The sequence below is a fragment of the Streptomyces sp. NPDC046215 genome, from assembly GCF_040646215.1.
Taxonomy (GTDB): domain Bacteria; phylum Actinomycetota; class Actinomycetes; order Streptomycetales; family Streptomycetaceae; genus Streptomyces; species Streptomyces stramineus.
On sequence record NZ_JBEYZW010000058.1, the window covers coordinates 1 to 46,241 of the forward strand.

Genomic DNA, 46,241 nt, shown 5'->3' on the forward strand with positions numbered 1-46,241 from the left:
GGGGGGGGCCGCCCCCCCCCGCCGGGGGGGGGGGGGGTTTTTTGTTTGGGGGGGGGGGGGGGGGCGGGGGGGGGGGGGGGGCCCCCGCGGGGGGGGGGGGGGGGGGGCCCCCCCCCCCCCCCCCGCCGGCTCCCGCATCCGGGGAGGGAATCACCCCATGCCCGCACGACCCGGTCGGCCGGTGAAGCCGGCCGACCCCCGCGAAGGCGCTCGCGCCCAGCTCGCCTACGACATGTCCCGCGTCCGTGAACTCGCCGAGCTGACCCTGGAGGAGATCGAGAAGATCACCGGCGTGTCCACCTCGTCCCTGTCCGCCGCCACCGCCGGCCGGCAGTGCCCCTCCTGGCGGACCACCGCCGCGTTCCTCCTCGCCTGCGGCGAGGACCCCGAGGTGTGGCGGCCCCGCTGGGAGATGGTGGCCGACCCCCGCCAGCGCCGGGCCGCCGGCCTGCCCCGCGACCCGGGGCAGCGGGCCGTCTACGAACGGCTGCGCCCCGAACACGTCACCGACGTCGCCGAGTTCGGCCTCGGCCTCAGCCAGCTCAAACTCTGGCTCGGCGACCCGCCCCTCAAGCGCATCCACTCCCTGTCCCACCGGGAAGGCCATGGAATCGGCAAATCCACCATCTCCGGCGTCTATCAAGGACGGAAGCTCCCCACCGAGGACGCCCTGACCGGGTTCCTCGTCGGCCTCGGCCTCGGCCCCTACGAGCCCGAGCACCACCAGTGGCTCGACGCCAGACGCCGCCTCGCCGCCCAGGCGCTGGAGCACAGCCGCCGCCGGATGCGGCCCCGCGTCCCCGACCCGCTCCGCCGTCCCCGCCTGCGGCAGAGACAGCACCGCACGCAGTCATTCCGGGCCTCCGAACAGCAGAGCTGAACACCCACCGAGAGCGCGCGGCCGGACAGACCCCGAAAAGGGGGCTGTCCGGCCGCACCATGTGGCCGCCCGGTCAGGCCCGGTTCACCTCACGAGCCGCCCTGGGCACGGGCGTTGCCCGGCCGGGCCGGCCGCCGCAGCCGGCGAGCCGGCGGGAGCCTGCTACCGGAAGGGCACATTGACGCAGGCCAGCCGTTCACCGGCCATCCCCGCGTGCCCGGGACCGGTCTCGGTGAGATGCTCGTGCACCACCACCGAATACGCCCCGCCCGCACGGAAGTGCCAGGCCACCCGGGTACCCGAAGCGCCCTGGCCGCGCCCGTCGGTGGTGAAGTCCAGCCACGCCTCGTTCCGGGGATTGGCGTAAGCGGGGTCCACGGACGGCTGCACGGGGTCCACCCGGTGCTGGTAGTGCGGGCCCGAAGCCTCCGGATCCGCACCGCACGGCTTCTGGTGGACGTGCGCGCCGAAGCCGCGGCCCGCCTCGACCCCGCTCACCCGCAGCTCGATACGGGTCCCGCGGGCATCGGTACGCTCGACGACCTTCACCCGGCTGCCCTCGGGCACCGCGCCGAGGTCGTACGTCACCGCGCCGCCCGCCCCGGCTCTCGCGGGGGCGAACTGCTCCTCCACGCTCACACCGTGGGAAGGCGGACCCGCCCACGGGACCACCGCCACGGACGCCGCGGCCAGCACTGCTGTCATGAACGGCATGAGGCTCTCCCCTCATCGGAAATCCCCCGGGGCCCGCCCTCCCCCGCATCTCGGACGCTCCCGCCTCAGCCCCCACCCCAGCATCCTCCGCGACGGGCCGACCAGCCAGCCGGTACGGCCGGAGGCCGGCACGCCCGGCGCCCTCCGGCCCGGCGGACCCGCTCCACGCCGGGCGTTCCGGCGTCGTCACCGACCAGGACGCCCCCGGCGATCCCGGCCCGAACGGTCCGCCACCCCCGTCCCGACCTCGCGTTGTCCCGACCTCGCGTTGTCCCGACCTCGCGTTGTCCCGACCTTGCGGCCTCCCGACCTTGCGGCCGGCCCGGGCGGGCACCACCGACACCCTCCGCCGCTCCCCCGACGCGGGGAACGCCCCGCACCGGCCGACGCACCCCGGCCACGCGCTACCGCCCGCACACCGGCGGGCAGGGGCCCCGGGGGAACCACCCTTTTCCGGCCGGGCGCCCCGGCGCACCGGATTTCGGCGCTGTTCGGGGCAACGTCACCCGAACGCGGGAATGCACGCAAAGTAATGGCAATATTACCCTGGGTGCATGCCTGTGTGGGGTCGTGCTCTGACGCGAACGGTGGCACGCGGTGCGACCGCCGTGCTGATCTCCGTGCTGCTCATGATCACGGGTGGCGCCCCGACGGCCACGGCCCACGCGGGCGAGCCGGAGACGAACTCCCTCTCCACTTCCCTCCCCACCGAATCCGCCCCGCTGGACGAGTTCGCCGGCAGCCCCGCCGTCCCCGTGGCGGCCAGGACGGGGCACGGCCGCCGGCCCGGGCGGACGGGCCCGCCCCGCTCTCCGGCACCCGCCTGCGGCCCGCCCCGGGCCCCCTTCTCCCTCCGTCCCCTGCGCCTGGTCAACGGCATGGAGCAGGCCGCCGCCCAGGGGCGGCACACCATCCTGCGCTGCTGAGAGCGGCCGTCGCCCGCCCGTTCCGGGGCCGGCGCGACCACTCGACACCCCCCACACCAGCAGGTACGAGAGCAGGAGATTCGTCATGCCCCTCGACCCCGCGCGTGCCCTCAGCGCCTACCTGCGCGCCCAGGCGTACCAAGCCCGCACGCCCGCCACCCGCGCTCCCAAGGCCACCGCCGCCGCGCCGGACCTCCGCCCGCAGGGCGGCTCCGCGGTGGCGAAGGAGGCCCCTGTCGCCGCGCCGCCGGAAACGGCCCGTCCCGCGCGCCCGCCCGGCCGCTTCAGCCGCCTTCTGCTCCTCCTCCGTCAAACTCCGGCCGCTACCGGCCCCCGCCGCTCCTGACCCACCACCACCCGCACCCGTGGGACGGGTGGGGCGAGAAGGTGGGGTGAGAGAAGAAAGGGCGCGTGGGATTGAATGCCCGGATGACAGCCATCCGGACCCTCAACGTCTTCACCGGCCCCGGCGGCCGGGGAGGCAACTCCCTCGCCGTCGTCACTCAGGGCGCAGCCGTACCCCATGACCGACAGCGCCAGGAGCTCACCGCGGAACTCGGCCACAGCGAAACCGTGTTCGTCGACGACGCCCGCCGCGGCACCGTCGACATCTGGACCCCCGCCGGCCGGCTTCCCTTCGCCGGGCACCCGCTGGTCGGCGTCGGGTGGCTGCTCGGCACCCCGGTGCTCCGCCCGCCCGCCGGTGAGGTCCCCGTCCGCCGGGACGGGAACCTCACCTGGATCCGCGCCCACCCCACGTGGGCGACCGGACGGCACACCCGGCAGTACGCGTCACCCGCCGACGTCGAGGCACTGCCCGCACCGCCGCCCGGCCGGGGCTGGCTCTACGCCTGGGCCTGGCAGGACGAGACCCGCGGCGCCGTACGGGCCCGTGGCTTCCCCCGCCGCGGTGACCACATCGCCGAGGACGAGGCCACCGGTGCGGCCGCGCTGACCCTCACCGGGCAACTCGGCCGCCCGCTCCGCATCCACCAGGGCACCGCCTCCCTCATCCGCACCCGCCCGCACGCCGACGGCACCATCGAGATCGGCGGACGCGTCACCCCCGGGGCGGCCGGGGCGGCCGGGGCGGGCACCGCCGCACAATCCCGCGGCGCCCACCGGGTTCCCGGAACCGCGGGCGGGTGACCGGGCCGGGGGCGGCCGGTGGCATGCTGGGGAGGGTGAACGGTTCCCCTGTCCCTCTCACCCTCGCCCCTGAGCTGCGGCTCTTCGCCCCCGCCGGCCGCCGCGGCGAGCACACCACCTTGGCCACCGACGGCACCTCCGCCCTCGGCCACCTCGTCGAGTCCTTCGGTGTCCCCCGCACCGAGATCGGTGAACTCCTCGTCGACGGGCGCCCCGTACCCGCCGCGTACGTTCCCCGCCCGGGCGACACCGTCGAGGTCAGGGCCGTGGCCCGGCCCCAGCGCGTCCCCGGGGCCCCGCTGCGGTTCCTTCTCGACATCCACCTGGGCACCCTCGCGCGGCGGCTGCGGCTCCTCGGCGTGGACGCCGCCTACCACACGCCCGACCCCGGCGACCGGGCCCTGGCGGCACAGTCCGCGCAGCAGCAGCGGGTCCTGCTCTCCCGCGACCGCGGCCTGCTGCGCCGCCGCGAGGTCTGGGCCGGGGCCTTCGTCTACAGCGACCGGCCCGAGGAACAACTGCGCGACGTCCTGGGCCGCTTCGCGCCCCGCCTCGCCCCCTGGACCCGGTGCACCCACTGCAACGGGCCGCTCACCCGCACCCCCAAGGACACCGTCGACCACCGGCTGCGGCCCGGCACCCGCAGCACCTACCAGGCGTTCGCCCAGTGCACCGTGTGCGAACAGGTCTATTGGCAGGGGGCACATCACGCGCAGCTCGAAGCCATCGTGAACCGGGCACTCGACGAATTCGGGGCGTCCGCCCCGGCCGCGCGGCACGAGACGGCAGCCGCGGAGGCGGCCGGTCCGCACCTCACGACCCGCACGGACGGGAACGGCCGGCACGGGAACGCGTAGCAGAAACGCCCTAGCGCAGGACGCCTTCCAGGAAGTCACTGCTCAGCCGCGCCACCACCGTCACGTCCAACTGGTACAGCACATACCGGCCCCGGCGGCGTGTGGTGATCAACCCCGCCTGCTTCAGCACCGCCAGGTGCCGTGACACCTCCGGTGCGCTGAGGCTGAGGATGTTCGCCAGCTCACCCGTCGTGTGCGGTGCGCGCGCCGTGCTCCGGCACAGCTGCATCCGGACCGGGTGGGCCAGCGCCTCCAGCCGCAGTTGGAGCACGTCGACCGAGGTGGGCGCCGGCAATTCGGGGGAGCCGAGCGGGTAGTGGACGACCGGGCGCCAGCCGGGCCGGCCCAGGACCATCAGGTGCGGCCAGGAGAAGTGCGAGGGGACGAACGTCAGGCCCGCCCCCACGGCGGGGTCCACCGCCGTGGCCCGGCAGTACGCCAGCTTGTCCACCCGGATCCGCCGCCCGCCGTCCTCCAGCACCAGCGCGGGTGAGACCGCGGTCAGCGCCTCGCCCAGACCCTTGCGGCGCAGCAGCTCCGCCTTGTGCCGGACGTCGGCGGACAGCGTGCCGTGCACGCGCTGCCAGACGTCCGCGAAGAACGCCTCTTCGCAGTCCTCGGCCAGGCGCCGCACCCAGGCCCGCACCGAAGCGGGGTCCGTCAGCAGCCGCCCGGCGAACTGCCACTGCTGCGGGCCGCGGGCGGCCGCCAGTTCCAGTGCCCTGGCCCGCGCGTCCGCGTCGTCCAGCGGCGACGGCCCGCCCTTGTTGTACGAGGCGAGGAAGGCGAACTCCAGCGCCGCCGAGACGAACTGCTCGTCGTCCAGCCGGTCCAGCAGGTCGAGTTCCTCGGCGAGCGTCGCCCCGGCCCTGCCGTCACCGCCCCGCACCCCCGCGAAGGGGATGAACAGGTCGGAGAAGGTGTTGCGCCACAGGAAGTCGGCTTCGCGGAGCCGGTCGGCGAGGTCCCGGGGCAGCGCGGTGGACGTCGCCGTGACCCAGCCGCGCAGTCCCGGGTGGTGGCCCGGTTCGGACAGGGCATGCAGGGCCACGTTCAACTCGGCCAGTGGGGACGTCTGGAAGACGATGCTCTCCGCCGGCAGCCCCGCGATGTCGATGATCACGCTCATGGCCCTATCGTCCCTGACCCCACGGCTCTCCTCCGCACCGCTGCCCGCCGGCACCGGCCGCTGCCGTGGCCGGGGTCCGCTTCCGCGGCCTGTAGGCGTGCGGACCGCCCCGGGCGGGGCCGGAGTGGCACTGCGGGCGCGAGATACTGGGGGTGTGAGCTCCGCAGCCCCCACTCCCCCGCCGCTCGGGACGTCCGGTCCGCATCCGGTCCCCGATGCCCTGGCCTATCTGGCGGGCCGCTGGTCGGTCCGGCGCACCCTCGTCGATCTCGGTACGGGCTCCCGGGGCACCTTTGACGGCACGGCCGCGTTCCGGCCGCTCGACGGCTCCGCGGGCCTGCTGCACGTCGAGGAAGGGCAGCTGAGCTGGAACGGTACCGTCAACCGCGCGAGCCGGACGCTCCAGGTCCTCCCCGCGCCGGACGGCACCGCCGAAGTGACGTTCGCCGACGGCCGCCCCTTCCATGACCTGGACCTGCGCACCGGCCGCTGGACCACGCGCCACCACTGCGGGGCCGACCTCTACCTCGCCACCTTCACCGTCGTCTCACCGGACGCATGGCAGGTCCAGTGGCGCACCACCGGGCCGGCCAAGGACCATCTGCTGCGCACGACCCACCAGCGGTGCGCAGCGGCCGGGCCCCACGGCGAGTCCACCCCGTGAGGTGACGGGGCGGCTCTCCACGCCGCGCTCGGCGTGACGTACGCCGTCCGGTTCCCGCACACGGGACCCGGGTGACAGTCCGGCTCAGGAGCCGGGCCGAGGTCGTCGAAACGGCCCGCAAAACCGGCTCGGCCACCGGGAGTTGCTCCCGCCCTACCGTCGGAACGGGCCCCTGGGCAAGCCAGGGACCTGCGGGTTTCCCCCTTCGCCCGCGCCGCGAAAACCGCGACGGCAGTCGGGTCGGCGGGCTCTCGCAGCTCTACATTAGAAACCGGATTGTCGGTTTGTCAAACCTTGACTGCCTCCTGGCCCGCACCCCCGAGGGCACCCCCGCCGCGCCTCGCCCCGAGGGCCGGAGGAGCAGCAAAACACCTACGCAACAGGCGAGTTCACGGCCCCGCGGGAACCGGAATAGGACGGTCCGCACGGCCCGGCGGCCGGGCTGAGGAGATCCGTCCAGGGGCTCCCGGGTCCCTCTTTGCGGCCCCCGGGGGTGGAAATAAAACCAGTTAGTTGGTTTCATGGCGCCGATGCCCCTGCCCCACCCCTCTCACGACCCCGGGAGCCCTCGATGACCAAGCAAGAACGGGCCATGAACACCCGCCACGCCCTCATCCGCTCGGCGGCGCAAGCCTTCGACCAGCACGGCTACACGCGTGCCAAGCTCTCCGCGATCAGCGCCGGCGCCGGGGTCAGCTCAGGGGCGCTCCACTTCCACTTCGACACCAAGGCCGCCATGGCCGCCGCCGTCGAAACCGAGGCGACCCGCACCCTCCACGCCATCACCCGCAACATCCAGCGCAAGAGCGTCTCCCCCCTGCAGACGCTCATCGACACCACACACGCCATCGCCGAGCAGCTCCGCTGGGACGTGGTCACCCGCGCGGGCTTCCGCCTCAACTGCCGCCCTTCGCACACCGACCCCGACTCCGGCCCCCGCCCCGACCTGCGCGCCCAGTGGCACACCTACGTCACCTACACGCTCACCCAGGCCGCCCAGCAGCACACGACCCATCCCTCGCTCACCCCGCGCCAGCTCACGACCACCATCGTCGGCGCCACGGCCGGCTTCGAGGCCCTCGCCCGCCAGAACCACCAGTGGCTCTCCCACACCACGGTCACCACCCTCTGGCAGACGCTCCTCCCCACCCTCGCCACGCCCTCCCACCTCCCGCAGCTTCTCCCCGGCGGGACCCACACCCCGACCCACCCGTCCGCCCCCGTGGCAGCGACGACGGCAGCACCCGAAGCAGCAGCCCCGGTCGTCTCCCTGGCCGCAGTGCCGGTGCCCGTGCCCGTGCCCAGCTGACACCCGCCGGACACCCTGGCAACGGCCCGGCAGCGCCCGTCCGGCCGGACGGGGCCGCCCAGGCCGACCCCGTCCGCACACGGCGCCCTGCGCCCGCGCCCCGCGCCCTTTCCGCATCGCGCCGCCTCCCCCGGCCGCACAGCGCCCCGCACCCCCGAGGGCAGGGCACCGCCGGTTCACGACCGGCACGGTGCGCCCGGCGCACAGGCCGACGCGGACTCCCCCGCCGCCCGGCCCGGCCCCGGCCGGACACGCGGCCCCGCGAGGCCGGAGCCCGACGCGCCGCTCCCGCCCCCGAGAGCCGCGCGCCCGCCCCGGACACCGACGGAACGGGTGCCCCCTACACCCCAATTCGGGCATCTCCTAGCCGAGTGGTACATCTCCGCACATCGGGAGACGCCTCCTCTTGACAAACAGGCTAGCCGGTTTGTTACCGTCCGAGCGTCGGAGAGCACGCGGCACCCCGGAAGGGGCGGCTTGCCTCCGACAGGCGAGCATTGCCGTGGCCACCGGCCACGGCGCCGCCGGCACCGGAACACTCTCGAGGAGAAGCGTGGACACCTCTGCCCGCCCCACCGGACCGTCAGCGGCCCGGAACCCGGGGGCCGTTGGAGCAGGAGGCCCTTCCGCGCCCGCCCGGAGGGCCGTGGACGGCATCGCCGTGCGGGCCGGCCCCGCACCGCCTCGGCACGCTCGGCCGGACGGGCCGTGACACGGACCGACGGCGGCACATCCCACGGCGGGCAGCCGTCGAGGGGCGGTGGAGGGGATCGCCCCCTGACGGAAGAGCCCGCCTCGCCTGCCCGTCCGGCGCCTGCCGGACGGGCAGGCAGCCTCACCTCCCACAAGACCTCAGCACGGCGGCCGACGACGCCCTATGACCAGGCGTCAGGAGCCCGCGGCGGGCCCGGGGAGGCGGCCGGGCCGCGCACAGCGGCCGTGAAAAAACGTCAAGCCCCGGCCCGGCACGGAAAGGCCGGGGCGGGGCTGCGCGGGGGAACTGCGCGGGGGCAGGGACCAAAGGGGGATCCGGCTTCAGGGAGCCCTGCAAGAACGGCGTCCGCGGAGGGCGGCGCGAACGGATACGGGGGCGAGAGGTGCGGGAATCAGGCGCGGGAGGACAGGACGCCGTCGGGCTCCGCCGCGCGCTCCTGCCCGTAGTGCTCGTGATGCGCCTGCCAGACCCGGCCGCCGCGGTCCGGGGCGGTGTCCAGCCGCCGCAGCGCGCCGGGCACGGCGACGCTGGGGAGGAAGTAGTCGTAGAGGACGGCAATCCTGGCTTCCAGGGTCTGGTCGTTCTCCAGGGAGGTGGCGACGATCTCCACTCCCGTCCACGAGCTCACGAACAGGGTCGCGGCCTGGTGCGGGTCGACGTGGGGCAGCAGCTCGCCCTGCTCCTTCGCGGCCACCAGCAGCCCGGCGATGTAATCGATCCAGCCCGTCCAGGACGTGCCGAACAGGTCGCGCGCCTTGCGGTCCGCGGACAGCCGGATCGAAGCGCTGAGCAGGGGCTCCGCCGGAAGCCGGTGCGCGAGGACCATCCCGACGTCCACCCACTCCTGCAGCTTCGACTCCTGCGGCAGCACGCCTTCGGTCGTCAGCGCTTCGCCCAGCACCCCTCGCGCCAGCTCTTCCTTCGACGCGAAGTGGAAATACAGAGCCCCCTTGGTCACACCCGCGCGCGAGAGGATCTCGGCAATCGTCGCGGACTCGTAACCGAACTCATCGAAAACGGCACCCGCCGCCTCCAGAATCACGCGGCGTGTCTGGATCGCCCGCGCCTGTTTCGCCATGAGGGCACCTCCTGTAGCTCAATCGCTGGCACTTCACTCCCCGGCCGGCACGACAGAAAGACGGCAGGGGCACGGCCCTCTCTCACCCAACAACAAATTGAAAACCAAACCGGATAGTACGTATCTTATCATCGGCTGACCTCCGGCCGGTGAAGCAGAACACTCTGCCTCAAAGGGAAAAGACCATGACCCAGACCCTGCTGCAGCCCACCACCGTCGCCCCCGCCCTGGTCCACCTCGGCGGCCACCCCGAGAACGTGGTGTGCACCGGCTGGGACCGGCACGACGACGACCGCTTCACGGTCACGGCCCTCTGGCCCGCCGGCACCGCTCGCCATATCCCCGGACACGGTACCCATTGCGAGACCCTCGTCGCGGCCCAGACCATACGCCAGGCAGCGCTCCTCCTCGCGCACGCCGAGTTCGCCGCCCCGCTCGCCCACGCCGTTCTCCTGCGGACCTTCAACTTCACCCTCGACCCCGCGTGCCCCCTTCCCGAGGACGAGCCGGCCGCCCTCGACATCCACGTCACCGCCACCCCGACGGCCACCCGCGGCACCCGTGTCACCGGCGTCCACCTCGCCATGACGCTCCACCACGGCCCCCACGTGGTCGGCACCGCCGACACCGCTTTCGAGTGGATCCCGCCGACGGTCTACCGGCGGCTCCGCGGCACCCATGCCGAGGCCGTCAGCGAGCAGCCGCCCCTCCCCGCCCCCCTGCCGCCCGCCGGCGTGGGCCGCCGCACGGCCGCCGAGGTTCTCCTCTCCCCCACGTCCGACCCCCGGCAGTGGCTCCTGCGCCACCCCTTCGCCAACACCGTCCTCTACGACCACCCCGTCGACCACGTCCCCGGTCTCGTCCTCATCGAAGCCGCCCATCAGGCCGTCCGTCACCTCACCCAGGGGCACCACAGCGACGGCCCGGCCGGCCTCGCCGGCAGATCAGCGCACAACCTCCCCCTTGCCCCCGCTTTCCACCCCACCACTACGCACACCACTTTCCACACGTACGTGGAATTCGACCAGCCTTGCACCCTTACCCACCACTCCACTCATAACCCCCTCACCCACTCCACCATTCACCATGTTTACGGCCATCAGGACGGTCGTCCCGTTTTCCACACGATTCTCAGCGACGAGCACTGAGAGGCGTTGAAGAACCGGCCGTGGGGCGTTTTCGCCGAGCGGGCGGAATCAGGCCCGAGGGGGGCCGGCCCGGGGAGCGGGCGGCGAGGGAACCGGTCGGAGACAGCGCGGGGGACGGTCTGCGGCCGGGGGCACGAACACAGCGGGGCCGGGGAACGCGGCCTCGCGCGGGCAGGGCACGCCGGACCGCCCGGCGCCCGCGTGAGGCGCCGCGTCGATGCCGGCTGGTGTCCCGCCGTGCCGCCGAGCGGCGCGCCGGCGGCGCGAGGGGGCGCGCCGGTCAGCGGGTGATTCTCCCGACGCCCCCGTACTCCTCCCATTCGAAGGTCTCCTGCACGGGCCCCGCGCCGGCTCCGGGCCGCCAGCGGGAGACCTCCACCAGCCCCGGGGGTTCGACCTCCAGGGAGGCGAAGTAGGCCCGCACGTCCCGCTTCTCGCGCACGCGCCCCCAGCGGCCCCGGGTCTGGACGTCCATGAACTCGGTGACGAACTCGCGCAGCCCCGGGTTGTCGCTGACAAGCTGGCAGATCACCAGGAAGCTGCCGTCGGGGAGCCGGGAGGCGACCTCCTCGACCAGTGCGCCGGGCCCGTCCTCGTCGGGGATGCAGTGCAGGACCGAGACGAACAGCGCGGCGACGGGCCGGTTCAGGTCGATGAGCCCCCGTACCTGCCTGCTGTCGAAGATCCGGGCGGTGTCGCGCATGTCGGCCTGCAGGACGGCGGAGTTCCTGTCGCGTTCCAGGAGCGCGCCCCCGATGTTCCAGACGATCGGATCGTTGTCCACGTACACGACGCGGCACCCGGGGTCGACCCGCTGGGCGACCTCGTGGACGTTGTCCTGGGTGGGCAGGCCGGAGCCGTGGTCGATGAACTGGCGGATCCCGTGGTCACGGGCCAGGGCGCGCACGGCCCGGCGCAGAAACTGACGGTTATTCAGGGCCAGCGCCTTCATGCTCGGCACCTGCCGCAGCAGATCCGCACAGGCCCGGCGGTCCGCGGGGTAGTGGTTCCGCCCGTCCAGCAGGTAGTCGTACATGCGGGCCACGCTGGGTGTGCTGATGTCCACCTCGTACGGCAGGCCACTGTCGTGGAGCATCGTTCTCCCCGGAGGTCACGCGCGCCACGGAGGGGCGCACTCCCCAAGCCGTTCATGCTAGAGGCGCCCGGGCGGGGCAACGAGCCCCCGAAGGGCTGACAAACGGATTGACTGGTTGTCGTATCACCACTTCGCACGGCAGAACGGCGGTGGTGGCGGGCCGCCGGGCGCCGGGGCGCACACGGGTGCGTCCAGCGGTGGTGTTTGCGCGCGCCGGGCGCGGCAACGCGACAAGGGACACCCGCCACCGCGGAAGGGGCCCACGTGGTCGCCGTCGCTCTTCTTCTTCCCCCCTTGCTGTTGTGCGCGGTGCTCGCGCTCAGCCGCTACGAGGACCGCATGCTGGGCGGCCCGGCGCCCCCGCGGGCGCGGCGTCTCCTGCGGGCCGTCCCCCCGCTCCCCGACCGGGAGCCCGGCGACGACCCCGCCGAGGACGGCGCCGCGCACCCTCGCCGCAAGCACGCCGCCTGAGCCCGGCGGGCACCGCCGGGCCCGGCGGTGCCGTCAGCCGGTGGTCCGCGCCACGGCTTCCCTGACGACCGTCCGCAGGTCACCGGAGCGGTCGAGAATCGCGCGCTGGACGGCCGCCCCGCCGCCGCGGCTGAGCAGCCGGTTCAGCAGTTCCTCGGCCATCTCCAGGTCCCCGGCGTCCGAGAGCGCTGCCGCGACGTGCTCCAGGAGCGCCCACGCCACCGTTTCGGCGGAGGCCGGAGCCCAGGTCAGGGGGCGGACGAGCGGGCCCGCCGGTCCGGAGCGCCCCGCGCGCCAGGCGGCCAGCCGCAGCACCGCGACGGGGACCGGCGCGGGCGGTTCCCCGGCGCGCCAGGCGCGGGCCGACGTTTCCACCAGGCCCCGCACGAGCGCGGCCACGAGCACCGTGTCGTCCGCGTCCAGGCACACGTCGGCCACCCGCACCTCGACGGTGGGGAAGGTGTGGGAGAGCCGCGCGTCGAAGTAGACCATGCCCTCGTCCAGCAGCGCCCCGGTCGCCACCATGGCCTTGACCTGCTCGTGGTACCGCTCCGCCGAGCCGAACGCCTCCACCGGGCCCGCCGACGGCCAGCGGCCCCACACCCGGCTGCGGTAACTGCTGTAGCCGGTGTCCTCCCCCTGCCAGAAGGGGGAGTTCGCGCTGAGCGCCAGCAGGGGGGCCAGCCAGGGCCGGACGCGGTCCAGGACGGCGACGCCCTCCTCGTCCGAGTCGACCTGGACGTGGACGTGGCATCCGCAGGTGAGCTGCTCCTGGGCCGTCAGCCCGTAGGCCGCCGCCAGCCGGTGGTAGCGCCGGCCCGGGCTCAGCGACGGATCGGCCGGCAGCGGAGAGGTGGCCAGTGCCGCGACCTCCGCCCCGACCGCCCGGGCCTGCTCCGACGCCACGGCGCGCCGCCGGCGTATCTCCAGCGCCAGGTCGGCCATCCGCTCCCGGGGGCTGGTGGCCGTCTCCAGCTGCTCCGACTGCAGCTCCTTCTCCAGGCCGTCCTCGTCCCGGGCCTGTGCCAGCACCGCCTCCGAGACGGCCCGGGGCTCCCCGCTCGCGGGGTCCACCAGCAGCAGTTCCTCTTCCACACCGACGGTACGCACCCTGGCCTGCCCTTCTCAGCGGTCCACTCTCCCTCCTGTTGCCCGCGTGTGCGGGTGATACGCCAAGGACCTGTGAGGGGCGGCCGGGGCGCCGGGCTCAGCCGGCCGGCGAGCCCGGCGGGCGGTCGTGGCCGCGCTGGTTGAACCGGTCCGCGGCCTTGTCATTGAGGGCGCCCAGGGCGCGGCGCAGCCGGGCCGCCGGCCCGCCGGGCGGAGTCAGGGTGTGGCCCTCGACCGGCTCGCCGTGCTCGCCGTGGTGGCGCGGGAGCGCGCGGGCGAAGACGGACATCAGGCGCGTGGTCGTGGCCGGGGCGAGGCCGTGGGCGGTGGCGGCGAGGCGGGCGGCGGGTGTGAGGACGATGCGGGCGCGGCGGCGTTCGATGCCGGAGACGATGCGTTCGGCGGCGCGTTCGGCGTCCATGGAGACCACCGGTGCGCCCGCGAGGGCGGAGAACCAGGCGTATTCCTTCTCCGCTGCCCCGCCGAAGCGGGCGTGCAGGTGGGAGCCGGTGCGCATCAGGCCGGGGTGGACGGCGGTGACGGTGACCCCGCGGGCCGCCTCCTCCGCGCGCAGCCCTTCCGCCAGGGCCGCCACGGCGGACTTGGCGCACGAGTAGGGCAGCAGGTGCGGGACGGCCACCAGGCCGCCGATGGACCCGATCAGTGCCAGCCTTCCGCCGGCCGGGCTGCGCCGCAGGTGGGGCATGGCTTCCGTGGCGGTGTTGAGGGCGCCTTCGAAGATGGTGGCCATGGCTTCGCGGAAGCCCCGGGTTCCCGCGGCCTCCCAGGGGGCGACCTGGATGATTCCGGCGCCCGCGATGACGAGGTCGACGCCGCCGTCGCGGGCGGCGACCTCGGCGAAGAGGTCCCGTACGGCGGCCTGGTCGCGGACGTCGCAGACGGCGGACCGGATGCGGCCCGCCCGGCCGGTGCCGCTCAGGAGGGCGGTGGCGTCGGCGAGTTCCGTGCGGTCCCGGGCGGCGATGGTCACGGCGGCTCCGCGCGCCATCAATCGGCGTGCCATGAGCAGGCCCAGGCCGCGGGAGCCGCCGGTGACGACCGCGGAGAGCCCGTCGAAGGGGCGGGGGGCGGGGTGCGGCATGGTGGCTCCTTCGCCGGGCGGGTTCCGCGCGGTGTCGCGGGCGGGGTCACGGATGGAGAAGGACCTTCAGCACGCCGTCGGCCTTCTTCTGGAACATCTCGTACGCCTGCGGGGCCTCGTCCAGGGGCAGGTGGTGGGTGGCGAGGGTGTCGACGCCGAGCACGTCCTCGTCGTCGAGCAGCGGGAGGATCTCGTCGGACCAGCGGCGGACGTTGGCCTGGCCCATCCGGAGCTGGAGCTGCTTGTCGAAGAGGGTGAGCATGGGCATGGGGTCGGTCATGCCGCCGTAGACGCCGCTGATGGACACGGTGCCGCCGCGGCGCACGAGGTTGATGGCCAGGTGGAGGGCACCCATGCGGTCCACGCCCGCCTTCTGCATGAGCTTCTCGGCCCAGCGCGGCGGCATGAGGCCCGTGGCCTGCTGGGCGAGGCGGCCCGCGGGGCTGCCGTGGGCCTCGGTGCCCACCGCGTCGATGACGGCGTCGGGGCCCCGGCCGTCGGTGAGGTCGCGGACGGCTGCCGTCAGGTCGTTCTCGTCGTCGAAGTCCTCCAGGTCGAAGACGTCGAAGCCGTCGCGGCGGGCCCGCTCCAGGCGTTCGGGGACGAGGTCGACGCCGATCACCCGGGCGGCGCCCAGGTGGCGGGCGATCCGGCAAGCCATGGTGCCGATGGGGCCGAGCCCCAGGACGGCGACGCTGCTGCCCGGTTCGACGCCGGCGTAGCGGACCGCCTGCCAGGCGGTCGGCAGGACGTCGGAGAGGTAGACGAACCGGTCGTCGGCCGGCCCGTGGGGCACCTTGATGGGCCCGAAGTGCGCCTGGGGGACGCGGAGGTATTCGGCCTGGGCGCCGGGGACGGCGCCGTAGAGCTTGGTGTAGCCGAACAGCCGGGCACCCGTCCCGTGCTCGCGGACCTGGGTGGTCTCGCACTGGGTGGGGAGGCCGCTCCCGCACATCACGCAGCTGCCGCAGGCGATCTGGAAGGGGACGACGACCCGGTCGCCGGGTGCGAGCCCGGGGACGTCGGACCCGGTCTCCTCCACGATGCCCATCGGCTCGTGGCCCAGGATGTCGCCGGGTGTCATGAAGGGGGTGAGCACCTCGTAAAGGTGCAGGTCGGAGCCGCACAGGCCGGTGGAGGTGATGCGGATGACGGCGTCGGTGGGTTCTTGGATCACGGGGTCCGGGACGTGGTCGACCCGGACGTCGCGCTTGCCGTGCCAGACGGTGGCCCGCATGGCGGATCACTTCCTTCGCGCAGCGGCCGGGGCGGGCGCTCGCCCGCCCCGGCCGGCTGCTCAGCGGGTGAGCGGGGGACGGGACCAGTCGCGGTGCGCGGCCACGGCCTCGGTGAAGGCGGCGGTGAAGTCGGCGTTCGCCGTGCCGCAGGTGACGATGGACCGGTCGGTGACCGGGCGGGAGTCACCGGAGGTCTCCCAGACCTCCGCGGGCAGCAGCTCGGCCAGGACCTCGACGGCGGAGCCGAGCGCTCCGATCGCCTTGCCGTGGCGGTAGGCGTCCTGGACGAACCGGCGGGCGGCTCCGTCACTGGCCGGATCGCCCGAGTCCAGGGCGCCCGGGGGCAGCAGAACGGCGTCGTAGAGCACGGAGGCGACGGTGGGCAGTGCCCGGTCGACCTCGGTGTCGGTGCCGTCGGCGGCGGTGACGGTGCCGTCCTGCGGGGCGATGAACTCCACGACGGCGCCCTGGTCCGCGAGGGCGGTGCGCACCGCGCTCGCCTGCCCGGCGTCCACGCCGTCGCAGACCAGGACGGCGATCTGCCGGGTGCTGACCGAGGGGGTGTCGGCCTGGTTGTTGGCGATGCTCAGGGCCGGTGAGGGGGTGGGGCGGGGGGTGTCGGCCCGCTGCTGCGGCGGGGTCACGCCGATGCCTTCGGCGACGGCGGTGGCGAGCTCGTGGTCGACGAGGGCGAGCTGTTCGACGGTGCGCGCCCGTACCTCCTTGGCCGCGACCTTGCCCAGTTCGAAGCGGAAGGCGTCGACGATGTGCCGCTTCTCCCAGTCGGCCATGCTGTGCCAGAAGAGGGCGGGCTGGGTGTAGTGGTCGTCGAAGCTCGGGCTGCGCCGGCGCACCTTGGCGCCGTCGACCCGTTCCATCAGGTGGCGGTAGGCCGCCGGGTCGCCGGTGGCGACCGCGGGGCAGCCGCCGCCGAGGGAGTTGGGACTGTAGTTCGTCCCCCGGTGGATCTTTCCCTGGTGGTAGCCGTCGCGCTGGTTGGTGCGCACGGGTGCCACGGGGCGGTTGATCGGGATCTGGGCGAAGTTGGGGCCGCCGAGCCGGATCAGCTGGGTGTCGAGGTAGGAGAAGTTGCGGGCCTGCAGGAGGGGGTCGTTGGTGAAGTCGATGCCGGGGACGACGTTCGCCGTGTGGAAGGCGACCTGTTCGGTCTCGGCGAAGAAATTGTCGGGGTTGCGGTCGAGGACCATGCGGCCGATCGGCCGTACGGGCACCAGCTCCTCGGGGATGATCTTCGTGGCGTCGAGGAGGTCGAAGTCGAAGGAGTGCTCGTCCTCCTCGGGCACGAGCTGGACGCCCAGCTCCCACTCGGGGAAGTCGCCGGCCTCGATGGTGTCCCACAGGTCGCGGCGGTTGAAGTCCGGGTCGCGGCCCTGGGTCTCCTGGGCCTCGTCCCACACGAGGCTGTGCACGCCGAGCTTCGGCTTCCAGTGGAACTTCACGAACGTCCCGCGCCCCTCCGCGTTGACGAAGCGGAAGGTGTGCACTCCGAAGCCCTGCATCATGCGGTAGCTGCGCGGGATGGCCCGGTCGGACATCAGCCACATGATGGTGTGGAGCGTCTCGGGCTGGAGGGAGACGAAGTCCCAGAGGGTGTCGTGAGCGGACGCCCCGGTGGGGATCTCGTTGTGGGGTTCGGGTTTCACGGCGTGGACGAAGTCGGGGAACTTGATGCCGTCCTGGATGAAGAAGACGGGGAAGTTGTTTCCGACGAGGTCGTAGTTGCCCTCGGAGGTGTAGAACTTCGTCGCGAAGCCGCGGACGTCCCGGACGGTGTCGGCGGAGCCGCGGGGCCCTTGCACGGTCGAGAAGCGGACGAAGACGGGGGTTCGCACGGAGGGGTCCTGGAGGAAGGCGGCCTTGGTGAACTCGGCGCAGGACGCGTAGGGCTCGAAGTAGCCGTAGGCGCCGGCTCCCCGGGCGTGCACCACCCGTTCCGGGATCCGCTCGTGGTCGAACCGCGTGATCTTCTCCCTGAAGTGGAAGTCCTCCATCAGGGTGGGGCCGCGGTCGCCGGCCCGCAGCGAGTCGTCGGTGTGGTCGACCACCACGCCCTGATCGGTGGTGAGCGGGCCTCCGGCCGGGTCCGCCGCGCGAAAGGCGTCTCGCTGCTGCTGCTTCGGGTCAGCCATGGGCTGTCGACCTCTTCCTGTCCCGGTGGCGCGCCGCGGGGCGCCGTCGCCTCGACGGGCCCCGCAGCGGTCCTCATTCGTCACTTCTGTATCGGAGTGACCGGGCACGGGAAAACAAAACATGCCGATCGGGGGAAACCCCCGGGCCGGCCGCGGGAGCGGGTCAGACCATCGTGTAGCCGCCGTCCACGGGCAGCGCCACCCCCGTGACGAAGGAGGAGCGGTCGCTGCACAGCCACGCGGCGGCTTCCGCTATCTCGTGCGGCTCGGCCGTGCGGCCCTGGGGGGTCGCCCGGTGCAGTTCCTTTTCGAGGTGGGGGTTCCGCTCGAACCAGCCGGCGATGATCTCGCTGCGCGTCGTGCCCGGTGCCACGGAGTTGACCCGGATGCCGTGCGGCGCGTACTCGGCGGCCGCCGCCTTGGTCAGGCCGATGACGGCGTGCTTGGACGCCACGTAGGGCGCCGCGGCGGGAATCGCCTGGAATCCGGCGACGCTGCTGTTGTTGACGATGGAACCACCGCCGGATTCCATCATCGCCGCGAGCTCATAGCGCAGCACATTCCACACTCCGCGCACATTGGTGTCCATGATTTCGTTGTAAGCATCATCTTTCATCAGGTGCATCGGCTCCTGGTCCCAGCCGATGCCGGCATTGTTGAAAGCGGCGTCCAGGCGCCCGTATCGGTCCACGGCGAATTCCACCGCACGCTGCGCGTCTTCCGCCCGGGAGACGTCCGTGACCACCTGGGCGGCGTCCGCCCCGGTGGCGCGAACTTCGGTGACCAGCGCGGCGAGTCGGTCCGCCCGGCGGGCGGCCAGCACGACCTTTGCGCCCTCCCGCGCGAAAACCTTCACGGCGGCGGCACCAATACCACTGCTCGCTCCGGTAACCAGAACAACCTTGCCGGAAAGCATGCCTTGATTCTCAGTCATGGCCGGAATTGTGCCACCCCCGCAGGCCCCCTCCGCACCCCGGCAATTACCCCCGCTCCGGCCGCGGGCCCGGGCGGCGGAAAAACAGGAACCCGGGGTGCCGGAAGCCTGGCAGGAGACGGCGGGACGATCTACGATCGCAGCGGCCACCACCGGCGCGGGCGAGGGAGGCTCGTGATGCTGCCAGCCGGCACCCAGAGCGACCGGCACCCACCACCGGGCCCCGTCGCGCACCGGCCCGGCCCGCCCGCCGGCCACCGCGACGGCCCCGCCGAGGCGCCATGACACGGCGCCGCTACCGCACGGTGTGCCCTGCCGCCCCCGCGAGAGCTGGAGACTCCCCCACGATGCGCTTCGGGCATCTGCGCCGCCGATGTCAGAGGGTGATCGACGGGATACCCGTCCCCGACCCCTTCTCCGCCCACACGCTGTGCGCCCGCCTGGCGCGCCAACGCGGCCGCCCCTTGCGGCTGTTGGCGCTGCCCACGCCCACCGTCCCCGGTACGCCGTCGGGCATCCTCCTGGCCACCGAAAGCGAAGACTTCATCCTCTACGACGCGCAGACCAGCCCCCTGCACCAGGAGCACATCATCGTCCACGAGATCGGGCACCTGGTGTGCAACCACCGTTCCGCGACGGACGACCGGGAGCACTTCCGCCACCTGGACATCAGCGATCCCCGCTCGCTGCGGCAGGTGCTGCCCAGGATCCGTTACGGCGACGAACAGGAACAGGAGGCGGAGATGATCGCCACCCTGATCCTGGAGGCCGCCGGCCGGGTGCCCGCCCCGACGCTCCTGTCGGGGATGCTCGGCGGGCTGGAGGCCGCCATGGGGCTGCGCACGCCCCGTGCCCGCGACCCGGAGGCACCGTGCTGACCTGGTGGGAGAACGCCGGGATCACCGCCCTGTGGGCCGTGGTGGTGCTCCGCGCGCCGCAGGCCGTCCGGCACCGGCAGCAGCGGCCCCTGTGGTACGCGATCGCGCTCACCGCGCTGGCCATGTCCCTGCACCTGCCGCCCGTCACCGCGCTGCTGGCCCACGTCGTGCCGGGCGCGCACTGGGTCGACCTGACGAAGCATCTGCTGAGCATCGCCGACGGGGCGGCGGTGCTCTGGTTCGTCCTCGGCGCGGCCGGGCGGCAGCGGCACACCCCCGTCGTCCTCGGCGCCGCGGCCGCCGTGATGACCGCGCTGGTGCTCCTCGACCTCACCGCGCCGGAGCACGCCCGCAATCAGATCACCCCCGCCGCGGTGCCCGGCGTCGGGAACACCTACTGGTGGGTCTTCTTCGCCTTCCACCTCGCCGCGGACACGACCTGCGCGATCGTGTGCCTGCGCCACAGCCGGCCCGGCACGCCGGCCCTCCTGCGGTACGGGCTGCGTCTGTTCGGCACGGGCATCCTGCTGGCGTCCGCGCTGTGGGTGCTCAAACTCCTCTACCTGCACACGTTCACCCCGGCCCTCGCCGAGCTGTTCTCCCCCGTCACCGGCACCGAGGCGTTCTGCATGGCGACCGGCGCCGCCCTGCCGGTCCTCGCCCGGATCCGCGCGCACCGGCGGGACCGCGCGGCGTACCGGGGCCTGGAGGTCCTCTGGCAGGACCTCACCGCCACCGCCCCCGACGTCGTGCTGCGCCCCGCCGGCCGGCTGGCCACGGCGGCCCTGCCCTTGCAACTCCTGCTCTACCGCCGGGTCATCGAGATCCGGGACGCGATGCTCGTGCTCCGCAACTACGTGCCCGCCGACACGCTGGACGCCATCCACCGGCGCGTCGACGGGCAGGCGCTGCCTCCCCCGCTCGCCCACGCGCGCGTCACCGCGCGCTGGCTGGCCGCCGCTCTCGACGCCCGGCGCGCCGGGCACCCGCCGCAGCCGCAGACCGCCAGCCTCGCACCGCCCGGATCCGCGGGCACCGACCTGGCGGAGGAGATCCGCGCCCTGCTGCTGATCGCCGCCGCCTACCGGAGCCCGGCCGCCGGGGAACGCCCGCTCACCCGGCCGTAGCCGGCCACACCGGCCTCAGGAGCGCAAGGAGGCGCCCGGCGAGGTCGTCGGCGCTGCCGGCGTCGACGATCTCCATGACGGGGACCGCACAGCCGAGTTCCCGTTGCAGGGCGACCGTCAGCTCGGTCGCCATCAGGGAGTCCAGGCCCAGCCGGTCCAGCCGGGCGGCGTGGTCCACGCGGTCGGGCGTGCTGTGGGTGACGCGGGTGACGAGCCGGACGAGGAGGGCGGTGAGCGCGGCCCGGGCGGCGTCCTTCTCGCCCGCGTCCAGGGCCCGCCGCAGCCCGGCCGTCTCGCCCTCGTCCTCCTCATCGGTGTCGGAGAGCAGGCCGGCGAACCTCGGGGTGCGCAGGGCGGGCAGGAGGGCGGCCAGGCGCGGCCAGTCGACGTGCGCGACCTGGACGACGTCGGCGCGCCGGGTGATCAGGTCCTCCAGGGCGCCCATGGCCTCGTGCGGCGAGAGGGGGCCCAGGCCCATGCGCCGCAGGGCGAGGGCGACTTCCTCGTCGGCGCCGGCGCCGACCTCGCCGAGCAGGCCCCAGCCGACGGCCAGGCCCGGGAGGCCGGCCGCCCGGCGGGCCCGGATCAGCCCCTCCATGTAGAGGTTGGCCGCCGCGTACGCGGCCTGGGCGCGGTGGCCGACCGTGGCGGAGATGGAGGAGTACACGACGAAGAAGTCGAGGGAGGCGGTGCGGGTGAGGGAGTCCAGCAGGGCGGTGCCGCGCAGTTTGGGGGCCAGGACGGCTTCGGCGTCCTCGTCCGTCGTCTCGGTCAGCAGGTGGTCGTGGAGGGTCATGGCCGAGTGGACGACCCCGCGCAGGGGGTGACCGGTGGCCGCGACGGCGTCGAGGACGGCGGTCAGGGCGTCCGGGTCGGTGACGTCGGCGGCGTGCGCGGTGGCGGTGGCGCCCGCGGCGGCGAGGTCGTCGAGGAGGGGCCCGGCGCCGGGCGTGGCGGCGCCCCGGCGGCCGAGGAGGGCGAGGTGGCGGGCCCCGCGGTCGGCGAGGAGGCGGGCGGTGAGGGCGCCCAGGCCGCTGAGGCCGCCGGTGATCAGGTAGGTGGCGTCCGGGTCGCACTCCAGGCGGCCCGGGGTCACGGCGAGCGGGGGCGGTTCCGCCAGGGAGACGACGATCTTCCCGGTGTGCCGGGAGCGGTGCAGGGCCGTGAAGGCGTCCGTGACGCGGTCGGCGGGGAACACCTGGTGGGCCAGGGGCCGGTAGGCGCCCTGGCCGAGGCGGTGGGTGAGCTCCGCGAAGTGGGCGGCCGACAGGGCGGGCTGGCGGTGGATCATCTGGTGGACGTCCACCGCGTGGAAGGAGAGGTTGTTCCGGAAGGGGCTCAGGGCGAGCCGGCCGCCGGTGTGGATGTCGCGTTTGCCGAGTTCGACGCAGCGGCCGCCGGGGGCGAGGATCTCCAGGTTGCGGGTGATCGCCTCGCCGGCCAGGGAGTTGAGGACGACGTCGACGCCGCGGCCGCCGGTCAGTTCCCCGACGCGGTCGGCGAAGTCGAGCGTGCGGGAGTCCAGGACGTGGCGGGCCCCGAGCAGGGTGAGCAGGTCGCGCTTGTCGGGGGTGCCGGCGGTGGCGATGACGTGCGCGCCCACGCCGAGCGCGTACTGGAGGGCGGCGAGCCCGACCCCGCCGGCCCCGCCGTGGATCAGGACGGTCTCGCCCCCGGTGAGGCGGGCCAGGTGGTCGAGGGCGTGGTGGACGGTGAAGAACGCGACCGGCACCGTGGCCGCCTCGGCGAAGGTGAGGCCGTCGGGGATGCGTCCGGTGACGCTCGCGGGGGCGAGGACGTGCGAGGCCAGCGCGCCGGGGGCGAAGGCGAGGACGCGGTCCCCCGCGGCGAACGGGGTGTCCTCGCCGGCGGCGGTGACGACACCGGCGCACTCCAGGCCGAGCCGGTGCCCCCGGGATGCCGGGCCCTCGCTCTCGGCGGAGGGCGGCAGCGCGCCGGTGGCCAGCATGACGTCCCGGTAGTTGAGGCCGGCGGCCCGTACCTCGATGGCGACCTGCCCGGGCCCCGGTGCGGGCACCGGCTCCTGCTCGACCCAGTCCAGGGGGAAGTCGGCGGACGCCTGCCGCAGCCGGAGGCGGTAGGGGCGGCCCGCGGGCGCGGTGGTGGCCGGGGGCACCTCGCGCAGGCGGGCCACGAAGCGCCCGGCGGGGGTCAGGAGGACCTCGTCGTCCGGTGGCGGGCCGGCCAGCAGCTCGCGGGCCAGGCGGCGGGCGTCGCGGTCGGGGTGGGGGCCGCTCTCGAAGCACAGCCGCCGGACGGCCGGCCGGCTCTGCTCGTTGCCCAGGGCCCGGGCCACGCCCCAGGGCACGGCGTCCCGGGGGGTGAGGGGCCCGAGGCCGGCGGGCAGGGCGCCCGAGGGGTGGGCGACGAGCCACAGGAGCGGCGCGCAGTGCGGGGGCAGCGGGGCGCAGGCGCGGGCCACGGCGCGGAGCACCGCGGTGCGGGTGACGGCCTGTTCGAGCGCGACGGGTCCGCCGTCGCCCTCGCCGGGGTGGTTGACGGGGTCGGTGAGCAGCAGCACGACGGCGGGGCGGGCCTGGTCGGCGGGCAGGTGGGCGGCCCACTGGTGGGGGTCGGCGGTGGCCCGTACGACCGCGACGGGGGTGTCGCAGGTGGCGCGCAGAGCGGCCGCGAGGCGGCAGGCGAGGGGGCTCTGGGGGTGTTCGGCGGCGATGGTCCAGGACGTCGCGGCGGGCTGTGCGGCGGCGGGCTCCGGCAGGTGCGCGAGGCGCGCGGTCGCGGAGGCGGCCGGCGCGGGCGCGGGGCGGCGGGTGCGGGCGGGGCGGTGGGCGAGGAGGACGGAGTAGTCGCCGCGGGCCCGGTCGGCGCCGAGCTGGGCGACGTCGTCGAAGCCGTGGCCGGTCAGCAGGTCCGGCCACCGGTCGGCCGACAGGAGCGGTGTGTCGGGGCGCAGCTCGTGGTCGGTGGTGTTCCAGAAGCTGTCGAGGATCCCGAAGCAGGGCAGCAGGAGGTCGGGGTTATGGGTTTCGACGGCGAGGAGGTGGCCGCCGTCGTCGAGCAGGCCGGTGACGCGGCGCAGGGTGGCCGGGAGGTCGGCGGTGGCGTGCAGGACGTTCCCGGCGACGACGAGGTCGTAGCCGCCCTCGGTGAAGCCCTGGGCGGCGGGGTCCTGGTCGAGGTCGAGGGCGCGGTAGGTGAGGTGGTCGTGGTCGGCGAAGCGCTGCCGGGCGCGGGTGAGGAACGCCGGGGAGATGTCGGTGAAGGTGTAGGTGGTGCGGTCGGGCGGCAGGACGTCGAGCAGGGCGGCGGTCAGGGCGCCGGTGCCCGCGCCGGTCTCCAGGACGCGCAGGGGGCGGCCCAGGGGCCGGTGGTGGACGATCTGCCGGGTCAGTGCCGCGGCCAGGGCGTTGTAGTGGCGGGTGACGGCGGTAGCGGAGTAGAGGTTCTCCACCAGGTGGCGTTCGGTGTCGCCGAAGAGCAGGTCGACGGGGTCGCGGTGGCCGAGGAGGACGTCGGCGAGGTGGGTGCCGCACCTGCTGTACAGGGCCGCTTCGACGATCCGGCCGGGCGCGGTGCGCAGCAGCCGGGTCAGGGCCTTTCCCGGGGCGGGGCGGGTGGTGGGGGCCCAGGGGCCGTCGGGGGTGGGACGCAGCACTCCGGTGCGTCCGGCGTGGCGGAGGAGGCCGTCGAGGAGCCGGCGGTGGTGGGGGCGTACTCCGGCGGCGAGGAGGCGGTCGAGTGCGTACTCCTTGGCGTCGGGGTCGATGGTCTTCAGGGCGCGCAGGGTGAAGTGGGCGCTCAGCAGCCCGAGGAGGCCGGCGGCTGCGGTGTAGGAGGGTTCGTCCCATTCCGGGGGCGTCTCCTCGGCCGCGGACCGGGCGATCCGGGCGACCGGGGGGAGGCAGTGGGGCGGGACGTCGGGGTCGTGGGGGGCGGGGGCGGCGCGCAGCACGGTGGCCAGGCGGAGGGCGGGGGCGGCCGGGGCGGTGGTGAAGCGGCGCAGGCGGCAGGCGTCGGCGGTGGCGGTGACGTGGCCTTGGTCGTCGGTGATGGTGACGTCCCAGCAGACGTCGTCCGCGGTGGCGTGGCGGTGGCGCACGTGGATCCAGCCCTCGGCGGCGGGCTCGGCCCAGACGCGCAGGGCTCCGACGGCGGCGGGCAGGTAGGGGGCGGCCGTGGGGCCGGTGGTGCCGGGGTGGTGCAGGAGGGTGCTGCCGGCCTGGAGGGCGCCGTCGAGGAGGGTGGGGTGGAGGTGGTAGCCCGCCGTGGGCTGGTGGAGGCGGTAGCGGGCGAGGACCTCGTCGTCTCCGGTGTGCAGGTGGGTCAGGACCGTGAAGGCGGGCCCGTAGGCGAGGCCGGCGCGAGCGGCGGTGGCGTAGTGGTCGGCCGCGGGCAGGGTGCGGGGCAGTTTTTCGCGCAGGGCGGTGATGTCGAGGGGGGTGGGGCGGTCGCCGGGCAGGCGGCTGACCCGGGCGCGGGCGTGGGTGCGCCAGGGGCCGGTACCGGTGCGGCTGGAGATGCGGACGGTGTTGTCGGCGGTGTCGAGGGCGACTTGGAGGTGGAGGTCCGCGCGGTCGTCGTCGAAGGGCAGCGGCAGGGCGCGGTCGAGGGTCAGGTCCTGGAGGCGGACGGGGGCCTGGTGGTGGAGGTGGCCGGCGGCCAGTGCCGCTTCGGCGAAGGCCGCGGCGGGCAGGAGGACGGAGCCGGTGACGACGTGGTCGGCGAGCCAGCCGTGGTGGGTGGGGTCGAGGGTGGTGTGCCACAGGGGTTCGGCGTGGGAGGTGCGTTCGCCGAGCAGGGGGTGGTGGCGCAGTCCGTCGCCGCAGCCGCGCAGGTACCAGTGGGGGGTGCCGTGCCAGTGGCGTTCGCGCTGCCAGGGGTAGGCGGGCAGGTCGCGGGCGCGGCCGGGGACGGGGAACCAGCGGGTGTGGTCGACGGTGGCGCCGGCCGCGAGGAGGGTGGCGACGGTGGTGTCCAGGGCGTCGGCGCCGTCGAGGTCGCGGGTGAGGGTGGGGACGACGGCGGTCGGGCCCTGGGCGGAGGCGGTGGTGATGCGGCGGAGGTAGTGGCTCAGGACCGGCTGGGGGCCGATCTCGACGAGCGCGTCGCAGCCGGTGTGCAGGAGTGCCTGGACGGCGTCGGGGAGTTGGACGGGGCGGCGGATGTTGTGCCACCAGTGGTCGGCGGTCAGGGCGCGGCCGTCGGTGAGGGCGCCGGTGACGGTGGAGGCGAGGGGGATGCGGGCGGGGCCGGGGCGCAGGTCGGCCAGGTCGGTGCGCAGCTCCTCCTCGATGGGGTCCATGTGGCTGGTGTGGAAGGCGTGGTCCAGGTCGAGGAGCCGGAAGAAGACCTTCCGGGTGGCCAGGGCGCGGGCCAGGGTGTCGAGCGCTTCGAGGTCTCCCGCGACGGTGACGTCCTGCGGGCTGTTGACGGCGGCGAGCTCCAGGCGGCCCTGGTGGGCGGCCAGTTCCCGCAGGGCCTGGCGGGCGGGGAGGCCGACCGCCGCCATCCGCCCCGACCCGGCGGTGCGGGCCTGGGCGCGGCTGCGGGCGGCGATGACGCGGGCGGCGGCGGGCAGGTCGAGGGCGCCGCAGGCGTAGGCGGCGGCGATCTCGCCGACGCTGTGGCCGCAGGCCCCGGCGGGGTGGACGCCGTGGGCGGCCAGGGCGGTGGTGAGGGCCGCCTGGACGGTGAAGAGCAGGGGCTGGGCGACCTCGGTGCGGGCCTGCCTCTCCCCTGCCGCGTCCGGTGTGGCGAGTTCCTCGGCCACGGACCAGCCCAGGAGCGGCCGCAGGGTGTGGTCGATCTCCTCGACGGCGTCGCGGAAGGGGGGCGACTCGGCGAGCAGCCGCGTGCCCATCCCGGCGAACCGGGCGCCGTTGCCGCTGTAGACGAATGCGATGGTGCCGCGGGCGAGCGCGGGCGCGCCGGAGGGGGTCGCGGCGTGCAGGCGGGCGGCCGCGGTGGCGGGGTCGGGGGCGAGGACGGCGGTGCGCAGGGGGTGGGGGCCGCGGCGGGTGACGGTGGTGTGGGCGATGTCGTAGAAGGTCGCCGGGTCGGCGGTGCGCAGGTGGGCGGCGAGGTCGTCGACGGCCCGGGCGAGGGCCCGGGGGGTGCGGGCGGAGACCATGAGGGGCACCGGCCCCGGCGGGGGTGTCGGGCGGGGCGGCGCGTCGGGGGCGGGGGCGAGGACGGCGTGGGCGTTGGCGCCGCCGAAGCCGAAGGAGTTGACGCCGACCAGTCCGCCGGAGGCGGGCAGGGTGAGGGGGGCGGGCACGGGGGTGAGGTTCAGGCGGGGGAAGTCGATGGCGGGGTTGGCCGGTTCGGCGTGCAGGGACGCGGGGACGGTGCGGTGGCGCAGGACGAGGAGGGCCTTGAGGATCCCCGCGAGGCCGGAGGCCGGTTCGAGGTGGCCGAGGTTGGTCTTGACCGAGCCGACGGGCAGCGGCCGGCCGGCGGGCCGGTGGCGGGCGAGGGCGTCGGCGATGGCCTCGCACTCCAGGGGGTCGCCGACCGCGGTGCCGGTGCCGTGGGCCTCGACGTAGAGGAGGTCGCCGGCGTCGAGTGCGGCGCTGCGGTAGACCTCGCGCAGCAGGGCGGCCTGGGCGCGGGCGCTGGGCTGGGCGAGGCCCGGGGTCCGGCCGTCGCTGTTGGTGCCGGTCGCGGCGATGACCGCGTGGATCCGGTCCCCGGCGGCGAGCGCGTCGGCGAGGGGCCGCAGGACCAGGACGGCCCCGCCCTCGGCCCGGACGAACCCGTCGGCCGCCGCGGAGAAGGCGCGGCAGCGGCCGGTGGGCGAGAGCATCGCCGCCTTGGAGAACCCGACGAACTCGTGGGGCCCGATGAGGACGTTGACGCCCGCGGCCAGGGCCGTGCCGCCGCGGGTGCGCAGCAGCTCGCAGGCGTGGTGCAGGGCGACGAGGCTGGAGGAGCAGGCGGTGTCGACGGCCAGGCTGGGGCCGCGCAGGTCGTAGACGTGGGAGATGCGGTTGGCGGTGTTGCCGACGGCGATGCCGGTCATCGTGTGCCGGTCCACCGTCTCCAGGCGGCTGAGCTGGAGGTGGGCGTAGGCGGAGTTGGACACGCCGACGAAGACGCCGGTGTCGGTGCCGGCCAGCGCGGCGGGGGCCAGGCCGGCGTCGTCGAGGGCCTCCGCCGTCATCTCCAGCAGCAGGCGCTGCTGCGGGTCCATGCAGGCGGCCTCGCGCGGGGAGATGCCGAAGAACTCCGCGTCGAAGCCCGCGATGTCCGGCAGGAATCCGCCGGCGGACGTGTACGTCCTGCCCGGGCGGTGCGGAGCGGAGGCGTCGGCGAAGACCTGCGGGTCGAACCGGTCCGGGGGCACCTCCCCGACCAGATCGCGGCCGCCGGCGAGGGCGGACCACAGGGCGCCCAGGCTGTCCAGGCCCCCGGGGAGCCGGCAGCCGACCCCGGTGATCGCCACCTCACAAGGACGGTTGCCTGCTGGTGTGTTCATCTGCACTGCCCTGGGCATCCCTTCAGGCTGTCGGCGTCGACCGCTCGCCGAAGCCTTCCCTGACCGGGGAAGGAAAAGAGCCACCGGCGCACACAGCCACGAAAGAGTGAGCGGCCATCCGGGCCACCGGCCCGGCGGGACACCGGTGCCGGGCCATGAGGAGTGGGAGACGGGAGCTCTGGGCGACGGCGTCCTGCGGGACATCACACCGGCCGCGGCGGCGGACACGGCCGTCCTGCTGCTGCCGGGCGCCGGGGGTGACGCCGACGACTTCGCCCGGTGGCCCGGCCGGCTCGGACCGCGCTTCCGGCTCCTGGCCGCCCGCTATCCCCGCCCCGCCGGGGGGATCGTGCTGTTGGCCCGGACGCTCGCCGACCGGGTGCGCGCGCACGTCCCCGAACCGCTGGTCGTCCTCGGCCACAGCATGGGCGCGCTCCTCGCGTACGAGCTCGCGTGGCGGCTCCAGTCGCTGCGCAGCCCCGCTCTCGCCCTGTACGCGTGCGCGGCCTTCTCCCCCGCGCAGTACTCGGCGATGGCCGTGGACGAGGAGGCCCTGGCGGACGGCGCCCGGGCGCTCGGGCTGTCCCCGCCGCGCGACGAGGGGCGGGGGACGGTGGTCCCGGAGGCCGCCCGGCACGACCTGGCGATGATCGACGCGTACCGGTACGGGCCGGTGCCCCGCCTCCTCGACTACCCCGTCACCGTGGTCACGGCCCGGGAGGACCCCGTCGTTCCCCCCTCGGCCGTCCAGGGCTGGGCGGCGGTGAGCCGTCATCCGCTGACCCTCCACTCCGTCCCCGGCGGCCACCACAGCCCGCTGTACGACGCCGGCCCGCTCGCCCGCCTCCTGTGCCGGGCGCACGCCTGACGCCCCGGTGGGCCCGGCAGAGGGCGCGTGGCGGCACTGGGCCATCCGTGTTGCGATGGAGGAGGGAGCCACACCCACCGTTGGGAGCGATCATGGCTACGAGGAAGCAGCTCGCGGCGCGCGACATCATGACAGCCGGTGTCACCTGCGTCGGCGAGCACGAGTCGATGCTCGACGCCGCGCGGATGATGCGTGACCTGAAGGTCGGCTGCCTGCCCATCTGCGGGGACGACAACCGGCTCAAAGGGCTGATCACCGACCGGGACATCGTGGTCGACTGCGTCGCCGAGGGCCGCGACCCCGCGACCGTGCCGGCGGGTTCGCTGGGCGGGCACCTGCACTGGATCGACGCGCAGGCCGACGCGAGCGAGGCCCTGGAGACCATGGAGCGCCACCAGATCAAGCGCCTGCCGGTCATCGACGTCGCCGACGACCACCGCCTGGTCGGCATGATCACCGAAGCGAACCTCGCCCGGAACCTCACCGACGAGCAGATCGCCGAGTTCGCCGCCCGGGTCTACGCCGTCCACTGAGCCCGGCCTGCCCGAGGGGTGACGACCGCTCCGCCGCCCGGCCGGAGCCGGGCGGCGGAGCGCGGGCCGGCCGTGCTCAGCAGCTGCCGAGCGGCCCCACGCGCAGGCCGGCGGTGCGCCTGCCGTCGCCCCGGAGCTGGGCGAAACGGCTCAGCAGGCGCGCCCGCTGGGAGTCTCTGAGGCCGGACTGCTCGGTCAGCGCTTCCCTGAAGTCGCTCAGGACCTCGCAGAGTCCTTCGGAGACGGACGGCGGGGAGGCCGCCGTGCGCGCCTCGCCACCGGCCTCGGCGCCGGCCTCGTCATCACCGGGCTCCGCCGCGGGGCCCGGTGGTGCCGGGACCGGACCGGGCCCGGCGGCGGGTGCCGCCTCCGCCGGGCCGTCCGCGTTCGCGCCGGCGGCCCCGGGCGGCGGGCCCGGCGGTCGCACGGCCGCCTCCCACAGGGACTCGAAGTACCCGATGTCACCGCCCAGCACGTGCAGGAGGCTGGCCAGGTCGGGCCAGTCGGGAAGCTGGGTGCCTTCGAGTATGGGCGTGATCTGCTCAAGGCTCAGCTGCCATTTGCCGGCGGTGGCGATGTCGTAGGCGGTGGGCTGCCCGGCACGGACGTGCAGGGTGCGCAGGGCCGTCAGTAACCGGGCGGCGGCGCGGACGGGATCGCCGTCGTCCCCGCCGCCCTCGTCGAGCTCGACGGGCGGGCCGGTGGTCCCGCCGCGCAGGCGCTCGGTCTCCCACACGGTCCGCAGGATGCCGGGGTCGGCGCCGCAGGCGTGGGCGAAGCGTTCGGTCAGCTCCCAGGTGGGGGTCCGCTCCCCGCTCAGGACCCGGGAGAGGTAGGAGGCGGAGCAGCGCGTCCGGCGGCTGAGGTCCTTGAGGGAGAGCTTGGAGGCCCGGGCGAGCATGGAGAGCACCGGGGCGAGGCGGTTGTAGGCGGGGCGGGGGCGGGTGGGGAGCTTGGGGCGGGGCGCGTTGACGGGGGGGCCGCCGCGGCGGGGGGCGGGTTTGCGGCGGACGGCGTGGCGTTCGGCGTAGATGGCGCTGAGCGAGGTGGGCGCGGTGCGCAGGCGGGTCAGCTCGCCGAGGCGGCGCAGGATGTAGCTGTCGGTGTACCGGTGGCGGGCGGTGTCCTCGCTGATGCCCAGGATGTGCCCGACGCGGCTCCAGGTCATCCGGCGGCAGCGGCCGCGGCCGACGAGGCCCGCGGTCAGCCCGTCGAGCTGGGTGCGCATCCGGGCGGCGCGGCGCAGCAGGTCGTCGCTGTCGGCGGTGGTCAGGGTGCGCAGGAGCTGGCGGAGTTCCTCCTGCATGTCGCCGGCGATCTCGGCGAGGGCCTCGTCGCCCTCGGCGGAGGCGGGCGGCGGCGGGGCGGGCCGGGGAGCCTGCGGCGGGCGCGGGGGCGGGGCGGCGCCGTCCCGCGGCAGGGCCGCCGGGTGCGCCGGGTGCGCGGCCGGGCCGGTGAGGGAGGCGGGCGCCGGTGCGGCGGTCCGCGGGGTGTTTTTCCGCTGCCGGTGGGCGGCCTGACGGCACGCGGTGCTGCAGTACTTCTGCGGGCGCCCGACTTTCGGTTCACCGGTGGCGTTCAGGGGGATCTCACAATGTTCACAAAGGGTGCTCACGGTTTCCTCCTCCTGTGTCACGAAAAGGGTTCAGGCCGGGCAGTTCCGTCGCGAATTCCCATGGACTAGTCCTGGATTTCGTCGCACGCGGCCCGGCCCTCTTTACGGGAATCACATTCCGTCACAGCCCCGTGCCGGGGCCCGGGAAGGGGCCGGCCCGCCGTCGGGGCCGGGCCGGCCCGGAGGGTCACTGCCTGCGGCGGCGGCGGTGGCGGTAGCCGCCACCAGCCATGCCGAGCAGAGCGGCGGTGGCCGCGTACGCCGTCTCGGGCGGGATCTGCACCTGGATCCGGGCCCCGAAAATGAGCAGGAAGCCCAGGACAGGCAGGCACACGAACGCTGTGAGCGCCGCGTTGACCAATCGGTTCACGGAAAGTTTCGTAACGCGAGGATTGCTAGTCTTGGCACTGCGAGCCGGGCGGTCCGGCCGTTCGGCTCGCCGGCGCCGGGGGGATCGGCCCATTTGTGGCCCCTTCACTCTGGTTGGTTGATGGTTCGACCGCGTGCAGGGCCTCGGATGTAGGTTTGGCGACCGTTTGAGCGCCCTGCACGCGCCAAGCGCGACATTAACGAGACCCCGCTCCGCAACACCAATCCACCCATTCGGACCATCACCGTCCTTTTTGTTGATTGCCGCAGGACGGGTTTCGTTTCGTACGCCAAAGCACCCGAAAGTTTCTCCAATACCCTGGAATTGCTGCCTCCGTCGTCGGCTTCTGCTACATCCGAGGGTGCGGCACCCTGCGAACGGGGCGGGGATCGGGGTAGACGGTAGGCATGAGCGACACCATGTGGGTCCTTGTCTGCGGGCTGGGTGGCCTGGCCCTGGCCACGGCCGTCGGCGCCGCCGTCGTCGCCGTGCGGCTCTTCCGGGCCCGGCGCCTGTTGCGCGACGCCGGCGTCCCCGACCGGAACAAGGCGCTGTTCTGGGGCGCCGTGCTCTATCTCGTCTCCCCGGTGGACCTGGTCCCCGACCCGGTCTACCTGGACGACATCGGCGTCCTGCTGCTCGCCCTGCGCTCCCTGCACCGGGCCGCCGACGCCGCGGGCGGCCGGCCCGGGTGGAAGGGCCGGGAGCCGGCGCGCTGACCGCCGCTCCCGACTCGCCCGGGGCGCCGGCACCTCATAGGGTCCGGCCATGGCGTACACCTTCGAAGTGACCGTCGACGCGGCCGATCCGCACGCGCTGGCCGACTGGTGGGCCGACGCGCTCGGCTGGGAAGTCGAGCCGGGCGACGAGGACTTCATCCGCCGCATGGTCGAGGAGGGCCGAGCCGCCGAAGCCGACACCACCACGCACCGGGGCGTCCTCGTCTGGAAGGCCGGCACCGCGATCCGCCACCCGGACGGCCCGGAGCGCGCGCCGCGGATCCTCTTCCAGCGCGTCCCGGAGCCCAAGACCGTCAAGAACCGGGTCCACCTCGACGTGCGCACCGGCTGCGACGACCCGGAGGCGGTGGTGGAGCGCCTGATCGCCAAGGGGGCCACGCTGCTGCACCACGGCCGGCAGGGGCCCTACACCTGGATCACGCTCGCCGATCCGGAAGACAACGAGTTCTGCGTGGCGACATAGCCCGCCCGGGAGTGCGCGCGGCGCATTTGGTACGGTCCACCGACGCGCGCGCTCCGCGCCGGCTGCCGGGACGAGGGAGGTTGATGAATATGGCCCGCCACACGGTTCATCAGCATGCCTTTTCCCGGGCCGCCTGACGTCGAAGAGCGGCCCGGTCGTCCGAACGACCTGGAGTTCCGCGTGTCTTCTTCCTCATCTTTCCCCTCGGCTTTTTCGCCGGCCGGTTCCGACCTGATCACCGAGCGCCTCGTGCTGCGCCCGTGGTCCCCGGCGGAGGTCACCGCCGTTCTCGACGACGTCCGGCCCGCCCACTGGGCGGCGGACTTCCCCGCCGAGGGCGACCGGGTCATCGCCGGATTCATCGCCGGCCGGCCCGAGGCGCTGGGCCCGTACGGCCAGCGTCAGATCATCGAGCGGGACAGCGGCCTCGTCGTCGGTGCCATCGGCCTGTTCTGGCCGCCGCACGAAGGCGCACTCGAATTCGGGTACGGCGTGGTGCCGTCGCGGCGCGGCCGGGGGTACGCGCCCGAAGCCGCCCGGGCCGTTGTGGAGTTCGCCCTGGCCTCGGCGGAGGTGCACACCGTGCACGCGGACGTCGAGTTCATGAACCCCGCCTCGATCCGCGTCCTGGAGAAGGCCGGGCTGCGGCGGTGGAACAGCGACGCCACGACAGCCCGGTTCCGGGCCACGGCACAGGAGCCGACCCGGAGCTGACGTGACGTGACCGGCCGGGCGGCCCCCTCATCGCGCGGATGCGGCCCGGCCGGTCACAGAGGCGCTCTCCAGCACCGCGTCGACGTCCGTCTTCCCCCGGGTCTCCGGCGCGGTCCGCTGGGAGACGCCGAGGAGGAAGGCCGAGCGGGTGTCGTCCACCGCGACGAGCGTCATGCGGATCCGGGCCGTGCGGCCCTTGCCGTCCTTCACGTCGCGCAGCACCGTGTGCGCGGCCCGGCCGCTCACCGTCGTCTCCCGGGACTCCCGGAGCGTGGAACTGCCGTCGGGGAAGAAGAACTCGGCGTTCGACCGGGCAGCGGCCTCCGCCCACCGTTTGAGCTGCTCCTCGGGTACGGCCCCGGAGCGGCCCGCGAGAACCGTGCCGCCTTCCCCGTCCCCGGCGCGCTCCGTGCCGATCGACGAGGTGAAGGCGTCGATCAGCTTGCCCCGGCTCTGCTTCCAGCCCTCCGGTATCGCGTAGGAGAGCCCCGCCGCGTCGTCGCTCACCCGCGGCCGGCCGGCCAGCGGGTCGTCCCCGTCGTCCGTCAGCCACCAGGCGGCCACCCCGGTGAGCACGAGGACCAGCGCGGCGACGACCCCGACCGCTGTCGCCCGCCGTCCCCTCGGCGCTCGCGTGGCCGGTGCCAGGGGCGGATATCCGGGGTGGGGCGGGTACGGCGGCGGGCCGGCGGGAGGCGACGTGATCATGTTCCCAGCATGCCGCCCCCGCCCGGGGCGGCCCTGAGCGTTCCTACTCAGTCCGGCTCGGGCCGGTACTCAGACGGGCCGGCCGGGCGGCCGTCAGCGGCCGCGGCGGCCGTACTCCCTGGCCAGGATCCTCAGGGCGGCAGGCACGGAGGGGCGTGCCGGGCCGCGCAGCACGCCCGGGCCCTTGGCCATGGCCGCGTCCGCCGTCCGTACTTCCAGGGCGATGACGGCCCGGGTGAACGCGCGGTGGGCGGGCGGGGCCAGGCCGGGCAGGCCCCGGCCGGCGAGCAGGTCACGGCGGGCCCGGGCGAGGAGGTCCGCGAGCAGGGCGCGCGTACCCGGGGTGTCGTGGCCCCGGGTGAGGTCGGCCCGCGAGACGCCGTGCCGCTCCAGGGTCTCCTCGGGGAGGGTGAGCCGGCCGTCGCACAGGTCCTCGGCGAGGTCGTTGACGAAGTCCAGCCGCTGGCTGCCGTCGATGTAGGCACGGCACAGTGCGCGGCTCTCGGCGGGGTCGGCGTCCGTCGCCAGGAGCAGGCAGGCGATGAGCATGAACGCGGGCAGCGAGTACGCGTCGACGTAAGCCTGGTAGTCCGCCTCGGTGGCGAAGCCGGTGAAGTCGCGGTCCATGGGCGCGCCCGCGAGGAACTCCTCGACGTGGCCCCGGAGACGGGGGTGCGCGGAGACGGTGTGCAGCAGGGGGCGGAGCACGGGGTGCCCGCTCTCGCCGGTGGCCAGGCCGTCGCGGACGTCTTTCTCCCACTCCGTGAAGGTGCCGTCGGCGCGCGCCTCGGCAGGGCCCTGGTCGAGGAGGGTGTCGGTGTGGTGCATGAACGCGGTGGCGGCGATGACGTGCGGGGTGAGGGCGGTAGGTAGCAACAGCCGTACGGCGGCGTAGGCATGGCGCCGGTAGGCGGAGACCAGGGCGCACTGCCGGGTGTAGTCGTCGCGCAGCTGCGGGCTCTGGATGCCCGCGGCGGTGAGTGTCCTGCCCCAGGGGTGCATGCCGGTGGGTCTTCCTGCGAGAGGGTCGGTGGTGCCGGGGCCGGAGGGCCGGTGCGTCACACCCGGTGCGGGTCGGTGAGGGCGGCTGCGGTGGCGCGGGCGAAGGCTTCCGGGTTGTCCAGCATGATGTTGTGCCCGCAGTCCGGGACGGGGACGACGTCGACACCGGCGGCGGTGAGCGCGTCGGCGCCCGGGAGCGGCCCGTCGGCCTCCGGCAGGAGGTAGGTACGGGGGATGCTCAGGTCCAGCAGGAGCTCCCGCATGGTGGGCACGCTGCCCCGGACGAGGTGGACGGCGCTGCGGTGCAGGGCCTCCCGGCCCGTCAGGCGCATGGTGGACCACCAGTGCGGGCCGACCCGGTCCCGTACTTCCTGCCAGCCGCCCGCCAGGAACTCCTCCTCGAAGTACGCGGCGATGCCGCTGCTGCCCCCGGCGGACGGTGAGGGGGTCATCGGGTCGAGGTTGGCGTCGATCAGGACGAGCCGGGAGACCAGGTGCGGGTGGCGGGCGGCCAGGACGACGGCCACGGAGCCGCCCATGCTGTGGGCGATCAGCTCGGCGCCGGTGGCGCCCGCGGCGGTCAGCGCCTCGGCGAGGGCGTCCGCGTGTGCTTCCAGGCTGTAGTCGAAGTGCGTCGGCCGGTCGCTGATGCCGTGTCCCAGCAGGTCGACGAGCAGGGAGCGGCGGCCGGTCAGCAGCGGGTGGGCCGCGGTCTCCGCGAAATAAGCGGGGGAAGTGGCGCCCAGGCCGTGCACGTAGACGCGGGCGGGGTCCTGCCCGGGCAGCTCGACCCAGCGGATCCGGTCGCCTTCGGTCGTCACCACGGCATGCCGCACGTTCTGTCCCCCACCCCTCGCGTGCACGGAAGGACGAGGCTATCCGACCGGCGCCCGGCGACCATGATGGAGGGCATGCTCCCCTTGACGCTGCGCCCCTACCGCGCCACGGACCGGGCGGCGGTCCTGGCACTGATCGACGCCGACCGGCTCCCCGGCCAGCCGCTGGTGACCCCGGAAATGCTCGCGCACGCCCTGGCCGGCCGGTCGGCCGTTGACGCCGAGTGGTGGGCCGCACTCGACCCGCCGGCCGTGGAGGTGGCCACCACGCCCGACGGCCACGTCGTGGGCGTCATCTCCTGGGCGCTGCGCCCTGGGGACGACACCGGGCTGATCCTGTGGCTGCACTGCCGCGAGGACGAGGCCGTGGCCAGGGCGCTGATCGACCGTGCGTTGTCGGCTCTGGCGCCGCGCGCTGTGGAGGCGTTCCAGTTCTCCACCGCGCTCACCCTCGGCCTGGAAGCGCTGCCGGTCGCCCGCCGGAGGGCGACCCGCACCGCGCTGGAGCGGGCCGGGTTCACCGGCGAACGGCTGTGGCGCGCTCTGCGGGCGGAGCTGCCGCGGCCCGGTCTGCCCGTACTCGACGGCGTCGAGACCGGCCCCGATCCGCAGCGGGAGGCGGCGTGGCGGCTGCTGGTGCGCCGGGACGGCCGGGCCGTGGCCGAAGCGGTGGTGGGGCACCCCGTGCAAGGGGTCGGTGTGCTGTGGTGGATCGAGGTCGGCCCGGGGGAACGCGGCCGCGGGCTCGGCCGCGCGCTGCTCGGCTCCGCCCTCGATCTCCTCACCGGTCTCGGTGCCGCCGAGGTGGTGCTGTACGTCGACGACGACGAACCGCCCGGGGGCGACCGCGACCGGACCGCGGCCAACGCCCTCTACGACTCCGCCGGGTTCACCGAGGTCGACGACCTGTGGTCGTACACCCGGCCCGGGCGCCTCCCCGGGCCTGCCGGTGCCGCGGGCTGACGCGCCGGCCGCCGGCGCCGGGTCAGGCCCGCCACTCCGCGGTGCGCTCGGGGCTCGCCTTCGCCAGGAGGCCGCGGACCGTTGCGGCGTCGACCGACCGGCCGTGCACGGGCGTTCCGGGCTGAAGGAAGGCGTGCGCTGATTCCGCGCCCGGTGCGGCGGTCCGCTCGTGGGTCGGCCCCGCGCGGACGGATCCCGTCGCGCGGGGCCTTGGCCTGCCCGTCCTCGGTCGTCGGTCCTCAGTCGTCGGTCTTGTCGCCGAGCACCTTGCCGGACTGGGCGTCGAGGAGCGTCTCGGTTCCGCTCTGACCGCCGGGCTTGACGGTGTTGACCTGCCAGACGGTCTTTCCTGCCGCGTTGCTGTCGATCTCCAGGGACTTCAGGTCATCACCCTGCCGGTGGCCGGCGGCCATTTTCGCCGCCTCCTGTGCGCTGATCTTCACGTCCTTGAGTTTGGCGACGTCGTCGTCCGGCGTCATGTCCTGACGCTTGTTCACGACCTTGGCGCCGTCCTCGGAGACGGTGAGGTTGTACTGGTCCTTGCCGTTGGACGCGGTCTTGATGTCCCACACGCGAGTGCCGGAGGCGTCCGTCTCCCTCTCCAGGTCGAAGGATTTTCCGCCCGGTACGGCACGGTCGGCGGTGTCCAGCGCCTTGATCGCGTCGCGGACGGACGCCGGGGCGCCGGACACCCCGGCCGAGGGGCTGCCCGACGCGCCTGCCGGGCTGGAGGGGGCGGACGGGGTGGACGTGCCTGTGGCGCTGTCCTTCGGCTTGTCGGAATCCGAGTCGGAGCAGCCGCTCAGACCGAGCGTGGCGGCTCCCGCGAGGAACAGGGCGCAGACTGTGGTGTTTCGTACCATGGACAAACTGTGACACCTCCTGCTGGATCGTCGGTGGTGCCACATACCCTCGGAGGAGTGACTTACGCGGGCCCGTGCGGACGCCGTGTCAGTGGAGCTTGGCCACGGCCGTGCGGGTGGTCTTCTTGAAGTCCGCGACGGGTGCGTGGGCGAAGGTGCCCAGCTGGCCCCAGCGCACGACGGTGACGGTCCGGGCGTCGCGGCCGACGGCGAAGAGGTGGACGTCGTTGCCGGTCCCGGCGTGCGAGGTGCGCACTCCGTGGACGGTCGCGCCTTCCTCGACGTCCAGGCGCCCGTAGTTCCGCCACTCGGCGGTGACGTCCGGGTCCTCCTGCTCGGCGCGGGCCGGGCACGCGCGGATCGCCTGGTCCAGCAGCGCGGCCAGGGCTCTGGCGCTCGCCTCGTCGCGCTCGACCACCGTGATCTGTGCGGCGTTGGTGTCGAACTCCGTCCAGAACTGACGGTGGCGGGAGGTGGCGCCGGGCAGCGCCCCGCCCACGCAGAACGGGAGCGGGTCGGGCACCCCGCCGGCCACCGGCCCGCCGTACCAGGCCGAGCTCGGGTGCGGGGGGAGCTGGCCGGGGTCGAGGAAGGCGGGCACGTCCGCGGCGGCGGTGGCGGGGGTGGCGGTCAGGGTGAGGGCGGCCGCCGTCGCCGCAGTCAGGGCGGTGGCCGCGGCGCGGCGCAGGCGGGTGCGGTGGGTCATCGGGGTTCCCCGTTTCGTGGTGGTGTCGGTGGCGGAGCCCGCCGGCGCGGCCCGGCTTCCGGGCGCTCGGGCCCGTCGGCGGGCGGTGCGGGCTCCTCAGGCTTCCGTAACTTCCCTGCCGTCGGCAAGGGTTGGGGGCGGTGGACGCGTCCGTCACAGCAGCTTGTCGGCGAGGTAGCGCTGGAACTGCCACAACGGGCGTTCCAGGTGGGAGAAGCGGCCGTGGGAGGGGGCGGGGCGGGAGGAGAGTCCGCGCTGGACGCCGCGGACCGCCACCAGGTCCTCCTCCTGGATGCGGTTGACCTGCTCGCGCAGTTGAGGCAGGTACTCCTCGAAGCCGGGTGCCTGCCGGACACCGGGTGGGACCAGCAGGGTGATGGTGGTGTCGTGGGTGGTGGGGCCGGTGGGCATCCAGCGGATCCAGACGGCGTTGTCGGGCACGACGGCCAGGACGGTCTGCGGGAATATCCCGGCGATCAGCATGCCCGGCGGATCGCTCGACGCTCCCTGTCCGGTCGCGGGCCCGGGCTCCTCCCCGGGGCCCGTGCCGCCGGGGGCGGGGGCCCGCGAGAAGTCGGAGAAGGGGGTGAACATGGTGAACCAGCGGCCGTCGCACGCGTCGACCCTGGTGTCGCGGCCGGGGAGGTAGGGCTCCAGGGTGGCGGCGTGGGTGCCCATGTGGTGGTAGTTCTCCGAGCCGTTCTCGACCGCCACTTTCCAGTTGGCCGGTACGTCCGTCCAGGTCTGCGTGGCCACGCTCTCCCAGTCGGCCAGCCGGTGGGAGCTCAGCACACGGTCGAGGCCGGCCAGTTCCGCGGCGGGTGACGCCGCGTCGGGGTCGAGGTTGAGGAAGACGAAACCGTGCCACACCTCGACGCGGTGGGCCGGCAGCCGGCAGGACCCGCTGTCGAAGTCGACCTCCTTCATCAGCGGAGCGCCGGCGAGCCGCCCGGCGAAGCGGCCGTTCAGGCGGTACGTCCAGGTGTGGTACGGGCAGGTCAGGCGCCGGAGGGTGCCCTGCCGGGGGGTGGTCTCGGGGGGCAGGACGTCCATGAAGCGGTGGCGGCAGACCCGGGAGAGGGCGTGCAGGTCGCCGTCCTCGTCGCGGGTGATCACCAGGGGTGTGCCCAGGACGTCCAGCCGCAGGTAGCTGCCGGGCTCGGGGAGGTCCTCGGCCCGTGCCACGCACAGCCATTCCCGGGCGAAGACGCGCTCGGTCTCGTGCGCGTACATCTCGGGCGAGGTGTACGCCGCGGGGGGCAGGGTCTCACCCTGTTCGAGAGGCAGCGCGCTCACCCGCCGCAGCTCGGTGAGGATGCCGGGCAGAGTCTCCTGCTCCGGGGTGGTGGGGGCGGTCCGTGGTGTCGGGGCCGGGGTCTTGTCGGGGGCCATGACGGGGATTCCTTCCGTACTCGTCGCGTGCTTGGCCGTGTGCTGGGCCGTGTGCTCGGCCGTGTGTTTCGTCATGTGCTTCGCCGTTCTGGTGGGGCGCTGCGGTCGCATGTCCGCGGCGCAGGGGGTCGGGGCCGAACGGGGCCAGACCGTGCCGGCGGCCCCAGCGGCGGCTGAGGAGGACGGTCGCGGTCGCCGTCAGGAGCAGCAGGAGCAGGCCCTTGGCGCGGCTGAGCGCCGGTACCGCCTCGACGGGGCACGTCAGCGCGATGGCCACGCCGGCGGCGGTGCCCAGGAGCTCGCTGCCGCCCCACAGCAGCGTCAGCCGGGTCAGGGTGGCGCGCAGCGCCGGTGAACCGCGCCAGGCCGCGTTGCGGGCGTGTGCCGCGGCGGGCGTGGACCAGTACTGGCCGAGCTGGAAGGCGAAGGGCCGCGAGGTCAGGAGCGAGCCGAGGACCCATGCGGCGGCCGCGATCGACAGGCACGCGTCCTTGACGAGGAGGATCCGGGCCTCCCCGGTGAACAGGGACGTCACCACGCGCACCGCCAGCATGCCGATCATGAAGGCTTCGAAGGCCGGGACGCGGCGGCGTACGGCGCACAGGACGGCGACCCGGGCCGCCGGGAGGGCGCCGCTGAACATCAGCGCCTGCCACTGTCCGGTGCCCTGGGACCGCAGGGCGTAGTAGAGCGCCAACGGGAGGACCAGGTCGAACAGGAGCGGGGTGGCCGCCGCCCGCCAGGCCGGGGTCTCCGGAGGGGCGAAGTTTTCCGAGGGGGCGGGGCGACCGCTGGACTGGGTCATACCGAAAACGGTAGGGAGTGCGCGAGACGGACGAATCGCCGCCGCGGACCAGATCGGCGCTACACCGTTCGTATGAGTCCCGGCGCGGTCTCCTCCGCTGGGCCCGGCCACCCTTTCGAGTGGCGGTGGGGTCCGTCGGGTGTACCCGGCGGGGAGGGGGACAGGCTGGGCTGCGGTGCGGGCCCCCCGCACCGCAGCCCAGTTTCGAGGAGGATCACCCGTGGAAGAGCCGGAGAGCTACGAACCGCCCGCCGTCGAGGAGGTCGGTGAGTTCGCGGAGCTGACGCGTGGTCACCGGCACGGGACCTTGTTCGACTTTCCCGGAGCGCCGTTCAACCTTTTCGACCCCCGGGAGAGCGGCTGAGCTGCCAGGCGTCTGAGCTACCAGGCGTCGAAGTCGCGGTAGAGGGGGTCGGTGAGGTCGGCGCGCAAGCCCAGGGCCAGGGCCGGTGACGGGTACGGCGAGTGCGAGGCCAGCGCGGTCAGGGGAATGTCGATCTGCGGCACCCCGTACGCCGCGAGGCGGGCGATGGACGTGCCGCAGGCGATCGCCCCGACCCTGCTCCACAGGAGGGCGCCCGCGCACATCGGGCAGGGCTCCGCCGTGGAGACCAGCAGTTGACCGGCCACGGGCACGCGCCGGGCGGCAGCCGACCGCAGCACGTTCATTTCGGCGTGCGCGGTCTGATCGCCGCCCTCGGAGGCGTTGCCCTCCCGCACGAGGACGCGGCCCGACGCCCGGTCGACCAGCACCGCGCCGAAGGGCCGGCGGCCCCGGCGGGCCTCTTCCACCGCGGCCGGCACGGCCTCGACGGCGGCGTTCTTCAGCAACTCCGGCCAGTCACCGATCCAGCGGGTCCGTCCGTGGCTCCCCGCGGCGTGTGCGGGCGCGGCCGTCCCGTGGGTGAGCAGCACGGCGCCGCCCGTTCCCGCGGCGGCCAGCATCATCTGTCGTCGTGACAAGCCGGCGCTGTCCATCGGACGTCACCTTCCGCAGTCGGCGGGCCGGAGTACGGGCCCGCCCGCACCTTACCGGGGACTCATCGGGGACTTACCGGGACACGAAATGCCGGTGCGCTTGCGCGGGGTGTCCGCCGGACCGAGATCGTGGGTGGCCCGGGGGCGTTGCCCCGGCCCCGCGTGCGCCCCCGCGCTCGGATCAGCGGCCGGAGCCCGCCCCCGGTCCGACGGCCGTGGCCGCCGCGGTGACGTCGGCGACCTGCTCCACCAGATCCGGGCCGTACGCGTCGGAGTTGACGACCTTCAGCAGCACACAGAAAGTGCCGTCGAGCCCGTAGCGCCGGGCGTAGCGGGTGTGGTGCCTGACCAGGTGCCGGACGGCCGCCTGGTTGGTGACGCTGCGCTGGCCCGAGGCCAGGAAGACCGGGCGCCCGCCCTCGGGGCCGGTCAGCCGGGCGAGCAGCACGTACTCGGCGATGCCCTTCTCCACCCGGTACGTCTCGCCGCCGACGGTGAACGCCCCGCCGTCGGGCCCGCTTCCGCACACCGGCCCGCCCCGGTCAGCTCCCGGTCAGCTCCCGGTCAGCGGTCAGTTCCCGGTCCGGCTCGGCCGGGCCTGCGCGGGGAGGCGCTGCCGGCCCGTTCGTACAGCCCGGTGATCCGGGCGATCAGTTCGGCGTGGTCGGCGAGGTCGGCGGCGTCGGGGTCGGCGGCGTAGCCGATGAGGCCGAACAGCCGGTGGGCGTTGCCCGCCTCGCCCATCGTCTTCAGCCGTGCGGTGTCGATGTCGGAGGCGCCCTGGACGGGCCCCGCCCCGCAGTGGGCCGCGTCGGCTTCGAGGGCCTCCCGCAGCCGGTCGGGCCACTGCATGCGGATGGGCTGCGGCCGGTCCCGGCCGGCCAGGTCCGCGTCCTGGACGGCCGTTTCGTTGATGAGCCGGGCGGCGCGGGAGCGGTCGGCGCGCTCCTGGAGGTCCGGTACGGCCGCCAGCTGCCGGGCCAGGGTGCGGATCTCGTGCGCGTTCCGGGCGGCCCACTTGCGTTCGGCGTGGCGTGAGCGCTGGTCGCGGGCGTTCTCCACCCGCTCGCTCTGCGTGCCGCCGCCGCTGTCGCCGTCGGCGCCGAGACCGTCGGTGCGCAGTTGCAGGTAGCGGCGCTCGGCGGACTGGCGGCTGCCCAGCTCCAGGGCGCCGGCCAGCCGCGCCCAGGTGACCTTCCGCTGCCGGGCGGCCCAGATGAGGCGCCCTTCGTCAAGGAGGAGCTTGTCGCGGAGCTTGCGGATCACCAGGAGGGCGGCCAGCAGGTCGGTGTCCGTGGTCTTGTCGACGAACCCCAGCTCGGCGATCCGGGTGATGTCGTCGTACTTCCTGGCGATCTCCTCCAGGCGTCCCCGGAAGTCGTACATGCCCGGGAACGGAGAGCGGTCGCCGCCCTCGTCCCGCCGGGCTCCCCGGCCTCCTTGGCCCCCTGTGCCCCCCTCGGCCCCTTCGGCCCCCTCTCCCATCTCGTCCGCCTGCTGCTTCTGGCTCCCCTGGGCCACCCGGGGCGTCAGCAGGTGGACCCAGGCCAGGTCCCGGTCGTACTCGGCTCCCGACTTCCCGTTGAATGTCGCCTTCATGACGACACCTCATGTCGTCCTAAGCACGACGGATAGGGAGTGATGTGCATGCGATACCTCTCTGGAGCATCCGGAAGGTGTGGGGGTCTATTCGTCGCCGGCGAGCGGGGCGTCCTCACCCCGCCGGCCGCGGCCGCGGCGTCTCCAGGCGGCGCGCAGGGCGCCGACGGCGGCGGCCGTGACGGCGAACATCACCGCGCCGATGTACTGGGCCCCGGCCTCGCGTAAGACGGAAGCCAGCTCCTGAACGAGCCCAGCGTCCAGCTCGGCGGCCAATGCGGTAGCCAACATGGCAGGTCAACGCGCTGACAGAGGGGCCGATCGCGCGTTGCGCTCCTTACGTTGCTCGGGGTGCGTCCGATGGCTCCCGGCTGCCCGGCCCGAGCAGCCGGACCGCCTCCCGGCGTGGTGCGCGACGGCGCGGGCCTCCCGCACGGCGAGCGGGCGGGCAGGCGGGCGGCACGTCCGCGGAGCGGAGGTGGTCCTTGGTCCGCGGACCAGTCTGGAGGCAGGCGGGGGGCCGTCGGACGACTCTTGAGGGAAACCCGATAATGCGCCACCCTTCGCCACCTCAGATTCCCGAGATTTCGGGCATCACCGCCGACGCTCCACCCGCCGGAACCGCCCCCTGACGCAGCGTCAGCAGTGTGGGGCGTCCGGGTCGGCGCACCGCCGCCGGGGGGGCTCCACGGACCCCCTCCTTCACCCCCGTCCCGGAGAAAAAACGCGGATACCCGGTCACAACCTCCCTCACACCTACCATCACCGATGCGGGGGACACTTCCGCCCAACACACCCCCAGTCGGCCGACAAGCACCCGACAGTGAATCCATGAGCTTGACCACCGCAGGGAAGACCCCTGGCCCCGTCCGGTTCTACCTCGGCTGCGACCACCACGGCTGCGACACCCGCACCACCTTCGACCTCGTCATCTCCGACCCCGGCCCCTCCCGTGACGACGATCTGTGGGGGTACCTCCTCCACCACGCCCACACCGCCACCCCGCACATCAGGCAGCTCGGCTGGACCTACCTCAACGGCAACGGCTACACCTGCCCCACCTGTGCCACCCCCACCCGCTACCGCCCCACCAGCAGACCCGCTTGACCCGGCCCGCCGGACCCCGGCACCGGACACCTCGCCGCCACGGCACCCGGGACGACATGCGGCACGACACCCGGCACGGCGAACCCGGCGGCCGGCACGAACGCACGGTTCAATAACGGTCATAACGAAAGCAACAGCGGCAGCCGACCGGATCGCAGCCCGGCGGCAGGGACGGCGGCCGGGCCGGCACGTGCGGCCCGGCGGCCCCCACCGAGCCGGCACAGGTCACGAGGAGCACGCCGTGGGCACACCCGAACGGGAACAGGCCGCGTCGGCGGCCCGGCAGGAAGCCGCCCGGCTGACCGCCCTGGACATCCACGGCATCGCCCTCACCTGGGTCGACACCGCCGGCCTGACCCGGGTCAAGGCCGTACCCACCGCCCGCCTCGCCCACGCCGCCCGGTGGGGCGTGGGCATGTCCCCCGTCTTCGACGTCCTCCTCTCCGACGACTCCGCCGTCACCAGCGCGCACGCCGGCTACCCCGCCGGCGACCCCCGCCTCTTCCCCGACCTGGACCGGCTCACCGTCCTCGCCGCGCAGCCCGGCTGGGCCTGGGCCCCGGCCGACCGCCGCGCCCAGGACGGCAGCCCCTACCCCGCCTGCCAGCGCCGCTTCGCCCGGCGCATGACCGGCCTCGCCGCCGAGCGCGGCCTGCGCCTGCGGATGGGCTTCGCGACCGAGTGGACCCTCACCACCCGCCCGGCCGCCCCCGGCGAAACCCCCACCGCCCCGGCCCCGGTGGAGGACGCCGGGCCGGGTCCGGCCTACGGCATGACCCGGGTGGTGGAGCTGTCCGACTACCTCGGTGACGTCCTGCGGGCGCTGTCCGCCCAGGACGTGGCGGTCCTCCAGCTGCACCCCGAGTACTCACCGGGCCGGTTCGAGGTCTCCACCGCCGCGGCCGATCCCGTCTCCGCCGCCGACGACGTCGTCCTGGTCCGCGAGACCGTCCGCGCGGTCGCGGCCCGGCACGGTCTGAGCGCTTCCTTCGCCCCCGTGGGGCGGGTGGGTCTACCCGGCAACGGCGCCCACCTGCACCTGAGTCTGTGGCGGGACGGGAAGAACCTGTGCCGCGACGGCGGCGGCCCCGGAGCCATGACCCCCACGTGCGAAGCCTTCCTCGCCGGCGTGCTGCGCGAACTGCCCGCCCTGCTCGCGCTTGGGGCGCCCCTGCCCGCGAGTTACCTGCGGCTGGTGCCCTCCCGGTGGGCCGGCGCCCACCACTGCTGGGGGGTGGAGAACCGGGAGGCGGCCCTGCGCTTCGTCCCCGGTCCACCGGACGACCCCGAGGCCGCGAACGCCGAGATCACGTGCTTCGACGCGGCCGCCAACCCCTACCTCCTCACCGGAGCGGTCGTCGCCGCCGGCCTCGCCGGACTCGACGACCGCCTCACCCTCCCGGACCCGGTCGCGGGAGACCCCGCCGACGGCGGCGTCCCGCACCTGCCCACGTCGCTCCCCGCCGCCCTGGAGCACTTCGGCCGCTCCGTCGTGCTGCGCGCCGCACTCGGCGACCCGCTCTTCGAAGCCGTCCTCGCCGTGCGCCGCGGCGAGATCGCCCTCGCCGGGGAGCAGGGCCCCCAGGACCTGGCCGACGCCCTCCGCCACCACTACTGACCCCCGCGACCACCCGGGGAAGCAGGCCCCGCATCACTCCGCCGAGCCGGCACCCCCACCCGCGGCGATGACAGCGAGCGCGGGGCCGACCCCCGCCCGGGCGGAGACCCTGGAGACCGCCCCTTCGGTGACGGTCCCGGTCGTGGCGCGGGCGCCGGGCCGGGGCGGGCACCGCGCTCGCTGTCATCGCCGCGGGTGGGGGTGCCGGCTCGGCGGAGTGATGCGGG

41 protein-coding genes and 2 pseudogenes are annotated in these 46,241 nt (G+C 74.4%); 19 read left to right on the forward strand and 24 right to left on the reverse strand.

Going from position 1 to position 46,241, the window contains the following annotated elements; genetic code table 11:
* Positions 1-157: 157 nt before the first annotated feature.
* Positions 158-880 carry a helix-turn-helix transcriptional regulator gene (locus ABZ951_RS23165; RefSeq protein ID WP_344093531.1) on the forward strand — a complete coding sequence of 241 codons (723 nt, stop codon included), beginning with the start codon at positions 158-160 and terminating at the stop codon, positions 878-880.
* 162 nt (positions 881-1,042) lie between these two features.
* Here ABZ951_RS23165 and ABZ951_RS23170 read toward each other — a convergent pair whose 3' ends face one another.
* Positions 1,043-1,594: a superoxide dismutase family protein gene (locus ABZ951_RS23170; RefSeq protein ID WP_344093533.1), complete on the reverse strand. Its 552-nt coding sequence runs from the start codon at positions 1,592-1,594 to the stop codon at positions 1,043-1,045.
* A gap of 554 nt (positions 1,595-2,148) precedes the next feature.
* Here ABZ951_RS23170 and ABZ951_RS23175 point away from each other — a divergent pair.
* The 3 genes from ABZ951_RS23175 (at position 2,149) to ABZ951_RS23185 (ending at position 4,526) form a co-directional block, all read left to right on the forward strand.
* Positions 2,149-2,520, forward strand: coding sequence for a hypothetical protein (locus ABZ951_RS23175; RefSeq protein ID WP_344093535.1), 372 nt, complete (start codon positions 2,149-2,151; stop codon positions 2,518-2,520).
* Positions 2,521-2,949: 429 nt separating this feature from the next.
* Entirely contained in the window at positions 2,950-3,669 is a 720-nt protein-coding gene (locus ABZ951_RS23180; RefSeq protein ID WP_344093537.1) for a PhzF family phenazine biosynthesis protein, read from the forward strand.
* Between the two features lie 35 nt (positions 3,670-3,704).
* Complete coding sequence (locus ABZ951_RS23185) at positions 3,705-4,526, forward strand: Mut7-C RNAse domain-containing protein (protein ID WP_344093540.1); 822 nt, start codon at positions 3,705-3,707, stop codon at positions 4,524-4,526.
* A gap of 10 nt (positions 4,527-4,536) precedes the next feature.
* Here ABZ951_RS23185 and ABZ951_RS23190 read toward each other — a convergent pair whose 3' ends face one another.
* Positions 4,537-5,649 carry a DUF5937 family protein gene (locus ABZ951_RS23190; protein WP_344093579.1) on the reverse strand — a complete coding sequence of 371 codons (1,113 nt, stop codon included), beginning with the start codon at positions 5,647-5,649 and terminating at the stop codon, positions 4,537-4,539.
* A 160-nt stretch (positions 5,650-5,809) separates the two neighbouring features.
* Between ABZ951_RS23190 and ABZ951_RS23195 the strand changes: the two genes are divergently transcribed.
* A complete protein-coding gene (locus tag ABZ951_RS23195) occupies positions 5,810-6,319 on the forward strand; it encodes a DUF6314 family protein (protein WP_344093542.1) in 510 nt (169 codons plus the stop codon).
* 571 nt (positions 6,320-6,890) lie between these two features.
* Positions 6,891-7,628, forward strand: coding sequence for a ScbR family autoregulator-binding transcription factor (locus ABZ951_RS23200; protein ID WP_344093544.1), 738 nt, complete (start codon positions 6,891-6,893; stop codon positions 7,626-7,628).
* 1,106 nt (positions 7,629-8,734) lie between these two features.
* Here the strand turns inward: ABZ951_RS23200 and ABZ951_RS23205 are convergent.
* Positions 8,735-9,421, reverse strand: a complete 687-nt coding sequence (locus ABZ951_RS23205) for a ScbR family autoregulator-binding transcription factor (RefSeq protein ID WP_344093546.1) — start codon at positions 9,419-9,421, stop codon at positions 8,735-8,737.
* Positions 9,422-9,606: 185 nt separating this feature from the next.
* Between ABZ951_RS23205 and ABZ951_RS23210 the strand changes: the two genes are divergently transcribed.
* The gene (locus tag ABZ951_RS23210) at positions 9,607-10,569 is read left to right on the forward strand and encodes a ScbA/BarX family gamma-butyrolactone biosynthesis protein (RefSeq protein ID WP_344093549.1); all 963 of its coding nucleotides are present in this window, start codon (positions 9,607-9,609) and stop codon (positions 10,567-10,569) included.
* Between the two features lie 280 nt (positions 10,570-10,849).
* Here ABZ951_RS23210 and ABZ951_RS23215 read toward each other — a convergent pair whose 3' ends face one another.
* The gene (locus ABZ951_RS23215) at positions 10,850-11,665 is read right to left on the reverse strand and encodes an SAM-dependent methyltransferase (RefSeq protein WP_344093551.1); all 816 of its coding nucleotides are present in this window, start codon (positions 11,663-11,665) and stop codon (positions 10,850-10,852) included.
* Between the two features lie 264 nt (positions 11,666-11,929).
* On the opposite strand from ABZ951_RS23215, the gene ABZ951_RS23220 reads away from it, so the two are divergent.
* On the forward strand, positions 11,930-12,136 hold the full coding sequence (locus ABZ951_RS23220; RefSeq protein ID WP_344093553.1) for a hypothetical protein: 207 nt from the start codon (positions 11,930-11,932) through the stop codon (positions 12,134-12,136).
* Between the two features lie 33 nt (positions 12,137-12,169).
* Here ABZ951_RS23220 and ABZ951_RS23225 read toward each other — a convergent pair whose 3' ends face one another.
* The 5 genes from ABZ951_RS23225 to ABZ951_RS23245 all read right to left on the reverse strand — a co-directional run bounded on the left by ABZ951_RS23225 (position 12,170) and on the right by ABZ951_RS23245 (position 18,670).
* Positions 12,170-13,246, reverse strand: a complete 1,077-nt coding sequence (locus ABZ951_RS23225; protein WP_344093556.1) for a glutamate--cysteine ligase — start codon at positions 13,244-13,246, stop codon at positions 12,170-12,172.
* 97 nt (positions 13,247-13,343) lie between these two features.
* A complete protein-coding gene (locus ABZ951_RS23230; RefSeq protein WP_344093559.1) occupies positions 13,344-14,348 on the reverse strand; it encodes an SDR family NAD(P)-dependent oxidoreductase in 1,005 nt (334 codons plus the stop codon).
* A 46-nt stretch (positions 14,349-14,394) separates the two neighbouring features.
* Positions 14,395-15,585 carry a zinc-dependent alcohol dehydrogenase gene (locus ABZ951_RS23235; protein WP_344093561.1) on the reverse strand — a complete coding sequence of 397 codons (1,191 nt, stop codon included), beginning with the start codon at positions 15,583-15,585 and terminating at the stop codon, positions 14,395-14,397.
* Positions 15,586-15,645: 60 nt separating this feature from the next.
* Positions 15,646-17,736, reverse strand: a complete 2,091-nt coding sequence (locus tag ABZ951_RS23240) for a catalase (RefSeq protein ID WP_344093563.1) — start codon at positions 17,734-17,736, stop codon at positions 15,646-15,648.
* 163 nt (positions 17,737-17,899) lie between these two features.
* Positions 17,900-18,670: a glucose 1-dehydrogenase gene (locus ABZ951_RS23245; RefSeq protein WP_344093565.1), complete on the reverse strand. Its 771-nt coding sequence runs from the start codon at positions 18,668-18,670 to the stop codon at positions 17,900-17,902.
* Between the two features lie 383 nt (positions 18,671-19,053).
* On the opposite strand from ABZ951_RS23245, the gene ABZ951_RS23250 reads away from it, so the two are divergent.
* Both ABZ951_RS23250 and ABZ951_RS23255 read left to right on the forward strand, forming a co-directional pair.
* Positions 19,054-19,548, forward strand: coding sequence for a hypothetical protein (locus tag ABZ951_RS23250; protein WP_344093567.1), 495 nt, complete (start codon positions 19,054-19,056; stop codon positions 19,546-19,548).
* Positions 19,542-20,675 carry an MAB_1171c family putative transporter gene (locus ABZ951_RS23255; RefSeq protein WP_344093569.1) on the forward strand — a complete coding sequence of 378 codons (1,134 nt, stop codon included), beginning with the start codon at positions 19,542-19,544 and terminating at the stop codon, positions 20,673-20,675. The genes ABZ951_RS23250 and ABZ951_RS23255 overlap by 7 nt, the downstream gene beginning before the upstream one ends.
* Here ABZ951_RS23255 and ABZ951_RS23260 read toward each other — a convergent pair.
* Entirely contained in the window at positions 20,662-28,101 is a 7,440-nt protein-coding gene (locus ABZ951_RS23260) for an SDR family NAD(P)-dependent oxidoreductase (RefSeq protein ID WP_361280596.1), read from the reverse strand. The two genes, ABZ951_RS23255 and ABZ951_RS23260, sit on opposite strands and share 14 nt — an antisense overlap.
* A 139-nt stretch (positions 28,102-28,240) precedes the next feature.
* Here ABZ951_RS23260 and ABZ951_RS23265 point away from each other — a divergent pair, with 139 nt between their 5' ends.
* Both ABZ951_RS23265 and ABZ951_RS23270 read left to right on the forward strand, forming a co-directional pair.
* Positions 28,241-29,002, forward strand: coding sequence for an alpha/beta fold hydrolase (locus tag ABZ951_RS23265; protein WP_344093575.1), 762 nt, complete (start codon positions 28,241-28,243; stop codon positions 29,000-29,002).
* A 92-nt stretch (positions 29,003-29,094) separates the two neighbouring features.
* Positions 29,095-29,535, forward strand: a complete 441-nt coding sequence (locus tag ABZ951_RS23270; RefSeq protein ID WP_344093577.1) for a CBS domain-containing protein — start codon at positions 29,095-29,097, stop codon at positions 29,533-29,535.
* Between the two features lie 76 nt (positions 29,536-29,611).
* Here ABZ951_RS23270 and ABZ951_RS23275 read toward each other — a convergent pair whose 3' ends face one another.
* Positions 29,612-31,150, reverse strand: coding sequence for a helix-turn-helix transcriptional regulator (locus tag ABZ951_RS23275; RefSeq protein WP_361280598.1), 1,539 nt, complete (start codon positions 31,148-31,150; stop codon positions 29,612-29,614).
* A 187-nt stretch (positions 31,151-31,337) separates the two neighbouring features.
* A complete protein-coding gene (locus tag ABZ951_RS23280; protein WP_344096721.1) occupies positions 31,338-31,520 on the reverse strand; it encodes a hypothetical protein in 183 nt (60 codons plus the stop codon).
* Positions 31,521-31,927: 407 nt separating this feature from the next.
* Here ABZ951_RS23280 and ABZ951_RS23285 point away from each other — a divergent pair, with 407 nt between their 5' ends.
* The 3 genes from ABZ951_RS23285 to ABZ951_RS23295 all read left to right on the forward strand — a co-directional run bounded on the left by ABZ951_RS23285 (position 31,928) and on the right by ABZ951_RS23295 (position 33,437).
* Entirely contained in the window at positions 31,928-32,239 is a 312-nt protein-coding gene (locus ABZ951_RS23285) for a YkvA family protein (RefSeq protein ID WP_344096724.1), read from the forward strand.
* Between the two features lie 49 nt (positions 32,240-32,288).
* The gene (locus ABZ951_RS23290; protein WP_344096726.1) at positions 32,289-32,723 is read left to right on the forward strand and encodes a VOC family protein; all 435 of its coding nucleotides are present in this window, start codon (positions 32,289-32,291) and stop codon (positions 32,721-32,723) included.
* Between the two features lie 180 nt (positions 32,724-32,903).
* Complete coding sequence (locus ABZ951_RS23295; protein WP_344096731.1) at positions 32,904-33,437, forward strand: GNAT family N-acetyltransferase; 534 nt, start codon at positions 32,904-32,906, stop codon at positions 33,435-33,437.
* Positions 33,438-33,464: 27 nt separating this feature from the next.
* On the opposite strand, the gene ABZ951_RS23300 is transcribed toward ABZ951_RS23295, so the two are convergent.
* From ABZ951_RS23300 to ABZ951_RS23310, 3 genes are all read right to left on the reverse strand, one after another.
* Positions 33,465-34,145 (reverse strand): hypothetical protein, encoded by a 681-nt coding sequence (locus ABZ951_RS23300; RefSeq protein ID WP_344096736.1) that lies wholly within the window; start codon positions 34,143-34,145, stop codon positions 33,465-33,467.
* Between the two features lie 93 nt (positions 34,146-34,238).
* Positions 34,239-35,147 (reverse strand): squalene/phytoene synthase family protein, encoded by a 909-nt coding sequence (locus tag ABZ951_RS23305; protein WP_344096738.1) that lies wholly within the window; start codon positions 35,145-35,147, stop codon positions 34,239-34,241.
* A gap of 56 nt (positions 35,148-35,203) precedes the next feature.
* Positions 35,204-35,983, reverse strand: a complete 780-nt coding sequence (locus ABZ951_RS23310; protein WP_344096740.1) for an alpha/beta hydrolase — start codon at positions 35,981-35,983, stop codon at positions 35,204-35,206.
* A gap of 75 nt (positions 35,984-36,058) precedes the next feature.
* On the opposite strand from ABZ951_RS23310, the gene ABZ951_RS23315 reads away from it, so the two are divergent.
* Positions 36,059-36,946 (forward strand): GNAT family N-acetyltransferase, encoded by an 888-nt coding sequence (locus ABZ951_RS23315; protein ID WP_344096742.1) that lies wholly within the window; start codon positions 36,059-36,061, stop codon positions 36,944-36,946.
* Between the two features lie 22 nt (positions 36,947-36,968).
* Here ABZ951_RS23315 and ABZ951_RS23320 read toward each other — a convergent pair.
* From ABZ951_RS23320 to ABZ951_RS23340, 5 genes and pseudogenes are all read right to left on the reverse strand, one after another.
* Positions 36,969-37,070, reverse strand: a pseudogene (locus ABZ951_RS23320) (NADP oxidoreductase); the annotation flags it as partial.
* 115 nt (positions 37,071-37,185) lie between these two features.
* The gene (locus tag ABZ951_RS23325; protein ID WP_344096744.1) at positions 37,186-37,809 is read right to left on the reverse strand and encodes a PepSY domain-containing protein; all 624 of its coding nucleotides are present in this window, start codon (positions 37,807-37,809) and stop codon (positions 37,186-37,188) included.
* 88 nt (positions 37,810-37,897) lie between these two features.
* The gene (locus ABZ951_RS23330; protein ID WP_344096746.1) at positions 37,898-38,515 is read right to left on the reverse strand and encodes a hypothetical protein; all 618 of its coding nucleotides are present in this window, start codon (positions 38,513-38,515) and stop codon (positions 37,898-37,900) included.
* 153 nt (positions 38,516-38,668) lie between these two features.
* Positions 38,669-39,811: an aromatic ring-hydroxylating dioxygenase subunit alpha gene (locus ABZ951_RS23335; RefSeq protein WP_344096765.1), complete on the reverse strand. Its 1,143-nt coding sequence runs from the start codon at positions 39,809-39,811 to the stop codon at positions 38,669-38,671.
* The gene (locus tag ABZ951_RS23340; RefSeq protein WP_344096748.1) at positions 39,783-40,712 is read right to left on the reverse strand and encodes a VC0807 family protein; all 930 of its coding nucleotides are present in this window, start codon (positions 40,710-40,712) and stop codon (positions 39,783-39,785) included. Before ABZ951_RS23340 ends, ABZ951_RS23335 begins: the two co-directional genes overlap by 29 nt.
* Before the next feature lie 220 nt (positions 40,713-40,932).
* On the opposite strand from ABZ951_RS23340, the gene ABZ951_RS23345 reads away from it, so the two are divergent.
* Positions 40,933-41,076: a lasso RiPP family leader peptide-containing protein gene (locus ABZ951_RS23345; RefSeq protein WP_344096750.1), complete on the forward strand. Its 144-nt coding sequence runs from the start codon at positions 40,933-40,935 to the stop codon at positions 41,074-41,076.
* A 17-nt stretch (positions 41,077-41,093) separates the two neighbouring features.
* On the opposite strand, the gene ABZ951_RS23350 is transcribed toward ABZ951_RS23345, so the two are convergent.
* The 4 genes and pseudogenes from ABZ951_RS23350 to ABZ951_RS23365 form a co-directional block, all read right to left on the reverse strand.
* The gene (locus tag ABZ951_RS23350; protein ID WP_344096752.1) at positions 41,094-41,690 is read right to left on the reverse strand and encodes a deaminase; all 597 of its coding nucleotides are present in this window, start codon (positions 41,688-41,690) and stop codon (positions 41,094-41,096) included.
* A gap of 181 nt (positions 41,691-41,871) precedes the next feature.
* Positions 41,872-42,210 (reverse strand): annotated as a pseudogene (locus ABZ951_RS23355) (hypothetical protein); the annotation flags it as partial.
* A 44-nt stretch (positions 42,211-42,254) separates the two neighbouring features.
* The gene (locus ABZ951_RS23360) at positions 42,255-43,289 is read right to left on the reverse strand and encodes a hypothetical protein (RefSeq protein WP_344096754.1); all 1,035 of its coding nucleotides are present in this window, start codon (positions 43,287-43,289) and stop codon (positions 42,255-42,257) included.
* An 87-nt stretch (positions 43,290-43,376) separates the two neighbouring features.
* Entirely contained in the window at positions 43,377-43,577 is a 201-nt protein-coding gene (locus tag ABZ951_RS23365; RefSeq protein ID WP_344096757.1) for a hypothetical protein, read from the reverse strand.
* A gap of 543 nt (positions 43,578-44,120) precedes the next feature.
* Between ABZ951_RS23365 and ABZ951_RS23370 the strand changes: the two genes are divergently transcribed.
* Positions 44,121-44,396 (forward strand): hypothetical protein, encoded by a 276-nt coding sequence (locus ABZ951_RS23370; protein WP_344096759.1) that lies wholly within the window; start codon positions 44,121-44,123, stop codon positions 44,394-44,396.
* 241 nt (positions 44,397-44,637) lie between these two features.
* A complete protein-coding gene (locus ABZ951_RS23375) occupies positions 44,638-46,014 on the forward strand; it encodes a glutamine synthetase family protein (protein ID WP_344096761.1) in 1,377 nt (458 codons plus the stop codon).
* The last annotated feature ends 227 nt before the right edge of the window (positions 46,015-46,241 follow it).

Excerpts from the sequence above, each read along its gene's own strand:
- ABZ951_RS23245 (WP_344093565.1), bottom strand. The coding sequence starts at position 18,670 with ATGACTGAGAATCAAGGCATGCTTTCCGGCAAGGTTGTTCTGGTTACC.
- ABZ951_RS23330 (WP_344096746.1), bottom strand. The coding sequence starts at position 38,515 with ATGACCCACCGCACCCGCCTGCGCCGCGCCGCGGCCACCGCCCTGACT.
- ABZ951_RS23165 (WP_344093531.1), top strand. The coding sequence starts at position 158 with ATGCCCGCACGACCCGGTCGGCCGGTGAAGCCGGCCGACCCCCGCGAA.
- ABZ951_RS23350 (WP_344096752.1), bottom strand. The coding sequence starts at position 41,690 with ATGGACAGCGCCGGCTTGTCACGACGACAGATGATGCTGGCCGCCGCG.
- ABZ951_RS23360 (WP_344096754.1), bottom strand. The coding sequence starts at position 43,289 with ATGAAGGCGACATTCAACGGGAAGTCGGGAGCCGAGTACGACCGGGAC.
- ABZ951_RS23340 (WP_344096748.1), bottom strand. The coding sequence starts at position 40,712 with ATGACCCAGTCCAGCGGTCGCCCCGCCCCCTCGGAAAACTTCGCCCCT.
- ABZ951_RS23300 (WP_344096736.1), bottom strand. The coding sequence starts at position 34,145 with ATGATCACGTCGCCTCCCGCCGGCCCGCCGCCGTACCCGCCCCACCCC.
- ABZ951_RS23210 (WP_344093549.1), top strand. The coding sequence starts at position 9,607 with ATGACCCAGACCCTGCTGCAGCCCACCACCGTCGCCCCCGCCCTGGTC.
- ABZ951_RS23205 (WP_344093546.1), bottom strand. The coding sequence starts at position 9,421 with ATGGCGAAACAGGCGCGGGCGATCCAGACACGCCGCGTGATTCTGGAG.
- ABZ951_RS23175 (WP_344093535.1), top strand. The coding sequence starts at position 2,149 with ATGCCTGTGTGGGGTCGTGCTCTGACGCGAACGGTGGCACGCGGTGCG.
- ABZ951_RS23290 (WP_344096726.1), top strand. The coding sequence starts at position 32,289 with ATGGCGTACACCTTCGAAGTGACCGTCGACGCGGCCGATCCGCACGCG.
- ABZ951_RS23200 (WP_344093544.1), top strand. The coding sequence starts at position 6,891 with ATGACCAAGCAAGAACGGGCCATGAACACCCGCCACGCCCTCATCCGC.
- ABZ951_RS23235 (WP_344093561.1), bottom strand. The coding sequence starts at position 15,585 with ATGCGGGCCACCGTCTGGCACGGCAAGCGCGACGTCCGGGTCGACCAC.
- ABZ951_RS23240 (WP_344093563.1), bottom strand. The coding sequence starts at position 17,736 with ATGGCTGACCCGAAGCAGCAGCAGCGAGACGCCTTTCGCGCGGCGGAC.
- ABZ951_RS23315 (WP_344096742.1), top strand. The coding sequence starts at position 36,059 with ATGCTCCCCTTGACGCTGCGCCCCTACCGCGCCACGGACCGGGCGGCG.
- ABZ951_RS23325 (WP_344096744.1), bottom strand. The coding sequence starts at position 37,809 with ATGGTACGAAACACCACAGTCTGCGCCCTGTTCCTCGCGGGAGCCGCC.
- ABZ951_RS23215 (WP_344093551.1), bottom strand. The coding sequence starts at position 11,665 with ATGCTCCACGACAGTGGCCTGCCGTACGAGGTGGACATCAGCACACCC.
- ABZ951_RS23305 (WP_344096738.1), bottom strand. The coding sequence starts at position 35,147 with ATGCACCCCTGGGGCAGGACACTCACCGCCGCGGGCATCCAGAGCCCG.
- ABZ951_RS23230 (WP_344093559.1), bottom strand. The coding sequence starts at position 14,348 with ATGCCGCACCCCGCCCCCCGCCCCTTCGACGGGCTCTCCGCGGTCGTC.
- ABZ951_RS23270 (WP_344093577.1), top strand. The coding sequence starts at position 29,095 with ATGGCTACGAGGAAGCAGCTCGCGGCGCGCGACATCATGACAGCCGGT.
- ABZ951_RS23180 (WP_344093537.1), top strand. The coding sequence starts at position 2,950 with ATGACAGCCATCCGGACCCTCAACGTCTTCACCGGCCCCGGCGGCCGG.
- ABZ951_RS23285 (WP_344096724.1), top strand. The coding sequence starts at position 31,928 with ATGAGCGACACCATGTGGGTCCTTGTCTGCGGGCTGGGTGGCCTGGCC.
- ABZ951_RS23370 (WP_344096759.1), top strand. The coding sequence starts at position 44,121 with ATGAGCTTGACCACCGCAGGGAAGACCCCTGGCCCCGTCCGGTTCTAC.
- ABZ951_RS23170 (WP_344093533.1), bottom strand. The coding sequence starts at position 1,594 with ATGCCGTTCATGACAGCAGTGCTGGCCGCGGCGTCCGTGGCGGTGGTC.